Genomic DNA, 56,492 nt, shown 5'->3' with positions numbered 1-56,492 from the left:
TACATGAGCCCGCGGAACATGTGCAGATACACGACGACGAAGAACATCGACGCGCCCGTGGAGTGCATATAGCGGATCAGCCAGCCCCACGGCACCTCGCGCATGATGTACTCGACCGACGCGAACGCGAGCGTCGAGTCGGGCTTGTAGTTCATCGTGAGGAAAATGCCGGTGACGATCTGATTGACCAGCACCAGCAGCGCGAGCGAACCGAAGAAGTACCAGAAGTTGAAGTTCTTCGGCGCGTAGTACTCGGAAACGTGCTTCTTCCAAGTGGACGTCATGGGGAAGCGCCGGTCGATCCAGCCAACCAGCCCGGTTGTCTCTACTTCGTGTTCGATCGCCATTACGCTTCTCCTTTCTCGTCCTTGCCGATCACGAGGCTGGTGGCCGACGTGAACATATAGGGCGGGATGTCGAGGTTCTGCGGCGCAGGTTTGTTCTTGAAGACGCGGCCGGCCATGTCATAGGTCGAGCCGTGGCAAGGGCACAGGAAGCCGCCTGGCCAGTCGTCTGGAAGATTGGGCTGCGGCCCCTCCTGGAAGCGCGGCGTCGGCGTACAGCCCAGATGGGTACATACGGCGACGGCGACGAAAAGGTTCTTGTGGTCGGTGCGTGAACGGAATTCGTTGTTGCAGTACTCCGGCAACGGCATCGAAAAAGGATTCTTGGTGTGGGGATCCGCTACTTCGTTATCGGCTTTCTGGACATCGGCGAGCATTCTGTCGGTGCGATTGATGATCCACACCGGCTTACCGCGCCAGGCAACAGTCTTCATGTCGCCGGGCTTGAGATCACTAATATCGACTTCGACCGGGGCACCTGCTGCCTTGGCCTTTTCAGATGGTGCAAACGAACTAACAAAGGGTACGACAGTGGCAACGCCTCCTATGCCACCTGCTACGGTCGTCGCTATCAGCCAGGTACGGCGGCTGCCGTCGACGCGTTCATCTTCCTTGTCTCGCATCACACGCCCCACTTCTGAGTTGGATTTTTCCTTCACGTCGCTTCTACCGCCGCTAGTTTGCGCGAATGGAGTCGGCATTTACAAGGCCCCATTGCCAAAAACCGTGCGAAGCCTTTGATAAATCAGGGTTTCTCCGTACGGATCGCAAACTTTTTTGTGCCTCCTTTTAAGCGCCCTCTGCGTTATTCGCACCTTTTTCTTATCTAATGCCGATTTTCAGTTCAAACGGGATTGGGGATATCGATAAACAGGTGTTCGATATCGAACTCCTCGGACAGATGCTTGCCCACCGCCTGCACGCCGAAGCGCTCGGTGGCGTGATGGCCGGCGGCAAGAAACGCGACACCGCTTTCGGCCGATGTGTGCATCACCGATTCCGACACTTCGCCGGTCAGGTAGACGTCAGCGCCGGCATTGATCGCGGCCTCGAACATGCCTTGCGCGGCGCCCGTGCACCAGCCGACGCGGCGCAGTTCGCGATCCGGGTCGCCGAACACGAGCGGCGTGCGGCCGAGCGTCTGCTCGACTTGCGCCGTGAAGTGCGCGAGCGTGATCGGCATCGGAAACGTGGCGAGCCAGCCGAGATCGTTCTCGCCGAAGCGCGCGTCGCTGATCCAGCCCATCTTCTCGCCGATCTGCGCGTTGTTGCCGAACTCGGGATGGTCGTCGAGCGGCAGGTGATAGGCGAACAGGTTCAGGTCGTTGGCGATCAGCAGCTTCAGCCGTGCGTGTTTGCGCCCGGTGATCTGCGGCGCTTCGTTGCGCCAGAAGTAGCCGTGATGGACCAGCACCGCGTCCGCGCCCCAGTCGAGCGCGGCCTCGAGGAAGGCCACCGAAGCGGTCACGCCGGTCGCGAGCTTATTGATCTTGCGGCGCCCTTCCACCTGCAATCCATTGGGGCAATAGTCCTTGAAGCGCGCGGTTTCAAGAAGATTGTTCAAGTACAATTCAAGTTCGATCCGATCCATATAAACCTCTAGTCTTCAGATGCTTAGACGCTTTTGGCTGTTCTTTGCCCAAGCGGTGACTGTGCTGTTGGCGCTGATGTTCATCATTGCGACCCTCAAACCGCAGTGGCTCCAGCGTCAAGGGCAATTCGGCAAGCAACTCGCCGAACCGATCGTCGCCCTTCGGGAAGTGGCGCCAGGCATCGGCACCGGCCCTGCACAGGCGTCCTATGCAGACGCCGCGCAAAAAGCCATGCCCGCGGTCGTCAATGTGTTCTCCAGCAAGGATGGCTCACTGCCGCCCGATCCGCGCGCGAAAGATCCGCTGTTCCGCTATTTCTTCGGCGACAAGAACAAGGGCAAGCAGCAGGAGCAACCCGCGTCGAATCTCGGCTCAGGGGTGATAGTGAGTTCGGAAGGTTACATTCTAACGAACCAGCACGTCGTGGACGGCGCCGATCAGATCGAAATCGCGCTGGCCGACGGCCGCACCACCAATGCGAAGGTGATCGGCGTCGATCCTGAGACCGATCTGGCCGTGCTGAAGGTCAACATGACCAACCTGCCCACCATTACGCTCGGCCGCATGGACCAGACGCGCGTGGGCGACGTGGTGCTGGCGATCGGCAATCCGTTCGGCGTCGGCCAGACGGTGACCATGGGCATTGTCAGCGCGCTCGGGCGCAATCACCTCGGCATCAACACCTTCGAAAACTTCATTCAGACCGACGCGGCCATCAACCCGGGTAACTCGGGTGGCGCGCTGGTCGACGTGAACGGCAACCTGCTCGGCATCAATACCGCCATCTATTCGCGCTCGGGCGGCTCGCTCGGCATCGGCTTTGCCATTCCTGTCTCGACCGCGCGCAGCGTGCTGGAGAGCATCATCACGACGGGCTCGGTCACGCGGGGCTGGATCGGCGTGGAGCCGCAGGACGTGACGCCGGAAATCGCCGAATCGTTTGGGCTCGAGCAGAAATCGGGCGCGATCGTCGCGGGTGTGCTGAAGAACGGGCCAGCCGACCGGGCGGGCATCAAGCCGGGCGATATCCTGGTGAGCGTGAATGGGCAGGAGATCACCGACACCACGCGTCTGTTGAATGTCATCGCGCAGATCAAGCCGGGCACGGCTGCCAAGGTTCATCTGGTGCGCAAGAGCCGCGAGATGGATCTGGACGTGACCATCGGCAAGCGCCCGCCTCCTCCGAAGCAGCAGCCCGAGGACAATGGTGGCGGCGATCAGGACGATGACGGCGGCTAAAAAAAGGGACCGCAGCGGCCAGCCGCACACCCGCGGTTGAGAAACAACGCAGCGGCCAGCAGGACAGCGCCAGTTGATATACAGGGCAACGGCGGGCACAACGGCAGTCAGGCGGTGCTAGCCAACGGGAGATGAGACGACACCGTTGGCTTAGGCAGCCGGCGACGCGGCAAATCAAACGGCAACACTGCCGCAAAACAAAAAGGGCAGTCCATTGCGGAGTGCCCTTTTTGTTTGCCTGGCCCCTTTAGCGGCGAGACTAGCGTAACCAACGCGTGCCGCACATCACGCCGTTAATTCGGCGGCCTGTCGTCCACGACCACCGGTTGCTTGCCGACAATCAACCGCGCCGCAATGATCCCCGCCTCGTACAGCACAATCAGCGGAATGGCCAGAATCAGCTGCGAGAACACATCCGGCGGCGTCACCACCGCCGAAATCACGAACGCAGCCACGATCACATACGGACGGATTTCCTTGAGCTTCTTGATGGTCAGCACGTTCATGCGGACCAGCAACACCACGACAATCGGCACTTCGAACGTCACCCCGAACGCGAGGAACATGGTCAGCACGAAGCTCAGATAGTTGTCGATGTCGGTGTTCATCTCCGCGCCGAGCGGCGCGTTGTAGTGCGCCATCACGCGGAAGATGGTCGGAAACACCACGAAGTACGCGAACGCCATGCCGCACAGGAACAGCGTGTAGCTGCTGCCCACCAGCGGCCCGACCAGCTTCTTCTCATGCTGGTACAGACCCGGCGCGACGAACGCCCAGATCTGGTACAGCACGACCGGCAGCGCAATCACGAAGGCGACCATCATGGTCACCTTCATCGGCACGAAGAACGAGCCGGTGACGTCGGTGACGATCATCTTGCCGTCCTTCGGCAGATTCTGCATCAAGGGCCGCGCCAGCAGCCGGAAGATGTCCGGCGCCCAATACACGAGCCCGACAAACACCACGATGACGGCAAGGCCGGCGCGGATGATACGGTCGCGCAATTCAACGAGGTGAGAAATGAAGGTCTCTTCAGTGCCTTCGTCCTGGGTTTGCTGGGGGTCGCTCACGCCGGCCCTCGGTTAGAGATTGTCGTTCTGATCATCAGAAGAACCGCGTCTGACGACGCATGCCGGCCGGCGTATGCCGCGCCACGCGCGCCGCGCCCGACTGCACGCGCGTGCGGCGCGTGGTGGCCCGCTTGTACCAGGTGGGCATGGCCGTCTGCTTGACGCGCCAGTTCTTGCGCTTGGGGCCTGCCGGTGGCGTGCTGGTCTGCCACGGCGAATTGCTGACATCTTCAAGCGCGCCGCCGGCAATGCTCGGCGACACCGACGTGCCGCTATTCCACGCGTCGTTCAGTTCGGTTTCGTGCTTGCGCAGATTCTCCTGAACGGAGGTTTCGACGTTGCTCGCCGCCGCTTCGAACTCGGTTTTCATGCGACGCAGTTCGTCGAGTTCGATTTCGCGGGTGACTTCGGCCTTCACGTCGTTGATATACCGCTGCGCGCGGCCGAACAGCGCGCCGGCCGTGCGGGCGACGCGAGGCAGGCGCTCAGGCCCGAGTACGACTAGCGCGACGACGCCGATCAGCGCCATCTTGGTTAGACCGAGGTCCAGCATGAAGTGGAATGTCCGTCAGTAACGCGGTTGGGCCGCGGCTTAGCGGTAATCGCCGGAACGCGGCGTCTTTTCCTTCGCATCCACATCCACGGTGCCGTTACGCGGCAGTTCACGCTGCTGCTGCGCGTCACCTGCGGGCGTTTCGGCTTCCTTCATGCCTTCCTTGAAACCCTTCACCGCGCCACCCAGGTCGGTGCCGATGTTGCGCAGCTTCTTCGTGCCGAATACGAGCGCTACGATCAGCAACACGATCAGCCAATGCCAAATGCTCAACGAACCCATGACTACTCTCCTTAACCCCGACACCGCACCGTGATGCGGCAAAATTCGTGCGCCTTGCGGCGTGACTCGAAGCGCGTACGCTTCATCTATACGTTACTGCAGACTGTTCCGATTCAACCTGCGACCGGTGTGTCATTGTGACCTGACGATCACGTCGGCGTCGTTACAGTGCAGCAAAAACAATGGCCACGCTAGGGTCGACGGCCAAAACTCGCCACGCGCCTCGCGGCCCGCCGTTATTTGTCAGCCCATTCGGTGCCACGGGCGCGGCCCCGCGAGGATATGCGCGTGCAGGTGATACACCTCTTGCCCGCCGCCCGGCCCGGTATTGATGACCGTGCGAAAACCGGTTTCGCCACCGCTGTACGCCACGCCCAGCTGGTCGGCCAGACGCGCCACCAGCACAAGCATTCTACCAAGCAGAGGTGCATCGCTTTCGGTGCAATTCGACAGCGTGGCGACGTGCTTGCGGGGAATCACCAGCACATGCGTTTCAGCTGCCGGACGGATGTCGCGGAAGGCAACAAACTCTTCGTCTTCATGGACTTTGGTCGACGGAATCTCGCCGGCGGCGATCTTGCAGAAAAGACAGTTTGGGTCGTGACTCATCGTATTCCTGACACAGTATGGCTAGCGCGCGCAGCGTGATGCGGCACCGTTCATGTTCCGCCCAGCCGCAACCGGACTCAACTCAAAACCAGGCACGCGGATTCGCAAGCGGCTTGTTATCGTACAGATACAGCCAGCCTTTAATAATACGGTACAACATCCAGATGCTGACGGCCCACAGAACCGGAATACCGATCACCACGAACAGCAGTACGCCGCCAATCGCGTAACCTAGCAGGACCATCCAGAACGAGCGGATCTGCCACTCGAAATGCGCTTCATAAGGCGTGCCCACGACATCGGGCCGTTTCACGTAGTTGATGATGATCGCGATCAGAATCGTCAGGCCGCCCGTCAGCCAATGAACCGCGTACAGCGCGTACAGCACATGCGTGAGCGTGCGCAGACTGCGTTCGCGCTCGGGCTCGATCGCGTTGCGGTAGACCGGCGGCGGATAATTTCCTTGCGACTGTTCCATGCTTGCGTCCTCCCGAGGATGCGATCCTATGCGTTCAGTGCAATGTGGGTGCCGACGTTCGCCACTTCAAGACAGAGCGGACAAATCCGGACAATCAGTCGCCGTTCTGCTCGCGCTCGCGGCTCTTGCGCAGCGCCTTTTCCTCAATGCCCGACAGGCCTTCACGGCGCTCGAGCTCGGCCAGCACGTCCGCCGGGTTCAGGTCGAAATGCGACAGCATCACGAGGCAGTGAAACCACAGGTCCGCCACTTCGCCGACCAGCGCGTTCGGCGCGCCGCCGTGACGCGCGTCTTTGGCGGCCAGCACGACTTCGGTGGCTTCTTCGCCGATCTTCTTGAGAATCGCGTCATCGCCTTTGTGGAACAGGCGCGACACGTACGAGACGTCCGGATCGCCGCCCTTGCGGCCGTCGATGATGGCCGCGAGGCGCAGCAGCGTGTCCCTGGTGGACGAAGCGGGTTCCGTGGAATGCGTGGATTGCGTCATTTGTAGATGTGTTCGGGGTCTTTCAACACGGGATCGACGGCGACCCAGCCGCCATCTTCAACCGTGCCTTCGAATTTCTGGAAAAAGCACGAGTGGCGGCCGGTGTGACACGCGATGCCCGACACCTGCTCGACCTTCAGCAGCACGACGTCTTCGTCGCAATCGAGCCGCACTTCACGCACATGCTGCACGTGGCCGGACTCTTCGCCCTTGAACCACAAGCGCTGGCGCGAGCGCGAGAAGTACACCGCGCGGCCGGTTTCAACGGTTTTCGCCAATGCGTCGCGGTTCATCCACGCGAACATCAGCACGTCGTTGGTCGACGCTTCCTGCGCGATCACCGGCACGAGGCCGTTCGCGTCCCACCTGACCTTGTCGAGCCACTCTGCTGCCGAGGGATTCACCACGTCACAACCTCACCGAAATGCCTTGATCGGCCATGAAGCGCTTGGCCTCGCCCACGGTGTGTTCGCCGTAGTGGAAAATGCTGGCGGCCAGTACCGCGTCCGCGTGGCCGTTCTTGATGCCGTCGGCCAGATGCTGCAACGAGCCGACGCCGCCCGAGGCGATCACCGGAATCGACACCGCATCGGACACCGCGCGCGTGAGCGCGAGATCGAAGCCACTCTTGGTGCCGTCGCGGTCCATGCTGGTCAGCAGGATTTCACCCGCGCCCAGTTCGGCCATCTTGCGCGCCCATTCGACAGCTTCGAGGCCGGTCGCCTTGCGGCCGCCGTGCGTGAAGACTTCCCAGCGCGGCGGTTCGCCGTCCGCGGAGACGCGCTTCGCGTCGATGGCGACGACGATGCACTGCGAGCCGTATTTGTCCGTCGCGTCGCGCACGAGTTGCGGATTCGCGACCGCCGACGAGTTCATGCTGATCTTGTCCGCGCCCGCGTTCAGCAGGCGCCGCACGTCTTCGACCGCGCGCACGCCGCCGCCGACCGTCAGCGGAATGAACACCTGGGACGCGACCGCTTCGATGATCGGCAGGATCAGATCGCGCTGGTCGGAGGTGGCGGTGATGTCGAGGAAGGTCAGTTCGTCGGCGCCCTGATCGTCGTAGCGGCGCGCGATTTCTACGGGATCGCCCGCGTCGCGCAGTTCGACGAAGTTGACGCCCTTGACCACGCGTCCAGCCGTGACGTCGAGACAGGGGATGATGCGTTTAGCTAGAGCCATGATCTTGCAATTCTGCCAATACCGCTGATGAGGCCGCTCGCATAAACCTTCAACGAGCGGCACAGTGCCGGCGCGGCAAGCCGCGTCAGGCCGCCAGTGTGCCCATACAGGCACGCGGCTTGACGCGCTGCCTTACCTTACGCGTCGTCCGATTCGCGCAGCCGGTCCGCGAGGGTCTGCGCCGCCGTGAAGTCCAGATCACCCGAGTAGATTGCCCGGCCGCAGATCACGCCTTCGATGCCTTCGTCCTCGACTTCGCACAGCGATTCGATGTCCGTGAGGTTCGACAAACCGCCGCTCGCGATCACCGGAATCTTCACCGCGCGCGCGAGACGCACCGTCGCTTCGATGTTGATGCCCTGCAGCATGCCGTCGCGGCCGATGTCCGTGTAGATGATCGACTCGCAGCCGTAGTCCTCGAACTTGCGCGCCAGATCCGCCACTTCATGGCCGGTCAGCTTGCTCCAGCCGTCAGTGGCAACCTTGCCGTCTTTCGCATCCAGACCGACGATGATATGGCCGCCGAAAGCCGTGCATGCATCCTGCAGGAAGCCCGGATTCTTCACCGCAGCCGTGCCGATGATGACGTACGACAAACCGTCGTCCAGATAGCGCTCGATCGTGTTCAGGTCACGGATGCCGCCGCCCAGCTGGACGGGAATCTCGCCCCCTACTTCCTCGATGATCGCGCGGATCGCGTCTTCGTTTTTCGGCTTGCCGGCGAACGCGCCATTCAGGTCGACGAGGTGCAGGCGACGGGCGCCGCGATCGACCCAATGCCGGGCCATCGCCGCCGGTTCCTCGGAAAATATCGTCGCCTGGTCCATATCGCCCTGTTTGAGGCGTACACAGTGACCATCTTTCAGGTCGATGGCGGGAATCAGCAGCATAGCAATCGGGTGTTGTCTGGGAGGTGGTTGAAGGTCGGCGGCAGCGGCTGACAAGCCAGCCCGCCATAACGCCGTTTCGCTAGTTTAGTACAACTCTTTCGACGCCCTTGCGGAGCGCCGGTTTGGAGCGAAATCGTCTTGCTGCGATTGTGGCGCACGGCCGACGCCCCGCTTGTGGCGGAACGGCGCACGGCAACAGAATGAAGAAAGGCGCTCACGGGTTCCAGTGCACGAAGTTGCGATACACGCGCAGCCCCGCTTCGGCGCTCTTTTCCGGGTGGAATTGGGTCGCGAAGATGTTATCCCGCGCCACCGCCGAGGTAAAGGGCACACCGTACACCGTTTCGCCCGAGGTATGGGCGGCGTTGTCCGGCACGACGTAATAGCTGTGCACGAAGTAGAAGAATGCGTTGTCCGCGACACCATCCCACAACGGATGCGGCTGCGCCTGACGCACGCGGTTCCAGCCCATTTGCGGGACCTTGAAGCGCGAGCCGTCGTCCTGCACCTGACCTTCCAGGTCGAAGCGCAGCACCTTGCCGGGCAACAGGCCGAGGCCAGGCGTATCGCCCTCGGCGCTCCAGTCAAACAGCATCTGCTCGCCGACGCACACGCCCATCAGCGGTTTGTTGCGCGAGGCTTCAATGACCGCTTCCTGCAGGCCGGATTCGGCCAGACTGCGCATGCAGTCGGGCATCGCGCCCTGGCCGGGCAGCACGACGCGATCAGCCGAGCGGATCGCGTCGGGTTGATCGACGATCGCCACATCTGCTTCCGGCGCGGCTTTTCGCAGCGCCTGGGCAACCGAGCGCAGGTTGCCCATTCCGTAATCCACAATCGCTATCGAAGTTTTCATTTCAAGTTAGGCAGCAATGCCTTCAATCCATCGACGATGAATTCCACCGCCAGCGCCGATAACATCAAACCCATGAGCCGCGTACCGATGTTGATACCCGTGCGACCTACCCAGCGGGCAATCGGTTCAGCGAGGCGCAGCGAAAAAAAGCAGATCGCCGCCAGCACGGCACCGATCGCGATCAGGCTGAGCCGGTCATACCAGTGCGCCGAGCCGGCCGCATAAATAATCGTGGTACTGATCGCACCCGGGCCGGTCAACAGCGGGATCGCCAGCGGCACGACCGCGATATTGTCCTTCTGCTCGGCTTCATGGCGCTCTTCCGGCGTCGAGCGGCTGTTGCCGATCTGCGCGTTCAGCATGTTGATCGCCATCAGCAGCATGATGATCCCGCCGCCCACTTCGAGCGACCCGACCGAAATGCCGAAGAAGCTGATGATCTGCTGCCCGAGCAGCGTCGTCACCCCAATCACGCAGAACACCGAAATCGCCGCGATGCGGATGGTTCTGCGCCGCTCAACGTCGCTCTGATGCGCCGTCAGGCTCATGAAGAACGGGATGGCGCCGACCGGGTTGATCAGCGCCAGCAGCGAAATAAACGACTTCAGAATGTCCATCGCACACCGGGCGCACGCACGCGCGGCCGGTCCTGGTTTTGATTCTGGTAAATGAGCGGGTCAATGCGCCGGTCAGTGGGCGCTTAAAGGCTGCCCTTGGTCGACGGAATCTGCCCCGCCGCGCGTTCGTCCATCTCGACGGCCATGCGCAATGCACGCCCGAAGGCCTTGAACACCGTTTCCATCTGGTGATGGGCGTTCAGGCCACGCAGGTTGTCGATATGCAGCGTGACGCCAGCGTGGTTCACGAATCCGCGGAAAAATTCGATGGAGAGATCGACGTCGAACGTGCCGATGCGCGCGCGCGTGAACGGCACATGGAATTCGAGGCCCGGACGGCCGGAAAAGTCGATCACGACGCGCGACAGCGCTTCGTCGAGCGGCACGTAAGAATGACCGTAGCGGCGGATGCCCTTGCGGTCGCCGATTGCCTTTGCAACGGCCTGGCCGAGCGTGATGCCGACGTCTTCGACCGTATGGTGGTCGTCGATTTCGAGGTCGCCATGCGCTTCGATGTCGAGATCGAACAATCCGTGCCGTGCGATCTGGTCGAGCATGTGATCAAGAAACGGCACACCGGTGGCCAGCTTCTGCTGACCGGTGCCGTCCAGATTGATCTTCACACGGATCTGCGTTTCGCTGGTGTTGCGAACGACTTCCGCAAGGCGCATGGTAATTCCTCGAATCTAGCTAGAAAGCGATAGGTGTGTGGGTTGGGAAAACGGCGGGCCGCGTGCGCTTCCCGCGGTAGGGAAAAGCGCTCACGCGGCCATTCGGCACGCCGTTCAGTGCAGCACGAGTTTCAATCCGGCGATCAACTGGGCGTTCTCTTCGGGCGAACCGACGGTCAAACGCACGCAATTGACCAGCAATGGATGCATTTTACTCACGTTTTTGATCAGAACCCGTGCTGCCAGCAGCGTTTCGAACATAACGGATGCGTCAGGCACCCGCACCAGCAGGAAGTTGCCGGCGCTCGGGAACACTTCGGCACCCGGCAATTGGGCCACGGCTTGCGCGAGTTTCGTGCGTTCTTCGCGCAATTGCGCGGCCTGGGTGTCGAGCACGTCGACGTGGTCAAGCAGGAAATCGGCGGCGGCTTGCGTCAACACGTTGGTGTTGTAGGGCGGGCGCACCTTGTCGAATTCGGTGAGCCAGGCGGGCTTGCCGACCAGATAACCCAGGCGGATACCGGCCAGACCGAGCTTGGACACGGTGCGCATCACGACGACGTTGTCGAACGCATCGGCTCGCGGCAGCCAGCTTTGCTGCGCAAACGGCTGGTAGGCCTCGTCGATCACCACGAGACTTTTGCTCGCCGCGGCGATGATGCGCTCCATGTCCGCGTCGTCGTACAGCGTGCCGGTCGGGTTGTTCGGATAGGCCAGATAGACGATAGCCGGTTCATGCTCGGCGATCGCCGCCAGCATCGCTTCGGTGTCGAGCGTGAAATCGGGCTTCAGCGGCACGCCGATGAACTCCAGATTCGCCAGCTTCGCCGACATCTGATACATCACGAAACCCGGCACCGGCGCGAGCACCTTGGCGCCCGGCTTCGCGCACGCCACCGACACCATGCTGATGATTTCATCCGAGCCGTTGCCGAGCAGCACGTCGCAACCGGCGGGCACGCCCATCACGCGCTTGATCTTCTCGATCAGCGCTTCCGGGCGCGGCGCCGGGTAACGGTTCAGCGCGACACCGGCCAGATGCTCGCCCAGATGGGCAGCGAGTACCGGTGGCAGCGGAAACGGATTTTCCATCGCATCGAGCTTGATATAGCCCGTAGCGTCCGGAACCGGATAGCTCGTCATCGCGAGCACGTCGCGGCGGATGATGTCTTGAGGTGTCGTCATAAGTCAGTGGACCGGGCCGCAGGGAGATGTCAGCCTGGTATTGGCGGCACGGGCGCCGCCCCAGGTTCATCTGTATTGTCGTTATTGAACGGGAAATCGCGCGAAATCCGTCGGCAGCGTTCGCGGGCATCGGCTCGATGCCCGCCTCCGCGCTCAGGCTCGCCGCGTTCAGCCACGCCTAGCCGTTCTGCCGCATCCGGTATTCGGCGCTGCGAGCATGCGCCTGCAAGCCTTCGCCATAGGCGAGCTCAGCGGCGATCTCACCAAGCGTCTGCGCACCATCCGCACTAACCTCGATCACGCTCGAACGCTTGAAGAAATCATAGACGCCCAACGGAGACGAGAACCGTGCGGTACGCGACGTAGGCAGCACGTGATTCGGCCCCGCGCAGTAGTCACCAAGGCTTTCACTGGTATAGCGGCCGAGGAAGATCGCACCGGCATGGCGGATCAGTTGGCCCCACTGATGCGGCTCCAGCGCGGAGATTTCGAGGTGTTCCGGGGCGATGTCGTTGGCGATCGCGCAGGCTTCCGCCATATCGCGCACCTTGACCAACGCACCGCGGCCTTCGAGCGACGCGCGGATCACGTCCTGGCGCGGCATGGTGGGCAGCAGTTCGTTGATCGCGTCGCGCACGCGGGCGATGAAGGCATCGTCCGGGCACAGCAGGATGGATTGCGCGAGCTCGTCGTGCTCGGCTTGCGAGAACAGGTCCATCGCGATCCAGCGCGGGTCCGTCGTGCCGTCGCACAACACGAGAATTTCCGACGGCCCGGCGATCATGTCGATCCCGACCGTACCGAACACGCGGCGCTTGGCCGACGCGACATATGAATTGCCCGGGCCGCAGATCTTGTCGACTGCAGGCACCGTTTCCGTGCCATACGCCAATGCGCCCACCGCCTGCGCACCGCCGATCGTGAACACGCGATCCACGCCGCCCAGCAAGGCAGCCGCCAGCACCAGCGGATTCTTTACGCCATCCGGCGTCGGCACGACCATGACGATTTCGCGCACGCCGGCCACGCGTGCCGGAATGGCGTTCATCAACACCGACGACGGATACGCCGCCTTGCCACCCGGCACGTAGATACCCGCGCGATCGAGCGGCGTGACCTTCTGGCCCAGCACGGTGCCGTCCGCTTCCGTGTACTGCCAGCTATGGCTGCCGCACTCGATCTTCTGCTTCTCGTGGTAGCCGCGCACACGCGCCGCCGCCGCCTCGAGCGCCGCGCGGCGCTTGGGCTCCAGGCCTTCGAGCGCCGCTTCGAGTTCGGACATCGGCAACTCGAGCGCCGCAACGCTTTTCGCCTCGACGCGGTCGAAGCGGTTCGTGTACTCAAGTACCGCAGCGTCGCCGCGGGCCTTCACGTCGTTCAGAATCTGCGCGACCGAGCGCTCGATTGCTTCGTCTTCGCTCGCCTCGAACGCGAGCACCGCGTGCAGCGACTTCTGGAAGTCGGGCGCGCTGGAATCGAGTTTGCGAATCTTGATAGACATACGGGTATCCGTTTCGGTAAGGCGCGCGTTAAAAGTTTGACCACGCGCGTGGTCAAACTATTCAGGCCGCGGTAGCACCGGCCTTCGACGCGCGTTCAAACGCATCGAGGATCGGCCGCAGCGCGGCGCGCTTGAGTTTCAGCGCCGCCTGGTTCACAACGAGGCGCGACGAAATCTGCATGATTTCTTCCACCTCGACAAGATTGTTAGCCCGCAAGGTATTGCCCGAGCTCACCAGGTCGACGATCGCGTCGGCGAGGCCGACCAGCGGCGCCAGTTCCATCGAACCGTACAGCTTGATGAGGTCGACGTGCACACCCTTGGCGGCAAAATGCTCACGTGCGGTTTCCACATACTTGGTCGCCACGCGCAGGCGTGCGCCCTGGCGCACCGCATTCGCGTAGTCGAAACCGGCGGCCACCGCGACCGACATGCGGCAGCGCGCAATATCCAGGTCGACCGGCTGATACAGCCCGCTACCGCCGTGTTCGAGCAACACGTCTTTACCCGCCACGCCGAAGTCGGCGGCGCCGTATTCGACGTAGGTCGGCACGTCAGTGGCGCGCACGATAATCACGCGCAGATTCGCGTCCGTAGTGGGCAGGATCAGCTTGCGCGAGGTTTCCGGATCTTCGGCGACTTCAATGCCGGCTGCGGCGAGCAGCGGCAGCGTCTCTTCGAAGATACGCCCTTTCGACAAAGCGAGCGTAAGCGGAGCGCCCACGGCCGGCGAAGACGACGTTTGCGGCATCGAACTCATGCCTGGCTCCCCGAGATGCGGCGCACCTTGGCGCCGATGAGGTTGAGCTTGCTCTCCATCCGGTCGTAACCACGATCCAGATGATAGATGCGGTCGATCAGCGTTTCGCCCTCGGCGCGCAACCCGGCGATCACGAGACTCGCCGACGCACGCAGGTCGGTCGCCATCACCTTCGCGCCGGACAGCTTCTCGACGCCGGTCACAAGCGCGGTGTTGCCGTCGATCGTGATGTTCGCGCCGAGGCGGTTCAATTCCTGCACGTGCATGAAGCGGTTCTCGAAGATCGTCTCGACGGCTTGCGACGTGCCGTCAGCGATCGTGTTGAGCGCCATGAACTGCGCCTGCATGTCGGTCGGGAACGCCGGGTACTCGGACGTGCGGAAGCTCACCGCGCTCGGACGCTTGTCCATCCGCACGCGCATCCAGTCGTCGCCTTCTTCGATCGCGACGCCGGCTTCACGCAGTTTTTCGGTTACGGCTTCGAGGATCAGCGGGCGCACTTTGCGCAGTGTGACATCGCCGCCGGCAGCAGCGACCGCGCACAGGAACGTACCGGCTTCGATACGATCCGGAATCACCGTGTGCTTTGCACCATGCAGCTTGTCGACACCCTGGATCACCAGGCGATCCGTGCCGATGCCTTCAATCTTTGCGCCCATCGAGACCAGCAGATTCGCGAGGTCTCCGACTTCCGGCTCACGCGCGGCATTCTCGATGACCGTCTCGCCCTCAGCCAGCACCGCCGCCATCAGCAGGTTTTCGGTGCCGGTCACGGTGATCATGTCAGTCACGATACGCGCGCCCTTCAGACGCTTCGCACGCGCTTCGATGAAGCCGTGCTCGATCGTGATTTCGGCGCCCATGGCCTGCAGACCCTTGATGTGCTGATCCACCGGACGCGCGCCGATGGCGCAGCCACCCGGCAGCGACACCTTGGCATGACCAAAGCGTGCGACCAGCGGGCCGAGCACGAGGATCGACGCACGCATGGTTTTCACCATTTCGTACGGTGCGACGAGGTTATTGACCTTCGACGCATCCAGCGACACGCGCCCCTCACCGCTCTCGATGCGCACGCCCATCTGGCCAAGCAGCTTCAGCATTGTGCGCACGTCCTGCAGGTCGGGCACGTTGTCCAGATGCACCGGCTCCGCGCTGAGCAGACCCGCGCACAGGATCGGCAACGCCGCGTTCTTCGCACCTGAGACGACGACTTCACCCGACAGCGGGTAGCCACCTTCAATGACGAGTTTATCCATGCCTGTCACTTCCTGATTGACCCGGACTTCAACCGGGCCCGCTTTGACTGTGTTCGACGCGCCGCTACCCGCGTCGCGCCCTTCTTGAGTAATTCGCACTAAAGTTCCAGATTACGCGTTCTGCCATTCGGCGGGCGTCAGCGTCTTCATGCTGAGCGCGTGGATTTCTTCGCGCATGCGGTCGCCAAGCGCCGCATACACGAGTTGATGGCGCTGAATCAGACGCTTGCCTTCGAAGCTCGGCGAAACGATGGTCGCGAAGAAATGCTGACCGTCGCCCTCGACTTCGAGATGCTGGCAGGCGAGTCCAGCCGCGATGTATTGCTTGACCTGTTCGGGAGTCGGCAACATGAGAGAAGCTCCTGATCAGTGGCGCAGTTTGTAGCCGGAGGCGAGCATGCGCATCGCCACCACGGCCAGCACCACAAAGAAACCGGCAACGATCGCAAGGCTCACGAGCGGATTGATATCCGACATCCCGAAGAAACCGTAGCGAAAGCCGTCGATCATGTAGAAAAAGGGATTGAGCCGCGACACTTCGCGCCACACCGGTGGCAGCGTATGCGTCGAGTAGAACACGCCCGAAAGGAACGTGAGCGGCATAATCAGAAAGTTTTGAAATGCGGCAAGCTGATCGAACTTTTCGGCCCAGATGCCGGCGATCAAACCGAGCGTGCCGAGGATCGCCGCGCCGAAAATCGCGAACGCGATGATGTACAGCGGCGCGCTGAAGCTGACCGGCACGAACCAGATCGTCACGATGAACACGCCGAAGCCGACCGCCAGACCCCGGGCCACGGCGGCAAGCACATACGCGCCGAACATCTCGTAGTGAGACAACGGCGGCAGCAGCACGAACACCAGATTGCCGGTGATCTTCGACTGGATCAGCGAGGACGAACTATTTGCAAAGGCGTTCTGCAACACGCTCATCATCACGAGGCCGGGAATCAGGAAGCTCGTGTACTCGACGCCCGGATAGACCTGAACGTGACCGCGCAGCGCGTGGCCGAAAATCGTCAGATACAGCAGCGCGGTGATGACCGGCGCCAGCACGGTCTGGAACGCCACCTTCCAGAAACGCAGGATTTCCTTGTAAAACAGCGTGCGAAAGCCGCTCATGCCAGCCCCTCGATCACTTCCGGACCGTTCATCACCTGAACGAACACATCTTCGAGGTCGGCTTTGCGGACCTCGATTTCTTCGAATACACAGCCCGCTGCGCGGCACTGCGCGAGAATCCGCTCGACGTCGTCGTAGCTCGCCAGACGCAGCAGATGCTGACGGCCATTGCCGTTGCCCGTACCGCTTTCCACTTCGAGCGGACGCAACTCAGCCGGCAACACGCCCTGTGCAAAGCGCAGGAACAGTTGCATGCCGGCAAAGCGCTGCAGCAGCGTGCTGGTGCGCTCGAGCGCGACAACCTCACCGCGCCGCAACATCGCGATGCGGTCGCACAGCGATTCGGCTTCTTCCAGATAGTGCGTGGTCAACACAATCGTGTGGCCCTCGCGATTCAGGCGCGAGATGAATTTCCACAAGGTTTGACGCAACTCGACGTCGACGCCCGCGGTCGGCTCGTCCAGCACGATCACCGGCGGCCGGTGCACCAGCGCCTGCGCCACCAGCACGCGGCGCTTCATGCCGCCCGACAGCGCACGCATGTTGGCGTCGGCTTTATCGGTCAGGTCGAGATTGGCCATGATCTCGTCGATCCACGCGTCGTTGTTGCGCAGCCCGTAGTAGCCGGACTGGATACGCAAGGTTTCGCGCACCGTGAAAAACGGATCGAACACGAGCTCCTGCGGCACCACGCCGAGCGCGCGGCGAGCGTCGCGGAAATCGCTGACCACGTCATGCCCGCGCACCGCGATGCTGCCTTCATCGGCGCGTGCGAGACCGGCGAGGATGCTGATGAGCGTCGTCTTGCCCGCGCCGTTCGGACCGAGCAGTCCGAAGAACTCGCCTTCTTCCACCGTGAGGCTGACGCCCTTGAGCGCCTGCAAATCCTTGTAGCGCTTCTTGACGTTACGAATTTCTATGGCTGACATGACTGTGGGCCGCGTGCGTCGCGGCGCCTAAAGGAGCCCTGAGGGGGCGCAAAAGTGCTGGAAGGGACGAAATTGGGGCCGGTTATGTGCCCCGAAAAACATTTGATTATAGGGCAAAAATCAGCAGCCCCGGCTCAGCCGGGGCGGTTGGAAGTGACGCCAGGGGAGCGTCAATGTCGCGTCGATATCAGAGTGTCGACGCCGTAGGCTTGCGCCAGGCTGGCGAGACCAGCCGGCAGGTTGACGATCTCGAACACGACGCCGCGTGCCTGGGCGGCACGCTCCCATGCGAGCAGGACGGCAAGCGCGGTCGAATCGAATTGCACGAGCGGCGCGCAATCCACGCCGGTCGCGCCCGCGGCGATGCGCTGCAAACCCGCCTCGAACGCGGCTTTCGCGCTTTCGTGGGTCAGCGTCGCGCCGCTTTCGAAGCGGCTTGCGACGGCGTTCAGCACTTCGCTCACGACTGCTTGCCCGCAGCCAGTTGCTGATTACGCTGCGTGAGGAACTGGATCAGTCCGTCCACGCCCTTCTGCTGGATCTGCTCGTTGAACTGCTGCTGATACGCCTGGATCAGCCACGCGCCGAGCACGTTGATGTCATACACGCGCCAGCCGTTCGGCGTCTTGTACAGACGGTAGTCGAGTTCGATCGGCGAGCCGTTGTTCATCACCACCGAGCGGACCACCGTGTCGGTGTCGTCCGGGCTCATGCGGAACGGCTTGTACTGGATCTGCTGGTCTTTCACTTGCGCGAGCGCGCCCGAGTAGGTACGGATCAGCAACATCTTGAACTGCTCGACCACGGCGTTTTGCTGCTCAGGCGTCGCGGTGCGCCAGTTGCGGCCCATCGCCAGTTGCGTGGTGCGGCGGAAATCGGTGTACGGCAGGATCTTTTCGTTGACGAGCTGGGTGATGTGCGTAATGTCGCCTTGCTGGATCGACTTGTCGCTGCGGACCGCATCGACCACCTGTTGGGTGACGGTCTTGATCAATGTGTCCGGCGAACTGGAGTCGACGGTTTGTGCCGATGCGCCAGTACTGGCGAAAGAGAACAACGCAGCAAACAGCGGAATCAGGAAGAATTTTTTCATATCGAGCCTTGCCTTAAAAATAGTGCAACCGTTTGAGCCGACATTAGCACGCGAGTTCAGCAGCAATCCATGCGCAAACTACGAGAGTCGTATCGATCTGTTACGGCTGCACGATCAACGCAATTTGAATGACGGGAAGTTGAAACGCTGCGGCGGGACCAGTTGGCCGGCCGGGATCTGCGTCGTTTCGGGACCGCCGTTCAGGTCCAGCGGCGGCGAGGTGGAGCTGCCGGAAGCGGCTTCAGGGGCAGCGGCCGTGCCGGTTGCACCTGTGGTGGCGCCCGTTGCCGAAGCAGCTTGCGGCGGCGTTGCGGCGGCCGTACCGGACGCGGCCGCTGCCTTGGCGGCCGCACCCTGCGTGCCCGCCGCGCCTGCCGGTGCCGCAGCCGCGCCACTATCGACGTCGTCGTACTTCGGCAGTGGTGCTTCTTCGCCGTAGTTCGGCAGTGATTGCGCATGCTTGCTGTCCGACAGCAAATACTGGCGGCGTTGCAGATACGCGTTACGCACGAACGAGTACTTATCCAGCGCGGCGCCTTCCAGCACGTCGCTCGCGCCCAACAGATTCGCGCGCGTGTTGACCACGTTCAGGCCATACAGCGCCCAGCTCAGACCATCCGGATGAATGTAGCTGAGCGGATTGACATAGTAATTACCGATCGAGCCGACCGCGTCGCGCACCGTGCTCGGCCCGAACAGCGGCAGCACAAGGTACGGGCCCGCCGGCACGCCGTAGTGGCCGAGCGTCAGGCCGAGGTCGTTGTCGTGCTTGGGCAACTGGGCGAGCGTCGCCACGTCGAACAGACCGCCGACACCGAACACCGTGTTGATCACGATCCGCATGATGTCTTCGACGCCATCGGTGATCTTCAACTGCAGCAGGTTGTTCGCCGCAATGTAGACGTCGCCGATGTTCGAGAAGAAGTTCGTGACGCTGTCGCGCACCGGTTGTGGCGTCGCCCAGACATAGCCCTTCGCGACCGGCTTCAGCGCGTACTGGTCGAGCTTGTCGTTGACGGTAAACATCGTGCGGTTGAAGCCCTCGAGCGGGTCGCCCTTGGTCGGCGTCTGCACGGTCGTGCAGCCGACCAGCGTAGCGGCCGCAAGCGCGAACGTCGCTATCTGGACGGTGCGCACGCCTCGTGTGCGTGTGCGTAGGGTCTGCATTTTTATTCTCCTTATTGACCGGCCGCGCCAGAAGCGGGCAGAGTCGGCGCCGCGGGCGCCGCGGCGGGGGCGGCCGCAGCCGAACCCGCGCCCGGCTTGGATGCGCCCGAGTCCGCGGCCTTGCTATACAGGAATTGTCCGATCAGGTTTTCCAGCACGATCGCCGATTGTGTCATCGAGATCGTGTCACCCGCTTTAAGCATCTCGCTGTCGCCACCGGGTTCGAGCCCGATGTATTGCTCGCCGAGCAGACCCGAGGTCAGGATCTTCGCCGAGGTGTCTTTCGGAAACGGGTATTGCTTGTCGAGGTCGATCGTGACGACAGCCTGATACGCATTGCTGTCAAAGCCGATCGAGGCAACCCGGCCGACCGTCACGCCGGCGCTCTTCACCGGTGCGCGTACCTTCAGTCCGCCGATATTGTCGAACTTGAGCTTGACCGGATACGTTGCCTGAAACGACAACGAGCTCATGTTGCCGGCCTTCAGCGCGAGAAACAGCAACGCCACGAAACCCAACACCACAAACAGGCCGACCCAGAAGTCGAGAGCAGTCTTTTTCATCGTCATCCCAAAGTGAATCCGCCACGCTGCTCCCGCTCCCGTCACGCGCAACCCGAGGCGCGCCCGCTGAGCGGAAACGTGCAGCGCAGTTTTAGCTGAACATCAGTGCAGTCAGCAGAAAATCGAGGCCGAGCACCGCAAGCGACGCGTACACCACCGTCTTGGTGGTCGCGCGCGACACGCCCTCCGGCGTCGGCTTGGCTTCGTAGCCCTGAAACAGCGCCACGAAGGTCACCGCGAGGCCGAACACCACGCTCTTGATGACCCCGGCGCCGATATCGCGCCAGACGTCGACGCCACCTTGCATCTGCGACCAGAACGCGCCGGAATCGACGCCGATCAGCAGCACGCCCACGACATAACCGCCGAACACGCCGACCGCGCTGAAAATCGCGGCCAGAATCGGCATGGAAACGATGCCCGCCCAGAGGCGCGGCGCCACCACCACCTTCACCGGATCCACGGCCATCATTTCCATCGCCGTCAACTGCTCGCCCGCTTTCATCAAGCCGATTTCGGCCGTCAGCGATGTGCCGGCGCGGCCCGCGAACAGGAGCGCCGTGACCACCGGCCCAAGTTCGCGCACCAGCGAAAGCGCGACCAGCAGCCCCAACGCCTGTTCGGAACCGTAACGGTTCAGCGTGTAATAACCTTGCAAGCCGAGCACAAAGCCGACGAACAGCCCCGACACGGCGATGATCACCAGCGAATAATTACCTACGAAGTGGATCTGCTTCGTGACAAGACGCGGCCGGCGCAGCAGCGGGAAAAATTCAAGCAGCAGCCGGAAAAAGAAACGTGTGGCGTAACCGGCCGTGCCCAGCCCGTCGATCACCGAGCGTCCAAGCGCACTGATCATGACTGACCTCCGCCAAGACCGAAGTCCGCCGCGAGCGGCGTCTGGCTGGGATAGTGGAATTTGAATGGACCGTCCGGCGCACCGTCGATGAACTGGCGCACGGTAGCATCCGTCGACGCGCGCAGCTCAGCCGGCGTACCTTCGGCATGCACCCCACCATTGGCGAGGAAATAGACGTAATCGGCAATCGCGAACGACTCCGGCACGTCGTGCGTGACGAGGATCGAAGTCGCGCCAAGTGCCTGATTGAGCGCGCGAATCAGGTTCGCGGTGATACCGAGCGAAATCGGATCGAGGCCGGCAAACGGCTCGTCGTACATCATCAGCTCGGGGTCGAGCGCAATCGCCCGCGCCAGCGCCACACGCCGCGCCATCCCGCCCGAAATCTCCGACGGCGCCAGATCGCGCGCGCCGCGCAACCCGACTGCGTTGAGCTTCATCAACACGAGGTCGCGAATCAGTTCTTCGGGGAGGTCGGTGTGCTCGCGCAGCGCGAAGGCGACGTTTTCGAACACCGACATATCGGTGAACAACGCGCCGAACTGGAACAGCATGCCCATCTTGCGGCGCAGCGCGTACAGGCCGTCGCGCGTTTGCGCGCCGATGTCCTGGCCTTGAAACAGGATCTGGCCGCGCTGCGCGCGCACCAGACCGCCGATCAGGCGCAGCACTGTGGTTTTGCCGCAACCCGAGCCGCCCATAACGGCGACGACCTGGCCGCGCTTGAAGCGCAGATTCAGGTTCGACAGGACGAGCCGGTCGCCATAACCGAAGTCGACGTCACGCAGCTCGAGGAAGGTCTCGGGGGAGGAAGACACGAAACTGACAGTCCTTTTACACGGAAGGCCGAATTATAGGGCCATCATGCAAAAGCTGCCGTGAGGTGCCCTGTCCCTTTACTGAACTTGACGATTATTGCGTAAACGCATGTTGCAACGCAGAAACCGCGGCAGCCGGATCGGCAGCCTCGGTCACGGCGCGCACCACGGCCGCGCAGCCCACGCCGGTCGCCAGCACGTCCGGCAGCACCTGCAGATCGATTCCGCCGATCGCCACCAGCGGCACCACGCCGTCGAGCAGGCGCACATACCGCGCCAGACGCTTGAGGCCCTGCGGCGCGGTCGGCATGACCTTGGTGGTGGTCGGGAACACCGCGCCCAACGCGATGTAGCTTGGCCGGAAGTGCAGTGCCTTCAGAATCTCGTAGAAACCGTGCGTCGACAAACCGAGCCGCATGCCGGCGGTGGCCAGCGCCGACAGATCGGCGGTATGCACGTCTTCCTGGCCAAGATGGACGCCGTAAGCGCCCGCTTCCAGCGCGGCTTGCCAGTGATCGTTGATGAACACCTGGGCATCGTGCGCACGGCCCGCGGCGACGCAGCGGGCGATTTCGCGCTTCAGTTCATCGGCGGGTTCGGCCGATTTGCGGCGCAACTGGACCGTTTTCACGCGGAAGCCCACCACCCGTTCGACCCATTCCGCGGTCGGCAGCACCGGGTACAGACCGAGCCGGTCCGGACAGCGCGCGAACGCTTGCGCCGGGGCGGCCGGCAGGCCAGTGAGTCGCGGGAAGTGCGCGATATCGGCCGGAAAGGCGTCGTCCGCTTTAGTTTCGTCGCCGTCGCGCCAGGCCAGAGCCAGCACCAGTGCGTCATGCGGATCGAAGCCGCAGTCCAGAAACGCCGCCAGCGCGGGGATCCAGTCGTCCGCCAGGTGACCTTCCAGAGAGTATTTCTCGCCGCCCAGATGGAGTGTCGCCGTGTTCTCGGTGGCGACGATCACACCCGCGCCCTGCACCTGCCAGCGCGCCACCTGCTCGCCATGCTGCTGCGCGTCGGCGATGACGATCAGGTCCCCGCCGTTCGGTGCGTCCGGCGCGGTCAGGCAGATGCGCCACGGCGCGTGGGTCGGCGGCCACTCGCCCAGACGGACGCGGATCCGCTCGGCGGCTTCGGTGAGTTCATCGGCGGGCGGCCAGAAGAGGTCACGGCCCGTCAAAGGCAAAGTTTGCGTCATGCGGCGCTCCCATCTTGGTGCCAGAACGGCATGCCGACCACCGGCGTGCTCGCGTGCGCGCTTTCGCGCTCGGCCATCGGCCCCGCCAGAAAAGCCTGGCGGCCCGCTTCGACGCCCAGCGCAAAGGCGCGCGCCATTGCGTCAGGGTGCGTCGCCTGCGAAACGGCGGTGTTCAGCAGCACGCCGTCGAAGCCCCACTCCATCACTTGCGCCGCGTGCGACGGCACGCCGAGGCCGGCATCGACGATCAGCGGCACGTCGGGCAAGCGCTCGCGCAAGACCCGCAGTCCGTACGGATTGATCACGCCCTTACCCGTGCCGATCGGCGCGCCCCACGGCATCAGGGCCTCGCAGCCCGCATCGAGCAGACGGCGGCCAATCACCAGATCTTCGGTGCAATACGGCAGCACTTTGAAGCCGTCTTTGATCAGTTGTGCAGCCGCTTCGATCAGACCGATCGGATCAGGCTGCAACGTGTAGTCGTCGCCGATCAGTTCGAGCTTGATCCAATCGGTTTCGAAGATTTCACGCGCCATATGCGCGGTCGTCACCGCCTCGCCGACGGTCAGGCAGCCGGCCGTGTTGGGCAACAGCGGCACACCGTGGCGCTTGAGCAGATCGAAGAAACCGGCTTCGGCACCGCATTCGTTCATCTGCCGGCGCAGCGCGACGGTCACCATGCCGGGCCGCGCCGCGTCGATCGAGTCGGACAGCGATTGCAGCGACGGATAGCGCGAGGTGCCGAGCAGCACGCGGCTCGCGAAGGTTTCGCCGTAGAGCGTGAGCGCGTCGGCGGTTTGGGGGGCAGTCATTTGCATAGTCCTGGTCTCCGGCAATGCATGGCGCGGGGTTAGCCGCCGGCCACGGGTTGCACGACGTCGAGCTTGTCGCCCGGTTGCAGCGCGCGCGCCGCATGCTGGGTACGTGCGACGAAATCGCCGTTCAACGCGACCGCGAACGGCGGACGCGCGCCGAACGCGGCGAGCGCATCGGCGACAGTCGCGCCTTCGGGCAGCGACAACGGCTTCTGATTGATATGAATGTCCATGGTGTTCGAATACGGTTCAATCGATGGCGGGAGCGGCTCAACGCGCTGACTCGCCTGCGGTTAATTCACCAGCAGGCGCGCAATGCTCATGCCGGCTCCCGCGTGGAATCCAGTTGAAACAGTTCGCTCCAGCGAGCTGCGCTTTGCCAGTCGGCGAAAGCATCGGCGTCGCCGATGCGGCCGTCGAGCAGCGCCGCGGCGAAGCGCACAGCTTCGTCGGCGACTTCGGGCACGATCATGTAACCGTGCCGGTACAGGCCGTTCACGCGCAGCGTTTGCGCGCCATCCCACAGCAAGGCCGGACGGTGGTCCGGCAAAGTCGGGCGGCACTGCGAATTCAGTTCGAGGATGCGTGCCTCGCCGAAGCCGGGATGCACGGAAAACGCCGCGCTCAGCAACTCGAGCGCCGAGCGCACGCTGACCGGCGACATGTCCTCGCCTTCCACCTCGGTCGCGCCGATCACGTAGAGATCGTTCGGCTTCGGTGCGATATAGAGCGGGTAGCGCGGATGCAGCAGGCGTACCGGTCGCGTCAGCTTGATACCCGGCGCATGCACGCGGGCGACTTCGCCGCGGATGCCGCGCAGCGTGGGCAGCACCGGCTTCGCGCCCAAACCCCGGCAGTCGATCGTGATGCGCGCGGGCGGCAGCGCATGATCGTCGACCGGCGTGTTCCAGTGCGTTTCGACACCGCGCTGGGCGAGCCCCGCAGCGAGCGCGGCCAGCACCTGGCGGTTATCCAGTTGGCCTTCGCGCGGCAGCAGCCAGCCCTGGTTGAAGCGGCCCGCCAACGCGGGCTCGGCGGCGCCGAGCTGGGCACCGGCCAGCGTCACGAAGCCGCCGTCGAGCAGTTCAGCAGGGGCGTTCGAGCGCACGCGGCGTTCGAACAACGGTGCTTCGGTACGATCGGCGTGATGCCATACGACCAGCGTGCCATTACGCTGGAAGAACACCGGTTCGGGCAATTCGGCCAGCACTTGCGGCCAGGTGTCGAGCGAACTCGCGCCAAGACGTGTGATCAGCAGTTCAGCACTGGCGGCTTCGGCCAGCGGCGCCAGCATGGCGGCGGCCACCCAGGCCGCGGCTTGCGTGCCCGCGGCATCGCCGCGCTCGTAAAGCGCCACGCGATGCCCCTCACCGGCGAGGCGCCACGCGACGAGGCGCCCGCACAGCCCACCACCGAGCACTGCGAAATCGGGTTGAGCAGAACGATTCATCGCGCCCACTCCGCGTCACAACGGCTAGCAAGGCTAAAGCAGCACGGCGCGCCGGCATAACCGACGAGAGCGTGACGAAGAGCAAAACACATGTCTGAAGAATAGGCGGTCATCGAGTCCTTTCCGTACGGCCAAAAAACGCACGTACCCAGGACGAAACCGGCGGGTGAGGCCGGCCGGGCAATACGCGCGTCCAATGACGGACGCCGCCCGGCGGGGAATGGAAGACTGGCTGCTTCCGGAAACTTCCCGCGCCGGTATTACCCGGATCGGGTGCAAAGGGTCTCTCTCAGCCTCGCCGCCGCTGCATGAAAATCACGCAGCCTGTGGGCAAAGCACCCCTGTTTCGTCGAAGGTCATTAGACCATAAAAGGCGCAGCGCCCGCAAACCAGCGGCCCATGCAATCGCGTCCAGTTGATCCGGCACCATCATTCGATTCATCAATATGGCCGAATGCAGCGCTCTGGCACAATGCCAGGACCGGATGCCGCTGCCGCGCGGGCGGTATGTATGCTTAGCCGCCCGCGCGGCAGCGGCATCGAGGCGAGACCTCTGAGCGGAAATTAATTTTCACTTAAGGGCTTCGCGCCAGAATCGGTCGCTCACCCGGGTGTGCGTTCGTCGAGCCCGACGCCCGGGGCACGCACCGTAAACCTACCGTGGGCCGGCCCGCCTGGGGCCAGCCCGACATGGGTCAGCCCGGATGGGCCAGCACTTCATCAGGATGCTCATGACATCGAATACCGCTTCCCGCCCCGCGCTGCCGCCGGACGAAAAAGTCTCCGCCTGGAGTCTGATCAAACCTTACTGGGTTTCCGAAGAACGAAAAACGGCGTGGGGGCTGCTCATCGCGATCATCGTGATGAACCTGCTGGTCGTGTGGATCAACGTGCGCCTGAATCGCTGGAGCGCCGACTTCTACAACGCGCTGCAATCCAAGAACGTCCATGACTTCCCACACCTGCTGATGGTGTTCTCGGGGCTCGCGTTCGGCTTCATCATCCTCGCGGTATATGGCCGCTATCTACGCCAGATGCTCGGCTTCCGCTGGCGCCAGTGGCTGACCACGCGCTACCTCAACGAGTGGCTGGACGATAGCGCCTTCTACCGGATCGAACGCGACCGGCTCGCCGACAACCCCGACCAGCGGATCAGTGACGATCTGCAATCATTCGCCACCAACACGCTCTCGCTCACGCTCGACCTGTTGTCCACCATCGTCACGCTGGTGTCGTTCATCACGATCCTGTGGTCGCTGGCCGGCGCGTTGACCATCTCGCTCGGCGGCATGCCGTTGCAGATTCCGGGCTACATGGTGTGGGCCGCGGCGCTCTACGCGGTGGTCGGCTCGCTGATCATCCAGAAGGTCGGCCATCCGCTCGTGCCGATCAACTACCAGGCACAGAAAGTCGAGGCGGATTTCCGTTTTGGCCTGATCCGTCTGCGTGAAAACGCCGAGCAGATCGCCTTCTACAACGGTATGGACACGGAGAAGACGAACGCGCACTCGCTGTTCGGCCGCATTCGCGACAACTGGTGGCAGGTGATGAAGTACACCAAGCGGCTCACCTTCGTGCTGAGCTTCTATGGTCAGATCGCGATCATCTTTCCGATCGTGGTCGCCGCGCCCCGATACTTTGCCGGCGCTTTCACGTTCGGCGTTCTGATGCAGATCTCAAGCGCCTTCGGCACCGTCAGCGATTCGTTTTCGTGGTTCATCAATAGTTATGGCAGCCTCGTTGAATGGCGCGCGACCGTGAACCGGTTGCGTGAATTCAAACGCGTCGTGCATGCGCCGCGACTGAAGGAATCGGTCTCGCCCGCTACCGCGCATGGCGGCATCAATCTGCATCTTGTCGACGAAGACAAGCTCACCACCGAGGGCCTTCAGCTTGCGCTGCCGAACGGCAACCCGCTGTCGCGCATTCGCGATATCTCGATCACGCCGGGCTCGCGCTGGCTGGTGCGTGGCCCGTCCGGCTCGGGCAAGAGCACGCTGATGCGCGCACTCGCCGGTTTGTGGCCGTTCGGCGACGGCTCGATCGACGCACCGGTCAACGCGCGCATGATGTTCATCCCGCAGGTCAGCTACATGCCGATCGGCACGCTGAAAGCCGCGCTCACCTATCCGTCGTCCGCGGACACCTACACCGACGACGAATGCCGCGAAGCGCTCATCACCTGCCACCTGTCGGAGTACGCCGACCGCCTGAAGGAATCGGGGCACTGGACGCGCATTCTCTCGCCGGGCGAACAACAGCGTCTTGCCGGCGCCCGCGTGCTGCTGCACAAACCGGACTATCTGTTCCTCGACGAAGCGACCAGCGCGCTCGATGCGGAAAACGAAGCACGTCTCTATCACCTGTTCACCGAGCGGCTGCCGAAGGCGGCGATCGTCAGCGTCGCGCATCGCGAATCGCTGGCGGCGTTCCATGGCGACACGCTCGACGTCGAGCGCTCGGCCGAACCGGTCGCCGCATGAGCAGCGTGAGCGATGCGAGTGGCTCGCGTGACACGAGCAGCACAACCGATATGAGCGGCGCCGAGTTCGATCGCGTCGTCCTGATCACCGGCGCGGGCTCCGGCATCGGCGCGGCACTGGCTCGGCGCATTGCCGCGCCGCGTACTGCGCTGATGCTGCACGCACGCGGCGCCGATGACGAAGCGCGCCAGCGTCTTGCGCAAGTCGCTGCCGATTCCAGCGCGAACGGCGCACGCTGCGCGACGGTGTTCGGTGATCTGGCCGAACGCGGCGCCGCCGAACACGTGATTCATCAAACGCTCGCGAGCTTCGGTGCGCTCGATCAACTGGTCGCGAACGCCGGTCACGCGCAACGGCAAACGCTCAACGGGCTCGACGCCGATGTATTCAGCACCGCCTTCGCCGCCATGCCGGCCGCGTTCGCGGCGCTCGTCAAACGTGCGACACCTGCGTTGGAGACCTCGAAGCGAGGTCGTGTGGTCGCGCTCAGTTCGTTCGTCGCGCATCGCTATCGCGCGGATGCGCCGTTCGCCGCTACGGCAGCGGCAAAAGCGGCACTCGAATCGCTGGCTAAGACCGCAGCCGCCGAACTTGCGCCGCATGGCGTGACGGTCAATTGCGTGGCGCCCGGCTACACCCGTAAAGATCGCGGCCCAAGTGCCGACAATGCATCGGTGTGGACCCGCGCCGCCGACGCGACGCCGCTGGGTCATGTCGCCGAGCCCGCGGATATCGCCGCGCTGATCGCGTTTCTGCTCTCCGATGACGCGCGTCACATGACCGGCCAGGTGATTCATATCGACGGCGGCCTCACGCTCGGCTAGGCATCACGCCACTGTCAACGCAACCTTCAGCACAGCGAGGCAGCGCGCACGTTCGCACAACTCGCCGCGCGCCGCCCGTCGACACGCCGCACATTCTGACAACCCGCCACGCGGCCAGGCAACGCGCAGCAACATCCAGAAACACGCGAGAAGAGTTCGAAAGCATTTACGAAGCGGGCAAGCTGTTCCCCGCTTTGAAAAACCCTTATAGCAGCGACGATAGTCGTGCTGGCCGTACCACGCGCGGCCCGCCACGCCACTCACTGCTACGGGACTCTCCGCACATGTCATTCGATCGCCGCCCCTATCCTTTGACCCAGCGCATCGCGCTTGCTCTTGGCGCAGCCCTGCTGCTCACGAGCGCCGCGTACGCTGCGCAGTCCACCCAGCCCGATGAGCCGGCGGACGTTTGCCCCGCGCTCAAACATATCGTCAACGCAGCCGACTTCAAACAACTGCACACGCAACCCGCCGCGCAACTGCCGGGGACGTCGCCCGCGGACGACTGCCGCGCCAGCACGCACGCCTACGATTGCCACTGGCGCGCGCACTGGCAAGCTGACGGCGTCGTCAACGATCCGCTCGAAGAATTCGGCGCCGATATCGCCGCCTGCTTTCCGAACGTCGTGCATGACGTCAACACGCCGACGCGTCAGCATTTCATCGTGACCACCGATGACCGGCACGTGAACGTCACGGCAAGCGTGCAAGGACAAAACGAATTACGCCTGCGTGTCACGCGTTGAGCGTGGGTCGCTTTTACCCTCTTCAGCGGCCGCTATCAGCCGCAATCCGCTAGCGACCCGCCTTTGATTCGCCACTACTCTTCACCGCCACCAGGCACCGCATCATGACCTCCATGCCGAGCTTGCGCGCTTACGCTTTCACGCGGGCCCCTTGGGCCGCGTGGGTCATGTTGCGGCGGCCTTGCACGTGGCTCGCCGCCTCGGCCACCCTCGCATTCGGTCTGAACGGCTGCGCGTGGACGCTGATCTCGGCGGCCGACGCCACCGGCTCTGTAATTCAGGCGGGCTACGCGATCGCGGCGAACTACTCGTCGCCAACCTTCGTCAACGGCCGGCGGGCGGACGTGCGTAACGTCTGCATCGAAGTGAATCAGGCGGTGTCGGTCGGCGATTTCGTGCCGGCGCTGCAACTGGCGCTCGACCGGCGCGGCATTCGTTCGGATGTCTACAATCCCGGCACCTCGCCCGCCAGCTGCGAGGCACGCCTCGTGTACAACGCCGCGATCGATTACGGCCGCCGCGCGTTCAGCGACGAAACGATCCAGTATCTGTCGATCATCGATCTGACGCTGATCCAGCACGGGCGCATTCTCGTCACCGCGCGCTATCAGACCGGCGGCCTCAACACCGACCGGTTCTCTACCGCATCGACCAAGCTGAACGGTCTGATCGGCAAGATGGTGATTGATCAGACCGACCTGGCCCCGCAGCCGATGCAGACCATCCAGACGTCGCAGGCAAACTAGGCGCACCGCCTCCTTGCCGTCTCTTACACGAGAAAGGATTCGAAAGCGTTACGCGCTTTGCGCCGCTCGCGCGGATCACTAAGATGACCTGGATGAACCCATCCATTCTGGTCGTCGACGACGACCCCGTCGTACGCGAGATCGTCAGCGAATATCTGCTAGGACGAGGCTTCAACGTGTCCACACTCGAACATGGCATGGCGCTGCAGCGCGCCATGCAGAACGAGCGTCCCGCGCTGATCGTGCTCGACATCATGATGCCGGAGCTCGACGGCATCAGCGCGCTGCGCGCATTGCGCGTCGCCGGCGACGATATTCCCGTGATCCTGCTGACCGCGCGCGCCGATCCGATCGACCGCGTGATCGGCCTCGAACTCGGCGCCGACGACTATCTCGGCAAGCCATTCGAACCGAGCGAGCTGGTCGCGCGAATTCGCACGGTCCTGCGCCGCCGCGGCACGATTGCGCCGAGCGCACCCGAGCAACGCGCGCCCTATCGCTTCGGTCGTTTCGAGGTGAATTTCCCGGCGCGCGAATTGCGCCGCGATGGCGAGCGCATCCCGCTGCGTTCGAGTGAATTCGCAATGCTCAAGGTGTTTGTCACGCACGCGATGACCGTACTCACGCGCGCGCAGTTGCTGGAGAAACTGCACGGCAATAGCGAGGCGCATCGCAATCGCAGCCTGGATGTATCGATCTGGCGTTTGCGGCGGCTGATCGAAGTGGATCCATCCGAGCCTCGCTATGTGCAAACCGTCTGGGGGCGCGGCTATGTGTTCGTCCCGGACGGCGAGATCGGCGCAGCGGAACGCAACGCTTCGGGGCTTGCGTAGCGCTTAGGCCAACGTACGCTGCAGGTCGTGCATCTCATGCACACCTCGCGTGCAGCCCGCGCCCGACCTGCGGCCGCTTTAAAACGTCAGCACGCTCAGAAACATTCTCTGCAGCCAGCCCATCGTGGTGGAGTCCGACACCATGCCCGCGCCCGCCTGCTCGATGCGCGCGTTCGCGACCTTACTCGACGCCACGTAGTTGCCTGCTTCGATATCCTTCGGATTGACGATGCCCGACAGGCGCAAGCGGTCGCGGTTGCCGCTCATCGCGATCACCTTCTCGCCCGATACCACCAGATTGCCGGTCGACATCGTGCCGATCACCGTCACGGCCAGCGTGCCGGTCATGCCGCTGACATCGGTGAGACTGCCCTGCCCTTTGTAGTCGGTACTGGCCGAGCCAATGTTGAACAGCCTCGCGAGCCGCGCGGCGGCGTTGGTCGACTGATCGGCGGCGGTCGCGGTGATGCTGCTCGACCGGCTCGCGGCGGCGGTCGAGCTATTGTTGCCGCTATACGACTCCGACAGGCGGATCGTCAGCACGTCGCCGATATGCTGCGCACGCGGCGTTTCGTAGAGCAGCAACGGCGCGCCGGCCTGATAGATCGCACCCTGCGTGTTGACGTTCAACGGCGCCGACGCGAGCGGCGGCGACATCGGGGTTTCGACGATTGAGGGCTGCTGGCTGCTCGCGCAAGCCGCGAGACAGGCCGCCGCGCCTAGTGTGACAGTGAGACGTAGCGCAGTCATGCACGCTCCCTGGCCGGATCGGCCGGATTGAAAATGGACTTTGCGGTCGCGCTACCGATGCTTTGTTCAACGATGCAATCGGTGCCACGCATGAGCCCGCCAACCGCGCAATGGATGAGGCAGCCCATCAACCCGCCTCGGCACCGCTTGCCTGCCATTGCCGCACGACCGATTTCACCCATGCGTCCGAGCCCTTCAGGAGATAGGTGAGCGTGCCGTTGCGGGTGCCCGGCAGAAAGCACAACGTGATCGAACTGACCGCGTTGTCCCACACGTAAACCGGCATCGCGCCCGACGACGACGCGCTGTGCGTCACCAGGCGCGGCGGGCCATAACGGTCCGCGAGCGCGTCGCGCAGATCTTCGGCGGTGATCTCGTCGATCACGAAAGAAATCTCGTACAGCCGCAGTGCGCTCTGGCCGTCGACACGCGCAAAGCGCAGCACATGTTCCTGTGCCGGTGCGCCATCAACGACGGCTTGCGACACCGCCCAACCGTCGTCCGCCCGATGCGCCCAGCGGCAGGCCACCGTCAGACTCTCGTGCGACTTCAGCCGCATGCCGAGCGCGCCCGCCTGCACGTCCGTCTCGCAGATGGGCACACTGCCAAGCGGCGTGGCCCGCACGGTCGAACCCGCGCGGAATTCGTCGAGCGTGATGCCGAGCGCTATGCCGCGAAACGCGAACGGCACGTCCTGCGAACGTCGGCGCGCCTCAGTGGAAGCGCCCTTCGAAGCGGCGCTGGACGCATTCGCGCCGCGCTCGACCGACTGCGCCTGAGCGGTCATCGAGACCATGCCGCCCAGCAGCGCCAGCGCACAACCCATCCGTTTGAGTGTCATGATTCAGTCGATGGCAGATGAACACATGTCGAACGGTGTGGCCGCGGCATGGCCAACGACCGGGATGATTTTCAGCGTGGCCGACGTCAGCCGGCACGGCAGCGCGGCAACGGCGCAGCCGCCGAGTGGCAGCAGCGCCGCGCCGAGTGTCAACCACGCAGCGACACGGATGAAACGGTGAGGAATGCTCGGGGTCGACACACGGGCCTCGGTGCGTCAGGCAGTCGTGTTGACGAGATTCCCGACCAGCCCCGACGGCAGCGACGGTGGCGTCTCGCTAGCGGACTCCGGGGCCTGCGGCGTCGCCGCCGGACTGGCTGGCGTGGCGGGTTTTTCTGCCGGCCGCGTGGGCGCGAGCGAAGAAAAGCGGGTTGAGGTGTGAGTGCTGTGAATGGTCATGATGAGCCTCGCGTGGCGCTAGATTTCGATTTCACGCCGCCTGCCGTGGGCCCAAGGCGTTAGGCTGTTTTCGACATGCGACGCAACGTACTGCACGACGAATCATCTCGCCGCACACGCGGTGGCGATGCACGAAGGAACGTGCGCTTTTCGGCGGTTCTTACGACCCGTTGCGACCCATTGCCATCAGTAGCAATTGCGCGCAGATTCTTTCATCGGAGGAATTCAAGCGGTGCAAAATGACTTCCACGCCGCATTGAGCACGGGTGGCGCGTGGCTGACGCATTGCTAAATATGGCAACCGTGAAATATGCCGTGAGCCTTTGGTGACGGGCCTGACGCCCGAACCGGCAAGGACGGCGCGGCTTTGCGTAAGCATTGGTAAGAAAACAGTCGGTCGCGCGCCGCGCGCGCCAGTCTAGAATTTCGCCATGAATCCACAGGTCCTTATCGTCGACGACGATCCGGTCGTACGCGATCTGCTTTGCAAGTTTCTGCAATCGAACGGCTTCGACGCGTCGGTGCTGCACGACGGCACCCATTTGCAACGCCGGCTCGAACGTGAACGGCCATCGGTCGTCGTGCTCGACATCATGATGCCGAACACCGACGGCCTGCGCGCGCTCACAGCCTTGCGCGCCGCCGGCGATGACATTCCGGTGATCTTCGTCACGGCGCGCGGTACGGTAGCCGATCGCATCGTCGGGCTTTCGCTCGGCGCGGACGACTATCTGACCAAACCGTTCGACCCACGCGAACTGCTCGCGCGCATCCATACGGTGCTGCGCCGCCGTGGGCCGTCCACCACGAGTGCGCCGGAAGCCCGCAAGCCGTATCGCTTCGGCCCGTTCGAACTCGACTTCGCCACGCGCTCGCTGTCGCGCGACGACGCGAAGCTGCCCCTGCGCGACAGTGAGTTCGCGCTGCTAAAGATCTTTGTCAACAATCCGTATAAGGTGCTGTCGCGCGTACTGATTCACGATCTCGTGCATCGCGACAATCTCGCCTTCCGCGACCGCAGCCTCGATGTGCCGATCTGGCGCCTGCGCCGCGTGATCGAAAACGACCCGTCCAACCCCTGCTACGTGCAGACAGTACGCGGCAAAGGCTATGTGTTCGTGCCCGACGCCGACGGCACGCCGTTTGTCGACGAGGCTGCCTCAAGCGCATGAAAAACCCGCTGAACACGCTGTTCGGCAGAATGGCGTTGCTGTCCACGGCGGTGTTGTTCGCGATTCAGGCCGGGTGGTTCGTGCTGGTGGTGATGCAGCCGCCGCGCCACGAAATCGACGGCTTCGCGCGGGGCATTCTGCTGGTGCTGCAGGCGATCAACGGCGAGCCGATGAAGGGCGCCGCGCTCGCGCCCGCCATGCGTGTGCACCTCGTCCCCACCTGGAACATGCCGTCGAGCGTCCATCTGCACGCGCCGACCATTCATCCGCTGGTCGAGCTGAGCCGGCAATTGCGCGAGAACCTGCCGCCCGGCACGCAAATCGCTGTCGACGACCTGCGCCCGCCGCAACTATGGGTGCTGTTCCCCGGCAAGTCGAACTGGGTCGTCGTGCCGGTGGACGTTCCGCCGCGCCCGCGCTTCCTGGTCGAATCGATCTCGATGTTGCTGGCCGCGCTGATCCTGTCGTTGTTCGCGGTCTGGCAGATGCAGCGGCCCCTATCACGCGTGGCCGATGCCGCCCGCGCCTTCGGTTCAGGCGGCCGGCCGGAGCCCGTGACCGTGCAAGGCCCGCGTGAACTGCGCGATCTGATCGGTTCCTTCAACGACATGATGCGTCGCCTGAACGAAGCCGGCGATGATCAGGCGGTGATGCTGGCCGGTGTCGCGCACGATCTGAAAGCACCGCTCACGCGGCTCAAGTTGCGCGCGAGCGTGCTGGTCGCAGAGAACGAGCGGGCCGGACTGATCCGCGACGTCGACTCGTTGACCAACATCGTCCAGCAGTTTCTGGAGTTTGCCGGTCAGTCCGCCGACGCGGGGCCGCCGGTCGAAGTCGACGAATTCCTGCAGGAACAGTTTTCCGCCGGCGACAGCACCGAGACGCCGCTATTCACGCTCGATCTGCGCGCGGGTGCGTCGTTCACGCTGCCGCGCACCTTGCTCGACCGGCTGGTGACGAACCTCGTCGACAATGCGCTCGAGCACGGCTCACCACCGGTGGATATTGCCACGGCGCGCAATGACGGACATTGGGTCATCAGCGTGCGCGATCACGGCCCGGGGATTCCTGACGACCGCATCGCCGCGGCGATGAAACCGTTCGTACGGCTCGATGCCGCGCGTGGCGGCGAAGGTCATTGCGGACTGGGTCTCGCGATTGTCGCGCGGCTCGCGCACGATCGCGGCGGACATTGCCATGTGCGCAATCACGCGCAAGGCGGGCTGGAAGTAAGGATCGAATTGCCGGTTGGGCCGGCACAAGCGTAAGGATGATCTGGAAGGGCAGAACGGCGTAGAGCGCGGGCGCTTACGCGCCCTTACTGGAAGGGCTTTCGCGAGGGCTGTGGCCTTATAGTCGCCCCCGGCAACCTCGATGCCGCCCTTCTCTGTCCGCCTGCTTGTTTGGGGCGGACTTTTTTTCGTCTGTACAGGTCGCAGGCTTTCGCGCACCGCAAGCGCGGCGAACGTAAGTCAGTCAGACCACCAGACGGTCGTGCAACGTGTCGATCGTCGCCTGAGACAGGCCAAGGCCTTGCGTCAGATAGCTCGCCATCGTGCCGTAGCTCGCCTGCACCTGATCAAACCCCGCCTGCAGATAACTTTCCTGGACGTTGAACACGGGCGACTCGACCGTTGCGGCCGCGTCGCCGCTCTGCGCGCGCAGCGTTCCGGTCCGCGCCGCAATCGACTGGACCAGGTAGACGTTGCTGAGCAGATAGTCCTGCGTGATGACGTCGAGCGGCACGTTGGCGATACTGAGCAGGAGTGCCGCGACCCAGCCGGTGCGATCCTTACCCGCGTTGGAATGAAACAGTTGCACGCCGGCGCCATTGGCGAGTCGCGCGAGGAGCTCGCCATACCCGACGCGCTGGGCGGCGCCGGTGACATAGCCGCGCACCTGGGCTTCCATGAACGCCACGGCGGCGCCTGGCGTATCGAACGTTGGCGTAACGAAGTCGCTGGTACCCAGGACATCGAGCGCTTGCGATGTCGCGCCGGTCGGCAGGATATCGGCAACGCGTGCGATTTCGGCTGGCGTGCGCAGGTCGTATACCGAGGCGATGCCGAGTTTATCGATGGTGACGGCGTCGGCCGCGCTGAGGCTCAGCGCATTCGCGCGATAGAAAGCGCCACGGCGCATCTGCTTGCCGTCGACGGTGGGATAGCCGGCGGCCGCGCCCGCCACGTCACGAAAGTTGCTCACCGACGTGAGGCGCGGCGTTGCCGGCTGATCAGCGTTGAGATTGCCGCCCCCGCACGCCGACAGCAGCGAACTGCTCATACCGGAAAGCAGCAACACGCTTGCCGACGATTTCAGGAACGCGCGGCGCGATTGATGGACCCGCAAAGACGTGCTCGCGGAGCGGCGGTATGGCGAGCAGGCTTTTGCGGTTGCGGGCATTAAGAGTGGCGTGCGCGAGCGTGAGGATGAATTTCGCAGCTTGAGCACTGCCGGCGCAGTTTAACGGTGACGAATAATTTTTGGGTTACATGGTAGTAGTTCGTAAGGAACCGGAATGGAGTTTCTTACCCGACCGCCATTTTTGACCATAGCTGGCCGCATAACACCCCGCGCCCTTAGAATACAAAAAACCACGATCAAGCCGCCGGAAGGCAAAAACCGCCTGGAGACCACAAAAAAACATGCCCTCTCTCCAATGGTTCACCGAACTGACCCAGCGCGAACGCCGCACCCTCTACGCGGGCTTCGGCGGCTACGCAGTCGACGCCTTCGACTTCATGATCTACTCATTCCTCATCCCGACGCTGATCGCGACGTGGGGCATGACCAAAAGCGAAGCCGGCATGATCGCGACCAGCTCGCTGATTTCGTCGGCGGTCGGCGGCTGGCTCGCCGGCATCCTCGCCGACCGCTACGGACGCGTGCGTGTCCTCCAGTGGACCATCGCCACCTTTGCGATCTTCACCTGCCTGTCCGGCTTCACCCACTCGTTCTGGCAACTGCTCACCACCCGCACGCTGCAAGGCATCGGCTTTGGCGGTGAATGGTCGGTCGTGACGATCATGATGGCCGAAACCATCCGTTCACCTCAGCATCGGGCGAAAGCCGTCGGCACCGTGCAAAGCAGCTGGTCCTTCGGCTGGGCGGCGGCGGCCATCATCTATTGGGCGTTCTTCGCGCTGCTGCCGGAACAGGTTGCATGGCGTGCCTGCTTCTGGATCGGCCTGCTGCCCGCGCTGTGGATCATCTACATCCGCCGCAATGTCAGCGATCCGGAGATCTTTCTCGAAACGCGCCGCGCCCGCGAAAGCGGCTTCGATACCTCGCACTTCCTGCAGATCTTTTCCTTCCCTCACCTCAAAACGACCCTGTTAGGCAGCGTGCTGTGCACCGGCATGCTCGGCGGCTACTACGCGATCACCACCTGGCTGCCGACCTATCTGAAAACCGTGCGCCATCTGTCGGTCTTCAACACCAGCGGCTATCTGATCGTGCTGATCGTCGGCTCATTCACCGGCTATATCCTCGGGGCGATTCTGTGCGACAAGATCGGCCGGCGCGCGTCGTTCGTGCTGTTCGCAATCGGCTCGTTCGTGCTCGGCATGGTCTATACGATGCTGCCGATCACCGACGGCATGATGCTCGCGCTCGGCTTCCCGCTTGGCATCGTCGTGCAAGGGATTTTCGCGGGTGTGGGCGCCTATCTGTCCGAGTTGTATCCGAATTCGATCCGCGGCTCGGGGCAAGGCTTCTGCTACAACCTGGGCCGTGGCCTCGGCTCGTTCTTTCCGATCCTGGTGGGTACCCTGTCGCAAACCATGACGCTAGTTAAGGCGATGGGCATAGTCGCCGGTTCGGGCTACCTGCTGGTGATTGTCGCCGCCGTGCTTCTGCCGGAAACCAAAGGCAAAGTGCTCGGCGCGGCCCGCCCTACCGCCTGAAATCGCGGGTCACACACATGAAAACGATCGTTCTGGGTGGCGGCGTAATCGGCGTCGCTACCGCGTTTTATCTGAGCCAGCAAGGCTGCGACGTCACCCTCATCGAGCGCGAGCCGGACGTCGCGCTCTCCACCAGCTTCGGCAACGCCGGCGTGATCGCGCCGGGTTATGTAACGCCGTGGGCCGCGCCCGGCATGCCGGCGAAGATTCTCAAGTATCTGTTCAAGCCGGCCTCACCGCTGATTTTCCGCCCTACTTTCGACCCGGCTCAATGGCGTTGGATCGCACGCTGGCTGCGTGAATGCGACCTCGAACGCTTTCGCGTCAACAAGCAGCGCATGCAACGCATCGCTTACTACAGCCGCGAGTGCCTGCACGAATTCCGCCGCTGTTATCCGTTCGACTATGGCCGCAGCCAGGGCTATCTGCAGTTGTTCCGCAGCGAGTACGACGTCGAACTCGCGCAACCCGCGCTGGCGGTCCTGCGCGACGCGGGTATCGCGCATCGGGAAGTCAGTGCGGCGCAGTGCGTCGAGATCGAACCGGGTTTGCGCTGGGCGCGTCAGACGCCCGTCTCAGGTCTCTATCTCCCCGACGACGAAGCCGGCGATTGCGCCCGCTTCACCCGCGAATTGCGCGCGATCTGCGAGCGCAATGGCGTGCAGTTTCGCTTCGACACGCGTGTGAGCGCCCTTGACGTGCGAGGCGGTACGGTTCGGGCGGTGCGTATCGAGAGCGAACGCGGCAGCGAGACGATGCAAGCGGATGCCGTGGTGGTGGCGCTGGGCGTCGACAGTGCGGCGTTGCTCGCGCCGCTCGGTGTGAAGGTGCCGCTCTACCCGGTCAAAGGCTACTCCGCGACGCTGCCCATCACCGACGAAGAAAAAGCCCCGCACGCGGCACTGATGGATGAGTCGCTGAAAACGGCGATCACGCGCTTCGGCAACAACCTGCGCGTGGCCGGCACCGCGGAACTCGGCAATCGCCAGACAACCTTGCGCGAGCAGGCCTTGCAAACGCTGATGAAAGTGCTCAGCGACTGGTTTCCGCACGCGGCCAATCCGACTTCCGCGCACTTCTGGGTGGGCCGCCGTCCGATGACGCCCGATGGCGCGCCGTTGCTTGGCCCGTCCGGCGTGGACAATCTGTGGCTGAATCTCGGGCACGGTTCGACGGGATGGGCGATGTCGATGGGCTCGGGGCGCGTGGTCGCGGATCTGATCACGCAGCGCAAGCCGGACATCGATCTCGACGGGCTGACGTTGAACCGGTATAGGAAATGACTCGATGACTGTGCGGCCTGGCGCGGGACGTCGCTCGCGACGCAAGGCATAGACAGCACGCTCAGCGCGTCGCAAAACGGAAAAGCCAAGTCACCCTCTCAGGTGCCCGGCTTTGTTTTTTTACCGCTTTGGTGTACTGCTTATGTACCGCTTTGTCGTCTCCACCTAGTCCTGCAAGCATTAGCCGGTTTCTACGCTTACTCAAAGGCGAAACCAGCAGCAACCGTGTTGCATGGGACCAGAGTAAGTGCTTTGCATGGGACTGGAGTAACGCACTAAAGCGCGACTCCAGTCGACAGCTAAAGCGCCAACTCTGGTCGACAGAGACGTTAGCGCGGCAGTTCCGAATGCCCCATCAGGAATGCATCGACCGAACGTGCGCACTGGCGTCCTTCGCGAATCGCCCACACCACCAGCGACTGGCCACGACGCATATCGCCCGCGGTGAAGACCTTGTCCACCGACGTGTAATACGCCTTGTCGCCCTCAGTCGCGGCACGCACGTTGCCACGGTTGTCCTTGTCGACGCCGAACGCTTCGAGCACCGGCGACACCGGCTGCGTGAAGCCCATCGCCAGCAGCACCAGATCGGCCTTCATTTCGAATTCCGAGTTCGGCACTTCCTGCATCTTGCCGTCCTTCCATTCGACGCGCGCGGCGATCAGCTTCTCGACCTTGCCGTTCTTGCCTTCGAGACGCTTGGTCGCGACCGCCCAGTCACGCGAGCAGCCTTCGTCATGCGACGACGACGTGCGCAGCTTGATCGGCCAGTACGGCCACACGAGCGGCTTGTTTTCTGCTTCCGGCGGTTGCGGCAGCAATTCGAATTGCGTGACGCTCTTCGCGCCATGACGGTTCGACGTACCGACACAGTCCGAACCCGTATCGCCGCCACCGATCACGACCACATGCTTGCCCTTCGCGAGCAGCTGGTTCGCGACCTTGTCGCCGGCGTTGACCTTGTTCTGCTGCGGCAGGAATTCCATCGCATAGTGGATGCCTTCCAGCTCGCGGCCCGGCACCGGCAGATCGCGCGGCGTTTCAGAGCCGCCGGCGATCACGACCGCGTCGAACTGCTCTTTCAGTTCGGCCGGTGTGATGGTTTCCTTCGCGGTGTTGCCGATGTGTTCCGGCAGCGTATCCGCCTTACCGATGAACACGTTGGCGCGGAACGTCACGCCTTCAGCTTCCATCTGACGCATGCGACGATCGATCAGCCACTTTTCCAGCTTGAAGTCCGGAATGCCGTAACGCAGCAAGCCGCCGATGCGGTCGTTCTTTTCGAACACCGTGACATCGTGCCCCACGCGCGCGAGTTGCTGCGCGACGGCCATACCGGCAGGGCCGGATCCGACCACGGCGACCTTCTTACCGGTCTTGTGCTTCGGCGGCAGCGGCGCGACCCAACCTTCGGCCCACGCTTTGTCGATGATCGCGTGTTCGATCGACTTGATGCCGACCGGGTCGTCGTTGATGCCAAGCGTGCACGCCGCTTCGCACGGTGCCGGGCAGATGCGGCCCGTGAACTCGGGGAAGTTGTTCGTCGAGTGCAGCACTTCGATCGCGTTCTTCCAGTCCTGATGGAACACCAGGTCGTTGAAGTCCGGGATGATGTTATTCACCGGGCAGCCGTTGTTGCAGAACGGAATACCGCAGTCCATGCAACGCGCGCCTTGAATCTTTGCTTCGTCGTCGGTCAGTGCCGCGACGAATTCCTTGTAGTGCTTCACACGTGTGAGCGGAGCTTCGTACGCCTCGTGGCGGCGCTCATACTCGAGAAAACCGGTTGCCTTGCCCATGTGGTTCTCTTCTCTATCTGTATCAGGTGAGGTGATCTACACCCGCCGCGTCGAACAATCGAATAGTCGAGCGGCGGGTACGGCTAAGTGTGACGTCTGCGGGCCGAGCCGCAGGCGGGTCACGGGCGGGTCAGTTAGGCGGCGAGCACTTCCTTGTTCGCCTTCTTCGCTGCCATTTCGCCCAGCGCGCGCTTGTATTCGGTCGGGAACACCTTCACGAATTGACGGCGCGATGCATCCCAGTTTTCGAGCAGCGCCTTTGCACGCGGCGAACCCGTGAACTGGAAGTGACGTTCGATGAGACCCTTGAGCAGGGCTTCGTCGGTGGTGCCGCTGTGCCAGAGGCCCTTGTCGACCGTGCGTTCCTGTTCGGCCTGTTGCAAGACCGGATCGAGCGCGACCATCGACTTGTTGCACTTGCCCGCGAACGTGCTGTCCGGATCGAAGACGTAGGCGATACCGCCCGACATACCGGCCGCGAAGTTACGGCCCGTTTCGCCGAGCACGATCACCGTGCCGCCCGTCATGTATTCGCAACCATGGTCGCCCGTGCCTTCGACAACTGCCGTCGCACCCGAGTTACGCACGCAGAAACGTTCGCCGGCGACGCCGCGGAAAAACGCTTCACCTTCGATCGCGCCGTACATCACCGTGTTGCCGCAGATGATGTTCTCTTCCGATTTGCCGCGGAAATCGTTGGTCGGACGAATGATGATGCGGCCGCCCGAGAGGCCCTTGCCGACGTAGTCGTTACCGTCGCCGACCAGATCCAGCGTCACGCCTCTCGCGAGGAACGCGCCGAAGCTCTGACCCGCGGTGCCCTTCAACTGGATGTGAATCGTGTCGTCGGCCAGGCCGTCGTGGCCGTACTTCTTCGCGATCGTGCCGGACAGCATGGCGCCGACCGTACGGTTCACGTTACGCACCGGCTGGATGAACGAGACGTGCTCGCCCTTCTCGATCGCGGCCTTGGCCTTCTCGATCAGCACGTGATCCAGCGCTTTCTCGAGACCGTGATCCTGCACATCGACATGCTTGCGTGCGACTTCAGCCGACACCTGCGGCTGATAGAACACGCGCGAGAAGTCGAGACCCTTCGCCTTCCAGTGTTCGACGCCCTTCTTCATGTCGAGCAGTTCGGCGTGGCCGATCAGGTCGTCGAACTTGCGAATGCCCAGTTGCGCCATGATTTCGCGCGCTTCTTCCGCAACGAAGAAGAAGAAGTTGACGACGTGTTCCGGCTGGCCCTGGAACTTCGCACGCAGCACCGGATCTTGCGTCGCGACGCCGACCGGGCAGGTGTTCAGGTGGCACTTGCGCATCATGATGCAGCCTTCGACGACGAGCGGCGCCGTCGCGAAGCCGAATTCGTCCGCGCCGAGCAGCGCGCCGATCACGACGTCGCGGCCGGTCTTCATCTGACCGTCAGCCTGCACGCGGATGCGGCCGCGCAGCTGGTTCAGCACGAGCGTTTGCTGCGTTTCAGCCAGACCCAGTTCCCACGGCGTGCCGGCATGCTTCACCGACGACAGCGGCGATGCACCCGTGCCGCCGTCATGGCCGGCGATCACGACGTGATCGGCCTTCGCCTTGGCAACACCCGCTGCCACCGTACCGACGCCCGACTCCGATACCAGCTTCACCGACACGCTGGCCGCCGGGTTGGCGTTCTTCAGGTCGTGAATCAGCTGCGCCAGATCTTCGATCGAGTAGATGTCATGGTGCGGCGGCGGCGAAATCAGGCCGACGCCCGGCACGGAGTAACGCAGCTTGCCGATGTATTCCGACACCTTGTGACCCGGCAACTGACCGCCTTCGCCCGGCTTCGCGCCTTGCGCCATCTTGATCTGGATCTGATCAGCCGACGCGAGGTATTCCGCCGTCACGCCGAAACGGCCCGACGCCACCTGCTTGATCTTTGAGCGCAGCGAATCGCCGTCCTTCAGCGGAATGTCGACGATCACTTCATCGCCGATCACGGACTTCATCGTGTCGCCGTTCTTGATCGGAATACCGCGCAGTTCGTTGCGGTAACGGTTCACGTCTTCGCCGCCTTCGCCGGTGTTCGACTTGCCGCCGATGCGGTTCATCGCAACAGCCAGCGTGGCGTGGGCTTCGGTCGAGATCGAGCCCAGCGACATGGCGCCCGTTGCGAAACGCTTGACGATATCTTTCGCCGATTCGACTTCGTCGAGCGGGATCGCCTTGGTCGGATCGAACTTGAATTCGAACAGGCCGCGGAACGTCATGTGGCGCTTGGTCTGATCGTTGATCAGATGCGCGTATTCCTTGTACGTCTGGTACGAGTTGCTGCGCGCCGAGTGCTGCAGCTTGGCGATCGCATCCGGCGTCCACATATGTTCTTCGCCGCGCACGCGGTAGGCGTATTCGCCACCGGCGTCGAGCATGTTCGCGAGCACCGGGTTGTCGCCGAACGCATCGCGATGCAGACGGATCGCTTCTTCCGCGACGTCGAACAGGCCGATGCCTCCGACCTTCGACGAGGTGCCGTTGAAGTACTTCGACACCAGACCCTCAGCCAGGCCGACGGCTTCGAAAATCTGCGCGCCGGTGTACGACATGTAGGTCGAAATGCCCATCTTCGACATGACCTTCTGCAGGCCCTTGCCGACTGCCTTGGTGAAGTTATAGACCGCCTTTTCCGGCGACAGGTCACCCTTCAGGCCCGCTGCGAGCTGGCCGAGCGTTTCCATCGCGAGGTACGGGTGCACGGCTTCCGCGCCGTAGCCCGCGAGCAACGCGAAGTGGTGCGTTTCACGCGCCGAACCGGTTTCCACCACCAGGCCCGCGCTCGTGCGCAGACCGTGCTGGACGAGGTGCGTATGGATCGCGGCCGTAGCCAGCAGCGCCGGAATCGCGACGTTGTCGCGGTCGGTCTTGCGGTCCGACACGATCAGCATGTTGTAGCCGGACTTGACCGCATCGACAGCTTCCGCGCACAGCGACGCCAGACGCGCTTCGATGCCTTCCTTGCCCCAGGCCACCGGGTAGCAGATGTTCAGTTCGTACGAACTGAACTTGCCGCCCGTGTACTGATCGATCGCGCGGATCTTGGCGATGTCCTTGAAGTCGAGCACGGGCTGCGACACTTCGAGACGCATCGGCGGGTTGATGTTGTTCGTGTCCAGCAGGTTCGGCTTCGGACCGACGAACGACACCAGCGACATGACCATGTTTTCACGGATCGGGTCGATCGGCGGGTTCGTGACTTGCGCGAACAGCTGCTTGAAGTAGTGATAGAGCGTCTTGTTCTTGTTGGACATGACCGCCAGCGGCGAGTCGTTGCCCATCGAACCGACGGCTTCTTCACCGGCTTGCGCCATCGGCGCCATCAGGAACTTGAGATCTTCCTGCGTGTAGCCGAACGCCTGCTGGCGATCCAGCAAGGCAGCGGCTTCGCGGCGTTCCGTTGCGACGTCTTCGGCCTTCGGCTCGATTTCGTCGAGCTTGATCCGGACCGCGTCGATCCAGCTCTTGTACGGCTTGGCGTTGGCGAGGTTGTCCTTCAGTTCCTTGTCGTCGATGATGCGACCGTGTTCCATATCGATCAGGAACATCTTGCCCGGCTGCAGACGCCACTTCTTGACGATCTTCGACTCAGGGATAGGCAACGTGCCCGCCTCCGACGCCATGATCACGAGATCGTCGTCGGTGACGATGTAGCGCGCCGGACGCAGACCGTTACGGTCGAGCGTGGCGCCGATCTGACGGCCGTCGGTGAAGGCGATCGCAGCGGGGCCGTCCCACGGCTCCATCATCGCGGCGTGGTATTCGTAGAACGCGCGGCGGTTGTCGTCCATCAGCGTGTGCTGTTCCCAGGCTTCCGGGATCATCATCATCACCGCGTGGACGAGCGGGTAGCCGGCCATTACGAGCAGTTCGAGACAGTTGTCGAACGATGCCGTGTCGGATTGGCCCGGGTAGATCAGCGGCCACAGCTTCGGCAGATCGTCGCCGAGCACGTGCGATGCGATCGCGCCGGTACGGGCGTTCAGCCAGTTGACGTTGCCCTTCACCGTGTTGATTTCGCCGTTGTGGGCGATCATGCGGTACGGGTGAGCCAGTTCCCACGCCGGGAACGTGTTGGTCGAGAAGCGCTGGTGCACCAGGGCCAGCGCCGAAATGGTGCGCTCGTCTTGCAGGTCGCGGTAGTACACGCCGACCTGGCCGGCCAGCAGCAGGCCCTTGTAGACCACCGTGCGCGCCGACATGGACGGCACGAAGTATTCCTTGCCGTGCTTGAGCTTGAGCGCCTGAATGCGGTGGCTCGCGGTCTTGCGGATCACGTACAGCTTCCGCTCGAGCGCGTCGGTCACCATGATGTCCTTGCCGCGGCCAATGAAGATCTGGCGGATCAGCGGCTCGCTCGCCTTGACGGTGGGCGAAATCGGCATGGTGTGGTCGACCGGCACGTCGCGCCAGCCCAGCACGACCTGGCCTTCGGCCTTCACCGTGCGTTCCAGTTCCTGTTCGCAAGCGAGACGCGAGGCGTGTTCCTTCGGCAGGAAGACCATGCCGACACCGTACTCGCCGTTCGGCGGCAGCACGACGCCCTGCTTGGCCATTTCCTCGCGATAGAAACCGTCCGGGATCTGGATCAGGATGCCCGCGCCGTCGCCCATCAGCGGATCGGCGCCGACGGCGCCCCGGTGGTCGAGGTTCTCGAGAATCTTCAGGCCTTGCTCGATGATCTCGTGGCTTTTCTTGCCCTTGATGTGAGCAACGAAGCCGACGCCGCAGGCGTCATGTTCGTTTTGCGGGTCGTACAGACCTTGCGCGGCGGGAACCGGGTGAGTCGGTTGCTGGTGATCGTTCATGGGGACACCGTCTGTGAGGGGCCGGACAGGCCGTTAAACCGTTTTTCTATTGCCGCAGTTCGCACCGCAACCGCGTCGGCGTCTCAGTACGCTTGAATGCTACGCGTATCAAAAAGTACCGGAATTCGGAATATACGCGACGAATCAATGGAATAGCAAATAAAACGTGATGATCGATCCCTAATTATCAAATTGGTGCATTGCGGTTGTTTTTTATTGGTGCCATATCAAAATGGTGCAAAAGAAAACGGCACGCGAAGATGCCGTTTCGGGTGCAACACTTTGATGCGAAACGCTTTATTGTGTCTGCGGCGTTTCGCGAACCTTGCGCGGCCGCCCACGCGGCAGCGGCGAAACGCGCCGGTTGGCGGCCCGCGCCGCCCACTCCCGATAGGTGTCGCTGCCCAGAACCCAGCCTTTCAAGGTGGCCTGCTGAAGCTGACTGGCTTCGCGTTCGTCGAGCGGCTGCTCGCACAGTTCACGGTACGCGCGCTGCCGCTCGAACGGCGTATTGCCGAGCGACCAGTACAACGGGTGGTCGGTAATCAGGCTATCAAGCGTCAGGCCGATGTGATGACGGTAGCTCGACCAGCGATAGTCCTCAGGCGCGCTCACGAGCCCGGCGCGTACCGGCGACATCTCGACAACACGGCTCGCCAGCAGGAAATAGCGCTCGCCTTCGATTACCGTGGCACGGTAGCGGCCCTCCCACAGCGTGCCGCGGCGCGCATAACGCCGGTTGAAGTGCGCGACGTAGCGGCGCCCCACCGCCTGCATTGCCTTCGGCAAGCTCGACTCTTCAGTGGGTGTGACGAGCAGTTGGACAGAGCCCGGCATCAGCGCATAGGCGTGGATGGACAAGTGATGGTCGCGTGAAGCCGCTTTCAGACAGTCGATGAAAAGCTCGTAGTCCTGGTCATCGACAAACGCGGGCTGCTGATCGAGTCCGCGGAGGATGACGTGCTGCGGCTGGTCAGGGACATAGAGACGTGCAAGCCGTGCCATGCTGAAGTATCCAATAGTCGCGTTGGTACATACCCGAAGGTCCGAAGAGCCGCATGCGCCCGAGGTTCGGCGCGGCGCGGCTCAGCCAGAAACCGCGCGGGGCCTAGGGAGAAAGCTCTAGCCGCCGCGTATGGTTTGTTTCAAACGTTGTAGTCATAATGAGCGGGCCTTTTTGGAGGAGCACATATGAAATTAAAACAGGCCGTAACGGGGATCGCCGCACTAGCCTGCATGACAACAGCAGCACATGCGCAATCGGCCGGAAGCTTTTACGTCACGACAGGTTGGTTCCATCTTGCGCCTCAATCGAGCAGCGACCCGCTGACCGTGACGAGCATAGGTGGCAGCCCGACCAATCTCACACAACCCAACACCGGGGCAAAGCTGGATTCGGCCGACACGATCGGCTTCACCGCCGGTTACTTCATCACAGATCACATTGCGACCGAGTTCGTGATCGGTGTCCCGCCTTCGTTCGACCTCGAAGGCTCGGGCAACCTCGCTCAATTCGGCAAGCTCGGCCAGGCAAAACAGTGGAGCCCGACTCTGCTGTTCAAGTACTACTTCAACGCACCGACCGCCACGTTCCGCCCGTATCTTGGCGTTGGTGTGAGCCGCGTCTGGTTCACCGATGCTGAGATCACTAACAGCGTGTTCGAGGCAAACGTACTGCATGGTCCGACCAGCGTCTCTACGGATAGTTCGTGGGCACCGGTCTTTAATGCTGGTTTCACCTATGCGTTCAACCAGCACTGGTTCGCGGGCGTCTCGATTTCGTATTTGCCACTCAGCACGACCGCCAAGCTGAACTCCGCCGCAAACACGCCGGTCGGCACGCTGAATGTGCAATCGCAAACCAAGATCAGGCTCAACCCGATCGTTTCCTACGTCAACATCGGTTACCGTTTCTAACGCCTCACGAAATTAGGGGCTGTTGACTTAGGGTAGTCGAATTTTCGTGACTTGGACAACGCCGTCATATAGCCAATGGCGGTGTTTTTCATTTTGTGCGCTAGCCGGGAGGCCGTTCGCGGCGTGGGAACCTCGCCCAGCGGGCAGGCGTGAGCGTTTTGTAAATTTAACCCACCATTGAATGGGCTCGTGCAGTATTTGCTGAGGAATGTGGGTCCGCGTCACGGTGGAAAGGGGTCGCGGGTGTGGCACCGAAGTTGCGTTCAAAGGGCGCTTCCCGCGCGACAGCGTATGTCTGCGTGACAGCGGGACCTTATCACCCCCATCGACGGAGCGACCATGACAGCACTTCCGAACACGCGAGACGCCCTCGGCGAATCCTGGACCACCACAAGCCGCCGTGCACGGCGTATCGCTCGCCATAGCCGCCACGCGGCCGAAGATATCGCAGGCGAACTGCGCACACTGATGTCGGAACTCGAATCCACCCTGGCGGACGGCACCGAGGCCGACGCCGTCGCGCTGCGCAGCAAACTGCGAAAACAACTCGACGCCGCGCGTGGGCGCCTGAACGACACCCGCGAAGCCATGCGGGAACGCGCCGAAGTGGCGATCTCTGATGCTGACGACTACGTGCGCGAAAACCCCTGGCAGGTGATTGCGATCGTCGGCGGCGCTGCGCTAATCGCAGGCGCGCTGTTCGCCTCGCGGCTACGGTAGACGGGTTGCGCTACATGAGGAGCGGCTGGCTCCCTGGGAGCCAGCTCTGACGCCGGTCAAGCGCCGTTACTTGCCGGCGTCCGTTCGTTCAGTTGTCGTCGATCACGAACAGCCGCTGATACTCCTTCACCGCGTATCGATCCGTCATGCCAGCGATGTAGTGGGCGATCAGACGCGGTTGCTGCGACACGTCCTTCGATTGATAGCTGGGTGGCAAGAGCCGCGGATCGTCCGTGAATGCATCGAACAGGCCGGTCACCACGCGACGCGCCTTGTTGGCCATGCGCATGACGCGATAGTGGCGGTACAGGTTCTTGAACAGAAAGCGCTTAAGTGCCGCCGCCTGCGCGGCGATCGCTTCGCTATGCGCGACCAGCGGCGGTGCGGCGCGCACGGCGTCCAGCGAGGCGGGCGCGTGCCTTGCAAGATTGAGTGAGGTCGTATCGATCAGGTCGACGATCAACGTGTTGATGATGCGGCGCACGGTCTCGTGAATCAGCCGGCGCCCTTCGATCTGCGGGAAGTCGTCACGCGCCGCCGCGTAGTGCGTCTGCCATAACTCCACTTCGGCCAGTTGCTCCACCGTGAGCAGGCCTGAGCGCAAGCCGTCGTCAACATCGTGATTGTTGTACGCGATCTCATCGGCGACATTGGCAATCTGCGCTTCGATGGAAGGCTGCCGCCCCTCCAGAAAACGCTCGCCCAGTACGCCGAGGCGCCGCGCATTCTCGCGTGAGCAGTGCTTGAGAATGCCTTCCCGCGTTTCGAAGCAGAGATTCAGGCCGTTAAACGCGCCGTAGTGCTCTTCCAGATCATCGACCACGGCAAGGCTTTGCAGGTTGTGCTCGAAGCCGCCATGTTCGCGCATGCATTCGTTCAGCGCATCCTGGCCCGCATGGCCGAACGGCGTATGACCGAGATCGTGCGCCAGCGAAATGGCTTCGACGAGGTCTTCGTTGACGCGCAGATTGCGGGCAACCGAACGGGCGATCTGCGCAACTTCCAGGCTATGGGTGAGTCGCGTGCGAAACAGATCGCCCTCGTGATTCACGAATACCTGCGTTTTGTATTCAAGCCGGCGGAATGCCGTCGAGTGGACGATCCGGTCTCGATCGCGCTGGAACTCGGTGCGCGCGCTGGGCGCGGCTTCGGGATAGCGGCGGCCACGCGATTGGGCGGAATGCGCCGCATACGGCGCGAGATGCGCTTCGAGTGCTTCCGGCGAAGGCACGCCGCTCATGGGCGTGCCTGCCGGGTCATGCTTTACATCGTCGCTGCGCCTGTCAGTCACCGGATTCTCCGAAACATGGGCGGCGCCTCGTGACGCTGGTGCGCGTTGCCTTGCTGCCAAGCCCTCGCCGAGTCGGTCTAGACGGCAGCAGCCAGCGTAGCATGCACCTCGGCGTCGGGCGCCTGGGTGATCAGCGTCTCACCGAAACGCTTCAACAGAATGAATTTGATCGCGCCGGCTTCCGCCTTCTTGTCGACCCGCATGAGTTCGACATACCGCGATTCGCCAAGCGCAGGCGCCCGGGTGGGCAAACGCGCGGCAACGATCACGTCGACCAGACGTTTGCGCGCGGCTTCGTCGAGATGGCCCATACGCACCGACAGGTCCGCCGCCATCACCATCCCGCAACCGACCGCCTCGCCATGCAGCCATTCACCGTAGCCGAGTCCGGCCTCGATCGCATGGCCGAAGGTGTGGCCGAAATTGAGGATCGCGCGCAGTCCGCCTTCCCGCTCGTCCTGCGCCACGACCGACGCCTTGATCTCGCACGAGCGCTTGACCGCCTCGGCTAGCGCTGCCGGCTCGCAGCGATTGAGCGCCCCGATGTTCGCTTCGATCCAATCGAAGAAGCCGGCGTCGGCAATCGCGCCGGTCTTGATCACTTCAGCAACGCCTGCGGCCAGTTCGCGCGCCGGCAGCGTGCGCAGCGCGCCGATGTCGGCGATCACAGCCTGCGGCTGGTAGAACGCGCCGATCATGTTCTTGCCGAGCGGATGGTTGATACCGGTCTTGCCGCCCACCGACGAATCGACTTGCGAGAGTAAGGTGGTCGGCACCTGGATGAACGGCACGCCGCGCATGTAGCAAGCCGCGGCAAACCCGGTCATGTCGCCGATCACACCGCCGCCGAGCGCGATCAGCGTGGTCTTGCGATCGGCGCGCGAGCCCAGCAGCGCGTCGAAAATCAGGTTCAGGGTTTCGAGGTTCTTGTACGCTTCGCCGTCCGGCAAAACGACCGTGGACACCTGCTTGCCGAGCGGCGCGAGCGCCGCGCGCAGCGTGTCGCCGTAGAGCGGGTCGACCGTGGTATTCGTAACGATGGTGACCGAGCTGCCGGCGATATGCGGCGCGAACAACGCGGTCTGGCTGATCAGATCAGCACCGATATGGATGGGGTAGGCACGCTCGCCCAGTTCGACATTGACGGTAATCATACGGTCCATTATGACGCAGGATGTTTGGCGACACCGGCCATCTCGAGCTGCATCAGAACCATATTGACGAGTCCGTTGACCGAAGGCCGGCCGGTTTCAATCACAAAGTGCGCGCATTCCCGGTATAGCGGATCGCGTACTTCGTAGAGCGCCTCGAGGCGCGCTTTGGGGTCTTCTGTCTGCAAAAGAGGGCGATTCTTGTCGCGCCGGGTGCGCAGCCACAGATCGTGCGGGTTGGCGCGCAAATAGATCACCAGACCTCGATTCCGCAGCGCTTCGCGGTTTTCCGGCCGCAGCACCGCGCCGCCGCCCGTGGCCAGCACGATATTTTCGCGCCCGGTCAGATCTGAAATCACGTGCGCTTCGCGATCGCGAAAGCCTGCTTCGCCTTCCAGCTCGAAGATCACCGGGATGCGCGCGCCCGTGCGCACCTCGATTTCATGGTCGGAATCGAAGAACGGGCGATCGAGACGGCGCGCAATGGCCCGGCCCACGGTGGTTTTGCCTGCCCCCATGAGCCCTACAAAAAATACATTGGCGTATGCGTCCCGCGCTTGCAACGGTGTCCTCTGGCTAATCCGGTATGGTTCGTGCCGCAGCTTACTGGCAAAGCGGCTGCCTTGTCGAGCCTGCGTGCCGCCGCTCGCGAGCGGTGGCAGCGTGCCCCTAATTTGTCTGAACGACGCGCGGCGTGATGAAAACGGCCAGTTCACTGCGCTGGTCCCGATGGGCCCGATGGCGAAAAAGCGCTCCCAAAACAGGTATTTTGCCCAGGACCGGCACCCGCGTCACATCGTCCCGGTTGTCGGTCGCGTAAATTCCGCCGATCGACACCGTACCACCATCTTCGACTTCGACGCGCGTTTGCACGTGTTTGGTGTTGATCGCGGGCCCGGCATCGGTCTGCTCGCCGACACTGTCTTTGGCGATGTCGAGGTCCAGCACCACCCTGCCGTCCGGCATGATTTGCGGCTCGACCTCCAGTTTGAGCGTGGCGCGACGAAACTGCACGCCCGACACGCCCTGCCCCACTTTCGCCTGATAGGGCAGCTCGGTGCCCTGCTCGACGACCGCTTTCATCCGGTCCGCCGTCACGACCCGGGGGCTCGAGACGATTTCACCGCGCCCTTCGGCCTCCAGCGCGGTCAGCTCGATGTTCAGGAGCCGCGTCGCCCCGGCTGCGAACAAGGTCAGGCCGGCGGTGGCGGCGTCGAAACCGGCAATCGGCCGCGCCGACAGATCGTACACGGAGCCGTCCTTGCACCCCGTCAAACCTCGGGCGGAGCCGTCGGTGTCGGCGTTGGCCGCCGCCATGGAAAGCCGCACACCGAGATTACGCGAAAAACCATGCTCGCCTTCGACGATGCGCGCCTCGATCAAAACCTGGCGGGTCGGGCGGTCGACGGAGGCAAGCAACGCCGTGATTTGCGCGAGGCGCCCTTCGAGATCGGTGATGAACAGCAGATTGGTACGCGGATCGGCAGTCGCGGCACCGCGTCTGGACAGCACGCGCTGGTTTCCGGCGCCGGCCAACAGGCGTCGCACGTCCTCGGCACGGGCGTAGCGCAACTCGAACGTGCGGCTTGCGAGCGGCTCAAGATCGGCGGCTCTCGCGTGCGCTTCGAAACGCTGCCGCTCGCGTGCGGCCAGATCCGCGATCGGCGCGACCCAGATCACGTTGCCGTGGCGCTCCATAGCCAGCCCGTTGACGTCGAGCAAGGTATCGAACGCGGTGCGCCACGGCACCTTGTCGAGCCGTAGTGAAACGGCGCCGCGCACTCTCTCGCTCGCGACGATGTTCAGTCCGGTGAACTGGGCGAAGGCGTTGAGTACCGCGCCGAGTTCGGCACGCTGGAAATTAAGCGAGCTCGGCTTGTCGTCGGCGGCAAGTTGGGCGTCGGCAGGCGTTTTCGGTGCGTCGCTCAGGCGCGCGAGCGGCGGCAGCGGGACCGGTGGGCCTTCGAGCGGCGCGGTTCCGGTGAGGTCGTCGGGCACAGAGGCCACGGATTGCCTCCGTAGCGGCACTGAACCGTCTGCGTCATCAGCCAGGCCGTCGGTGCGCCCGATGTCGGCGGTTGCCGCCGCTCGCGATACGCGGGGCTCGTCGTCGGAATCATCGCGGAACGGGTTGGGCACTTCGGCAGCGATGCCGCGCTGCAGTGGCGGTCTGTCATATCCCGCATCGGGCAGCGCAATGGCATCGTCGAGCGACATGTGCGCGGGAAGTGGAGGCAGCAGCGGGGTCGACGCGTGCGCGGTGCCGACGCTTAATGCCATGCCGGCGACCAGACGGCTAAGAAGGCGGCAAAGCGGACTGCAAAGCAATCTGCCAATCGATCTGCAAAACGCGCCTCCACGCATCTTTGCAGACAGGCCACCACACACGCCATGACAGAAACACACGCGAACGCCGAAGCGCAACGCCGCCGCGCCCACTGGCTTCATCAGCCTCATCAGGACGCCTCCGTCATTACCAATGTGCGCGTCGCGTCGCCATTGACCAGCGTGATGCCGAGCGCGTCGAGTCGAGTGACACGCTCAGTACCAAGTTGCTGCCCGGGCACGACGGTGGTCGCGCCATCTGGCGTATCGAGCAAGGCCAGGCCTCGCGTGCGATCGTGCAGCAGGCCGACCAGGCGCAATGACGTAACGTCCGGCTGTGGCTCGCCTGACGCGAGCGACTGCGGAAGCGAGAACGGATCGAAGACCACGATGTCTTCTTCGTCGTCTGAATCGAGGCTCTCGTCGGCAAACGCGTCCGCAGCAGCCGTTGAAGGCACCGGCCTCAGCGCGCTGAATACGTGCAGCGTCGCCGTCACCGCTAGCGAAGCAACATCACGCTTCACCGTCACATCGACGGGAACGATCAGCACCGGCAGATCCGACAGGCCACGCAGAAATGCCATCAGGTGGACGAAATCGGTGTGCGCGGTGAGCTGGATAGGACGCATGCTTTCGGCTCCCGAGCCGCTAGCGGCATCGGGTTCTACCGAGAGCAACGAGACGCTATTCTGCGCTGCGAGTTCGGACACGATGCGCACATCGTCCGCTGAGGTCCACGACGCAGGCAACTGTGCGCCCGGCGTGGCGGCGGCTTCCCGGCGCAGCGCGGGCAATTGCGCCAGCGCGCGGCGCGCATCCGCGAGATGCCTTGTGCCCGCATCCAATGCCGTCCGGCTCGCCTCGACCCCGCCGAGATCGGCCACCACCCAGCCATGCGCGCTGAGGACGAACACCACCCCGGCGATCAGCAATGCGACCACCCAGCGGCGCCGCAGGCTCCAGGCAGCGAGTGGCAAGCGCACACGCTTCATCCACTGGGAAAAAGAAACCCGCGCGCTCGTCGCGCCGTCAAACTCGACAAAAGTCGTACTCATTTCGCACCTCCTGATTGTTCAGACTTCATCGGACGTTGCGCCGCCAAGCCGGCTGTATGTGCCGTTTTCTTTGGCGGGTCGTCCCAGCGCAGATGCGCCCCGAATTCGATCGGGCCGGTCATGCTGGCCGCCGCAACTGCGCAACTGCGCTACTGCGGGGCGTCGAGCGATGCAGGTCGCTAACCTCTGCGCCCTGCACGCCGCGGATCGCGCTCAAGCGTTTGAGCCACCCGGCCGACGCGATATGTCCGCGCGAGGTTGCGAACAACTCCGTCTCGTGCTCGCGCTGGCGCAACTGCTGCAGCACCACGCCGTCACCGGGTTCGAAACTCAATGCATCCAGCAGATCGCGCAAATGCGTTAGCGGTTTGGATAAGTTCATCGCACGCGCCGCGCCTTTGCGTTGCTCGTCCTGCGCCAGCAACAACCTGGCGTGCTCCGCGAGCGGCATGGCCAAATGCGTGAGCGATTGTTCGATCGACGCGCGCTGCGCGTCGAGCCGCGACTTTTCGAATGCCTGCCACCCGATCAAGGCGAGCACGGCCGCAAAACCAGCGAGCGCTGCGACAGCCCATTCGAGCAGACGCTGCCGGCGCAAGAGCCGCGCATTGCGTTGCCTGTACGGCAGCAGATTGAAGCCGCCGAGCCACGACCGTGCGAAGCGCACGCCACGCGTAGAAGGTGGCATGGCGGGGCCCGCCGGATGCAAACCCGCGCCCGGACCGCGCCTCATTCGAGCACCCCGCGCAACGCCAGTCCGAATGCGACCGCTGCGGCAGGTTCGTGCAACAACGGATCGTGCAGTTGAAGGGCAAGCCCACCCAGCGCCGCACATTCGAACGGCAGCACAGTGCAGCCCAACACGTCGGCGATATCCGCCATCGAGAAACCCACGCCGTCGAGCAAATCCACCTCGCCGCTCAACAACGCACAGTCGAGTACGGGGCCGTGGACGAGATCGCGCAATGCGTCGGCAAGATCGGTGTGCTCGGGCGCCGGGTAGCGCATTTCGCCGACCAGGCAGTCGTCGACGATGCGCCAGCCGTACACGCCGTCCATCCCGATCCAGAGTGCGACATAGGGCTCGTGCGGATCGAGTTCGTGGCTCGCCGCGTAGCGCATGGCGCGCAAGGCCGCATGCGGCTCGCCATCGATCGCGGTGAGAGAGATACCCGCGGTCGCCGCGCATTCGATACGCGCTTCGAGGTGCTGGCGTGCGGTGGCGGCAATCGTCACCGAACGAATCGGCGAACGCGTTTCGTCGACGAACCAGTCGACCGCCAACGCATGCCGCTCGAGGCCCGCGATGCGCTCGACTTCGCTCATCACCGCGGGCTCGAGTTCGGCGAGTTCATGCCCGCCGTCTTCCGCGCAACCGGCGAGCGCGGCGAGCCGTGTGAGCGGCACCGTGGTTGTCAACGTGGCCGAGGCGGGCAGCGCCATCGCGCATCGCAATGCGTGCGTCGCACACGCGCGCGGCAGACCGGCGAATACGTCGCGCAACGCACGCGCCACCGCATGCCGGTCGGCGATCTCCGTGCCGGCCATTGCGCCAGCGCCAAGCGGCACCGTGCTCGCGTACTCGATATGCAGCACGGCACGTGTGCGTGAATGCTGACTCACCACAACCAGACGCACCGCCTGCGAACCCACATCGATTCCCGCAGCAAAACGCTGCGCACCGAGTTGCACACCCTGAAGCCACGAACTTCTGAACGTCATCACGCCCTCCCTCAGACTCACGCGACGAACGATTCGAACGCGAGTAAAGAGGGAGAATTGTGCGTAGCCGCGCCGCCGCGCGACACTCAGCCGAATGGCTAAC

Annotated in this window: 58 protein-coding genes, 1 pseudogene and 1 riboswitch (1 of these 60 running past the window's edge); of the genes and pseudogenes, 12 read left to right on the top strand and 47 right to left on the bottom strand. The window is 63.2% G+C overall.

Features of this window, described 5'->3' with window-relative positions:
* The 3 genes from PQQ96_RS11185 to PQQ96_RS11175 form a co-directional block, all read right to left on the bottom strand.
* Positions 1–347, bottom strand: the start of a protein-coding gene (locus tag PQQ96_RS11185; protein ID WP_408291583.1) for a cytochrome b. The gene continues 1,033 nt to the left of window position 1, outside the view; the window shows 347 of its 1,380 coding nt (coding positions 1–347); its start codon is at positions 345–347; the stop codon falls past the left edge of the window.
* Positions 347–967 carry a ubiquinol-cytochrome c reductase iron-sulfur subunit gene (gene petA / locus PQQ96_RS11180; RefSeq protein ID WP_074282051.1) on the bottom strand — a complete coding sequence of 207 codons (621 nt, stop codon included), beginning with the start codon at positions 965–967 and terminating at the stop codon, positions 347–349. The genes PQQ96_RS11185 and petA overlap by 1 nt, the downstream gene beginning before the upstream one ends.
* Before the next feature lie 221 nt (positions 968–1,188).
* The gene (locus tag PQQ96_RS11175; protein ID WP_408291581.1) at positions 1,189–1,935 is read right to left on the bottom strand and encodes a Nif3-like dinuclear metal center hexameric protein; all 747 of its coding nucleotides are present in this window, start codon (positions 1,933–1,935) and stop codon (positions 1,189–1,191) included.
* A gap of 19 nt (positions 1,936–1,954) precedes the next feature.
* Between PQQ96_RS11175 and PQQ96_RS11170 the strand changes: the two genes are divergently transcribed.
* Positions 1,955–3,175 (top strand): Do family serine endopeptidase, encoded by a 1,221-nt coding sequence (locus PQQ96_RS11170; RefSeq protein WP_201079542.1) that lies wholly within the window; start codon positions 1,955–1,957, stop codon positions 3,173–3,175.
* Between the two features lie 293 nt (positions 3,176–3,468).
* Here the strand turns inward: PQQ96_RS11170 and tatC are convergent, their stop codons facing one another.
* From tatC to PQQ96_RS11025, 29 genes are all read right to left on the bottom strand, one after another.
* Positions 3,469–4,245, bottom strand: coding sequence for a twin-arginine translocase subunit TatC (gene tatC, locus PQQ96_RS11165; RefSeq protein ID WP_408291579.1), 777 nt, complete (start codon positions 4,243–4,245; stop codon positions 3,469–3,471).
* Positions 4,246–4,279: 34 nt separating this feature from the next.
* Complete coding sequence (gene tatB, locus PQQ96_RS11160; RefSeq protein ID WP_408291577.1) at positions 4,280–4,798, bottom strand: Sec-independent protein translocase protein TatB; 519 nt, start codon at positions 4,796–4,798, stop codon at positions 4,280–4,282.
* A 39-nt stretch (positions 4,799–4,837) separates the two neighbouring features.
* Positions 4,838–5,080: a Sec-independent protein translocase subunit TatA gene (gene tatA, locus PQQ96_RS11155; protein WP_074282046.1), complete on the bottom strand. Its 243-nt coding sequence runs from the start codon at positions 5,078–5,080 to the stop codon at positions 4,838–4,840.
* A 243-nt stretch (positions 5,081–5,323) separates the two neighbouring features.
* On the bottom strand, positions 5,324–5,689 hold the full coding sequence (locus PQQ96_RS11150; RefSeq protein WP_074282045.1) for a histidine triad nucleotide-binding protein: 366 nt from the start codon (positions 5,687–5,689) through the stop codon (positions 5,324–5,326).
* 82 nt (positions 5,690–5,771) lie between these two features.
* A complete protein-coding gene (locus PQQ96_RS11145) occupies positions 5,772–6,167 on the bottom strand; it encodes a DUF4870 family protein (protein WP_408291575.1) in 396 nt (131 codons plus the stop codon).
* A 94-nt stretch (positions 6,168–6,261) separates the two neighbouring features.
* A complete protein-coding gene (locus PQQ96_RS11140) occupies positions 6,262–6,654 on the bottom strand; it encodes a phosphoribosyl-ATP diphosphatase (protein ID WP_408291574.1) in 393 nt (130 codons plus the stop codon).
* Positions 6,651–7,061: a phosphoribosyl-AMP cyclohydrolase gene (hisI, locus tag PQQ96_RS11135; RefSeq protein ID WP_408291572.1), complete on the bottom strand. Its 411-nt coding sequence runs from the start codon at positions 7,059–7,061 to the stop codon at positions 6,651–6,653. Before hisI ends, PQQ96_RS11140 begins: the two co-directional genes overlap by 4 nt.
* 1 nt (position 7,062) lies before the next feature.
* Positions 7,063–7,836 carry an imidazole glycerol phosphate synthase subunit HisF gene (gene hisF, locus PQQ96_RS11130; RefSeq protein WP_169487579.1) on the bottom strand — a complete coding sequence of 258 codons (774 nt, stop codon included), beginning with the start codon at positions 7,834–7,836 and terminating at the stop codon, positions 7,063–7,065.
* A 137-nt stretch (positions 7,837–7,973) separates the two neighbouring features.
* A complete protein-coding gene (gene hisA / locus PQQ96_RS11125; protein WP_120289260.1) occupies positions 7,974–8,726 on the bottom strand; it encodes a 1-(5-phosphoribosyl)-5-[(5-phosphoribosylamino)methylideneamino]imidazole-4-carboxamide isomerase in 753 nt (250 codons plus the stop codon).
* A gap of 214 nt (positions 8,727–8,940) precedes the next feature.
* A complete protein-coding gene (gene hisH / locus PQQ96_RS11120; RefSeq protein WP_408291570.1) occupies positions 8,941–9,582 on the bottom strand; it encodes an imidazole glycerol phosphate synthase subunit HisH in 642 nt (213 codons plus the stop codon).
* The gene (locus PQQ96_RS11115) at positions 9,579–10,199 is read right to left on the bottom strand and encodes a MarC family protein (protein ID WP_408291568.1); all 621 of its coding nucleotides are present in this window, start codon (positions 10,197–10,199) and stop codon (positions 9,579–9,581) included. Before PQQ96_RS11115 ends, hisH begins: the two co-directional genes overlap by 4 nt.
* 83 nt (positions 10,200–10,282) lie before the next feature.
* On the bottom strand, positions 10,283–10,870 hold the full coding sequence (gene hisB, locus PQQ96_RS11110; protein WP_054036619.1) for an imidazoleglycerol-phosphate dehydratase HisB: 588 nt from the start codon (positions 10,868–10,870) through the stop codon (positions 10,283–10,285).
* A 114-nt stretch (positions 10,871–10,984) separates the two neighbouring features.
* A complete protein-coding gene (gene hisC / locus PQQ96_RS11105; protein WP_408291566.1) occupies positions 10,985–12,055 on the bottom strand; it encodes a histidinol-phosphate transaminase in 1,071 nt (356 codons plus the stop codon).
* A 178-nt stretch (positions 12,056–12,233) separates the two neighbouring features.
* Complete coding sequence (gene hisD / locus PQQ96_RS11100; protein WP_408291564.1) at positions 12,234–13,556, bottom strand: histidinol dehydrogenase; 1,323 nt, start codon at positions 13,554–13,556, stop codon at positions 12,234–12,236.
* A 61-nt stretch (positions 13,557–13,617) separates the two neighbouring features.
* Positions 13,618–14,316: an ATP phosphoribosyltransferase gene (gene hisG, locus PQQ96_RS11095; RefSeq protein ID WP_120302876.1), complete on the bottom strand. Its 699-nt coding sequence runs from the start codon at positions 14,314–14,316 to the stop codon at positions 13,618–13,620.
* Entirely contained in the window at positions 14,313–15,575 is a 1,263-nt protein-coding gene (gene murA / locus PQQ96_RS11090; protein ID WP_494478202.1) for a UDP-N-acetylglucosamine 1-carboxyvinyltransferase, read from the bottom strand. The genes hisG and murA overlap by 4 nt, the downstream gene beginning before the upstream one ends.
* A 111-nt stretch (positions 15,576–15,686) precedes the next feature.
* Positions 15,687–15,926, bottom strand: a complete 240-nt coding sequence (locus PQQ96_RS11085) for a BolA family protein (protein WP_006052280.1) — start codon at positions 15,924–15,926, stop codon at positions 15,687–15,689.
* A 15-nt stretch (positions 15,927–15,941) separates the two neighbouring features.
* Entirely contained in the window at positions 15,942–16,697 is a 756-nt protein-coding gene (locus tag PQQ96_RS11080; RefSeq protein ID WP_169487572.1) for an ABC transporter permease, read from the bottom strand.
* Entirely contained in the window at positions 16,694–17,626 is a 933-nt protein-coding gene (locus PQQ96_RS11075; protein WP_408291562.1) for an ABC transporter ATP-binding protein, read from the bottom strand. The genes PQQ96_RS11080 and PQQ96_RS11075 overlap by 4 nt, the downstream gene beginning before the upstream one ends.
* Positions 17,627–17,796: 170 nt before the next feature.
* A complete protein-coding gene (locus tag PQQ96_RS11070; RefSeq protein ID WP_408291560.1) occupies positions 17,797–18,090 on the bottom strand; it encodes an STAS domain-containing protein in 294 nt (97 codons plus the stop codon).
* Positions 18,087–18,719 carry an MlaC/ttg2D family ABC transporter substrate-binding protein gene (locus PQQ96_RS11065; protein WP_408291558.1) on the bottom strand — a complete coding sequence of 211 codons (633 nt, stop codon included), beginning with the start codon at positions 18,717–18,719 and terminating at the stop codon, positions 18,087–18,089. The genes PQQ96_RS11070 and PQQ96_RS11065 overlap by 4 nt, the downstream gene beginning before the upstream one ends.
* 114 nt (positions 18,720–18,833) lie before the next feature.
* Entirely contained in the window at positions 18,834–19,886 is a 1,053-nt protein-coding gene (locus tag PQQ96_RS11060; RefSeq protein ID WP_408291557.1) for an MlaA family lipoprotein, read from the bottom strand.
* Positions 19,887–19,897: 11 nt separating this feature from the next.
* Complete coding sequence (gene mlaD, locus PQQ96_RS11055; protein ID WP_408291555.1) at positions 19,898–20,449, bottom strand: outer membrane lipid asymmetry maintenance protein MlaD; 552 nt, start codon at positions 20,447–20,449, stop codon at positions 19,898–19,900.
* Positions 20,450–20,540: 91 nt separating this feature from the next.
* Positions 20,541–21,308, bottom strand: a complete 768-nt coding sequence (mlaE, locus tag PQQ96_RS11050; protein WP_074282029.1) for a lipid asymmetry maintenance ABC transporter permease subunit MlaE — start codon at positions 21,306–21,308, stop codon at positions 20,541–20,543.
* Positions 21,305–22,126, bottom strand: coding sequence for an ABC transporter ATP-binding protein (locus PQQ96_RS11045; RefSeq protein WP_408291553.1), 822 nt, complete (start codon positions 22,124–22,126; stop codon positions 21,305–21,307). Before PQQ96_RS11045 ends, mlaE begins: the two co-directional genes overlap by 4 nt.
* A gap of 94 nt (positions 22,127–22,220) precedes the next feature.
* Positions 22,221–23,324 (bottom strand): thiamine phosphate synthase, encoded by a 1,104-nt coding sequence (gene thiE / locus PQQ96_RS11040; protein ID WP_408291551.1) that lies wholly within the window; start codon positions 23,322–23,324, stop codon positions 22,221–22,223.
* Positions 23,321–24,136: a thiazole synthase gene (locus PQQ96_RS11035; RefSeq protein ID WP_408291549.1), complete on the bottom strand. Its 816-nt coding sequence runs from the start codon at positions 24,134–24,136 to the stop codon at positions 23,321–23,323. Before PQQ96_RS11035 ends, thiE begins: the two co-directional genes overlap by 4 nt.
* 38 nt (positions 24,137–24,174) lie before the next feature.
* The gene (gene thiS, locus PQQ96_RS11030; protein ID WP_028199627.1) at positions 24,175–24,372 is read right to left on the bottom strand and encodes a sulfur carrier protein ThiS; all 198 of its coding nucleotides are present in this window, start codon (positions 24,370–24,372) and stop codon (positions 24,175–24,177) included.
* A gap of 86 nt (positions 24,373–24,458) precedes the next feature.
* The gene (locus PQQ96_RS11025) at positions 24,459–25,589 is read right to left on the bottom strand and encodes an FAD-dependent oxidoreductase (protein ID WP_408291548.1); all 1,131 of its coding nucleotides are present in this window, start codon (positions 25,587–25,589) and stop codon (positions 24,459–24,461) included.
* A gap of 229 nt (positions 25,590–25,818) precedes the next feature.
* A riboswitch (TPP riboswitch) is annotated at positions 25,819–25,942 on the bottom strand.
* Positions 25,943–26,320: 378 nt separating this feature from the next.
* Here PQQ96_RS11025 and PQQ96_RS11020 point away from each other — a divergent pair.
* The 5 genes from PQQ96_RS11020 (at position 26,321) to PQQ96_RS11000 (ending at position 31,221) form a co-directional block, all read left to right on the top strand.
* Positions 26,321–28,072 (top strand): ABC transporter ATP-binding protein/permease, encoded by a 1,752-nt coding sequence (locus PQQ96_RS11020; protein ID WP_408291546.1) that lies wholly within the window; start codon positions 26,321–26,323, stop codon positions 28,070–28,072.
* A gap of 50 nt (positions 28,073–28,122) precedes the next feature.
* Complete coding sequence (locus PQQ96_RS11015; protein ID WP_408291608.1) at positions 28,123–28,896, top strand: SDR family NAD(P)-dependent oxidoreductase; 774 nt, start codon at positions 28,123–28,125, stop codon at positions 28,894–28,896.
* Positions 28,897–29,180: 284 nt separating this feature from the next.
* The gene (locus tag PQQ96_RS11010; RefSeq protein ID WP_408291545.1) at positions 29,181–29,642 is read left to right on the top strand and encodes a hypothetical protein; all 462 of its coding nucleotides are present in this window, start codon (positions 29,181–29,183) and stop codon (positions 29,640–29,642) included.
* A 104-nt stretch (positions 29,643–29,746) separates the two neighbouring features.
* On the top strand, positions 29,747–30,388 hold the full coding sequence (locus tag PQQ96_RS11005) for a hypothetical protein (RefSeq protein WP_408291543.1): 642 nt from the start codon (positions 29,747–29,749) through the stop codon (positions 30,386–30,388).
* A gap of 92 nt (positions 30,389–30,480) precedes the next feature.
* Positions 30,481–31,221, top strand: coding sequence for a response regulator (locus PQQ96_RS11000; protein ID WP_408291541.1), 741 nt, complete (start codon positions 30,481–30,483; stop codon positions 31,219–31,221).
* A 78-nt stretch (positions 31,222–31,299) separates the two neighbouring features.
* Here PQQ96_RS11000 and PQQ96_RS10995 read toward each other — a convergent pair whose 3' ends face one another.
* The 4 genes from PQQ96_RS10995 to PQQ96_RS10980 form a co-directional block, all read right to left on the bottom strand.
* Complete coding sequence (locus tag PQQ96_RS10995; RefSeq protein ID WP_408291539.1) at positions 31,300–31,971, bottom strand: flagellar basal body L-ring protein FlgH; 672 nt, start codon at positions 31,969–31,971, stop codon at positions 31,300–31,302.
* 127 nt (positions 31,972–32,098) lie between these two features.
* Positions 32,099–32,812 (bottom strand): hypothetical protein, encoded by a 714-nt coding sequence (locus PQQ96_RS10990; protein ID WP_408291538.1) that lies wholly within the window; start codon positions 32,810–32,812, stop codon positions 32,099–32,101.
* Positions 32,813–32,815: 3 nt separating this feature from the next.
* Positions 32,816–32,983 (bottom strand): DUF6726 family protein, encoded by a 168-nt coding sequence (locus tag PQQ96_RS10985; protein WP_321207320.1) that lies wholly within the window; start codon positions 32,981–32,983, stop codon positions 32,816–32,818.
* Positions 32,984–33,028: 45 nt separating this feature from the next.
* Entirely contained in the window at positions 33,029–33,211 is a 183-nt protein-coding gene (locus PQQ96_RS10980) for a hypothetical protein (RefSeq protein WP_408291536.1), read from the bottom strand.
* A gap of 431 nt (positions 33,212–33,642) precedes the next feature.
* On the opposite strand from PQQ96_RS10980, the gene PQQ96_RS10975 reads away from it, so the two are divergent.
* Entirely contained in the window at positions 33,643–34,383 is a 741-nt protein-coding gene (locus tag PQQ96_RS10975; protein WP_408291535.1) for a response regulator, read from the top strand.
* Positions 34,380–35,651 (top strand): ATP-binding protein, encoded by a 1,272-nt coding sequence (locus tag PQQ96_RS10970; protein ID WP_408291533.1) that lies wholly within the window; start codon positions 34,380–34,382, stop codon positions 35,649–35,651. Before PQQ96_RS10975 ends, PQQ96_RS10970 begins: the two co-directional genes overlap by 4 nt.
* A 208-nt stretch (positions 35,652–35,859) precedes the next feature.
* Here PQQ96_RS10970 and PQQ96_RS10965 read toward each other — a convergent pair whose 3' ends face one another.
* Positions 35,860–36,786, bottom strand: a complete 927-nt coding sequence (locus PQQ96_RS10965; RefSeq protein ID WP_408291531.1) for a tyrosine-protein phosphatase — start codon at positions 36,784–36,786, stop codon at positions 35,860–35,862.
* 242 nt (positions 36,787–37,028) lie between these two features.
* On the opposite strand from PQQ96_RS10965, the gene PQQ96_RS10960 reads away from it, so the two are divergent.
* Both PQQ96_RS10960 and PQQ96_RS10955 read left to right on the top strand, forming a co-directional pair.
* Positions 37,029–38,288 carry an MFS transporter gene (locus PQQ96_RS10960; RefSeq protein WP_408291529.1) on the top strand — a complete coding sequence of 420 codons (1,260 nt, stop codon included), beginning with the start codon at positions 37,029–37,031 and terminating at the stop codon, positions 38,286–38,288.
* Positions 38,289–38,305: 17 nt separating this feature from the next.
* Positions 38,306–39,571: a D-amino acid dehydrogenase gene (locus tag PQQ96_RS10955; RefSeq protein WP_408291528.1), complete on the top strand. Its 1,266-nt coding sequence runs from the start codon at positions 38,306–38,308 to the stop codon at positions 39,569–39,571.
* A 329-nt stretch (positions 39,572–39,900) separates the two neighbouring features.
* Here PQQ96_RS10955 and PQQ96_RS10950 read toward each other — a convergent pair whose 3' ends face one another.
* The 3 genes from PQQ96_RS10950 to PQQ96_RS10940 form a co-directional block, all read right to left on the bottom strand.
* Positions 39,901–41,370 (bottom strand): glutamate synthase subunit beta, encoded by a 1,470-nt coding sequence (locus PQQ96_RS10950; RefSeq protein WP_408291526.1) that lies wholly within the window; start codon positions 41,368–41,370, stop codon positions 39,901–39,903.
* A gap of 134 nt (positions 41,371–41,504) precedes the next feature.
* Positions 41,505–46,208: a glutamate synthase-related protein gene (locus PQQ96_RS10945; RefSeq protein ID WP_408291524.1), complete on the bottom strand. Its 4,704-nt coding sequence runs from the start codon at positions 46,206–46,208 to the stop codon at positions 41,505–41,507.
* A 297-nt stretch (positions 46,209–46,505) separates the two neighbouring features.
* Complete coding sequence (locus PQQ96_RS10940) at positions 46,506–47,213, bottom strand: transposase (protein WP_054036587.1); 708 nt, start codon at positions 47,211–47,213, stop codon at positions 46,506–46,508.
* A gap of 186 nt (positions 47,214–47,399) precedes the next feature.
* On the opposite strand from PQQ96_RS10940, the gene PQQ96_RS10935 reads away from it, so the two are divergent.
* Both PQQ96_RS10935 and PQQ96_RS10930 read left to right on the top strand, forming a co-directional pair.
* Positions 47,400–48,125 (top strand): OmpW/AlkL family protein, encoded by a 726-nt coding sequence (locus PQQ96_RS10935; RefSeq protein ID WP_408291522.1) that lies wholly within the window; start codon positions 47,400–47,402, stop codon positions 48,123–48,125.
* 339 nt (positions 48,126–48,464) lie between these two features.
* Positions 48,465–48,845: an ElaB/YgaM/YqjD family protein gene (locus PQQ96_RS10930; RefSeq protein WP_408291521.1), complete on the top strand. Its 381-nt coding sequence runs from the start codon at positions 48,465–48,467 to the stop codon at positions 48,843–48,845.
* Between the two features lie 88 nt (positions 48,846–48,933).
* On the opposite strand, the gene PQQ96_RS10925 is transcribed toward PQQ96_RS10930, so the two are convergent.
* From PQQ96_RS10925 to pilM, 7 genes and pseudogenes are all read right to left on the bottom strand, one after another.
* Complete coding sequence (locus PQQ96_RS10925) at positions 48,934–50,136, bottom strand: deoxyguanosinetriphosphate triphosphohydrolase (RefSeq protein ID WP_408291519.1); 1,203 nt, start codon at positions 50,134–50,136, stop codon at positions 48,934–48,936.
* A gap of 77 nt (positions 50,137–50,213) precedes the next feature.
* Entirely contained in the window at positions 50,214–51,290 is a 1,077-nt protein-coding gene (aroB, locus tag PQQ96_RS10920; protein WP_459252137.1) for a 3-dehydroquinate synthase, read from the bottom strand.
* Positions 51,291–51,298: 8 nt separating this feature from the next.
* Complete coding sequence (locus PQQ96_RS10915; RefSeq protein ID WP_408291515.1) at positions 51,299–51,850, bottom strand: shikimate kinase; 552 nt, start codon at positions 51,848–51,850, stop codon at positions 51,299–51,301.
* 106 nt (positions 51,851–51,956) lie between these two features.
* Positions 51,957–53,567: a type IV pilus secretin PilQ gene (locus tag PQQ96_RS10910; RefSeq protein ID WP_408291513.1), complete on the bottom strand. Its 1,611-nt coding sequence runs from the start codon at positions 53,565–53,567 to the stop codon at positions 51,957–51,959.
* A gap of 176 nt (positions 53,568–53,743) precedes the next feature.
* Positions 53,744–54,667 carry a hypothetical protein gene (locus tag PQQ96_RS10905; protein WP_408291512.1) on the bottom strand — a complete coding sequence of 308 codons (924 nt, stop codon included), beginning with the start codon at positions 54,665–54,667 and terminating at the stop codon, positions 53,744–53,746.
* Positions 54,664–55,355, bottom strand: a pseudogene (locus tag PQQ96_RS10900) (fimbrial assembly protein). Before PQQ96_RS10900 ends, PQQ96_RS10905 begins: the two are co-directional and overlap by 4 nt.
* Positions 55,356–55,396: 41 nt before the next feature.
* Positions 55,397–56,389 (bottom strand): type IV pilus biogenesis protein PilM, encoded by a 993-nt coding sequence (gene pilM, locus PQQ96_RS10895; protein WP_408291510.1) that lies wholly within the window; start codon positions 56,387–56,389, stop codon positions 55,397–55,399.
* Between the last annotated feature and the right edge of the window lie 103 nt (positions 56,390–56,492).

This window comes from Paraburkholderia sediminicola (genome assembly GCF_046027825.1).
Classification (GTDB): Bacteria; Pseudomonadota; Gammaproteobacteria; order Burkholderiales; family Burkholderiaceae; genus Paraburkholderia; species Paraburkholderia sediminicola_D.
This window is presented reverse-complemented; position numbering and strand designations above follow the sequence as displayed.

Coding starts and splice junctions, on each gene's coding strand:
- PQQ96_RS10970 (WP_408291533.1), top strand. CDS start 34,380: ATGAAAAACCCGCTGAACACGCTGTTCGGCAGAATGGCGTTGCTGTCC.
- tatA (WP_074282046.1), bottom strand. CDS start 5,080: ATGGGTTCGTTGAGCATTTGGCATTGGCTGATCGTGTTGCTGATCGTA.
- hisG (WP_120302876.1), bottom strand. CDS start 14,316: ATGAGTTCGATGCCGCAAACGTCGTCTTCGCCGGCCGTGGGCGCTCCG.
- aroB (WP_459252137.1), bottom strand. CDS start 51,290: ATGATTACCGTCAATGTCGAACTGGGCGAGCGTGCCTACCCCATCCAT.
- tatB (WP_408291577.1), bottom strand. CDS start 4,798: ATGCTGGACCTCGGTCTAACCAAGATGGCGCTGATCGGCGTCGTCGCG.
- PQQ96_RS10980 (WP_408291536.1), bottom strand. CDS start 33,211: ATGACCATTCACAGCACTCACACCTCAACCCGCTTTTCTTCGCTCGCG.
- PQQ96_RS11115 (WP_408291568.1), bottom strand. CDS start 10,199: ATGGACATTCTGAAGTCGTTTATTTCGCTGCTGGCGCTGATCAACCCG.
- PQQ96_RS11170 (WP_201079542.1), top strand. CDS start 1,955: ATGCTTAGACGCTTTTGGCTGTTCTTTGCCCAAGCGGTGACTGTGCTG.
- PQQ96_RS11000 (WP_408291541.1), top strand. CDS start 30,481: ATGAACCCATCCATTCTGGTCGTCGACGACGACCCCGTCGTACGCGAG.
- PQQ96_RS10990 (WP_408291538.1), bottom strand. CDS start 32,812: ATGACACTCAAACGGATGGGTTGTGCGCTGGCGCTGCTGGGCGGCATG.
- PQQ96_RS11005 (WP_408291543.1), top strand. CDS start 29,747: ATGACCTCCATGCCGAGCTTGCGCGCTTACGCTTTCACGCGGGCCCCT.
- PQQ96_RS11085 (WP_006052280.1), bottom strand. CDS start 15,926: ATGTTGCCGACTCCCGAACAGGTCAAGCAATACATCGCGGCTGGACTC.
- hisA (WP_120289260.1), bottom strand. CDS start 8,726: ATGCTGCTGATTCCCGCCATCGACCTGAAAGATGGTCACTGTGTACGC.
- PQQ96_RS10960 (WP_408291529.1), top strand. CDS start 37,029: ATGCCCTCTCTCCAATGGTTCACCGAACTGACCCAGCGCGAACGCCGC.
- thiS (WP_028199627.1), bottom strand. CDS start 24,372: ATGGACATTCATATCAATCAGAAGCCGTTGTCGCTGCCCGAAGGCGCG.
- PQQ96_RS11080 (WP_169487572.1), bottom strand. CDS start 16,697: ATGAGCGGCTTTCGCACGCTGTTTTACAAGGAAATCCTGCGTTTCTGG.
- PQQ96_RS10940 (WP_054036587.1), bottom strand. CDS start 47,213: ATGGCACGGCTTGCACGTCTCTATGTCCCTGACCAGCCGCAGCACGTC.
- PQQ96_RS10935 (WP_408291522.1), top strand. CDS start 47,400: ATGAAATTAAAACAGGCCGTAACGGGGATCGCCGCACTAGCCTGCATG.
- PQQ96_RS11145 (WP_408291575.1), bottom strand. CDS start 6,167: ATGGAACAGTCGCAAGGAAATTATCCGCCGCCGGTCTACCGCAACGCG.
- PQQ96_RS10905 (WP_408291512.1), bottom strand. CDS start 54,667: ATGAGTACGACTTTTGTCGAGTTTGACGGCGCGACGAGCGCGCGGGTT.
- petA (WP_074282051.1), bottom strand. CDS start 967: ATGCGAGACAAGGAAGATGAACGCGTCGACGGCAGCCGCCGTACCTGG.
- hisD (WP_408291564.1), bottom strand. CDS start 13,556: ATGTCTATCAAGATTCGCAAACTCGATTCCAGCGCGCCCGACTTCCAG.
- PQQ96_RS11035 (WP_408291549.1), bottom strand. CDS start 24,136: ATGACTGCCCCCCAAACCGCCGACGCGCTCACGCTCTACGGCGAAACC.
- thiE (WP_408291551.1), bottom strand. CDS start 23,324: ATGACGCAAACTTTGCCTTTGACGGGCCGTGACCTCTTCTGGCCGCCC.
- pilM (WP_408291510.1), bottom strand. CDS start 56,389: ATGACGTTCAGAAGTTCGTGGCTTCAGGGTGTGCAACTCGGTGCGCAG.
- hisB (WP_054036619.1), bottom strand. CDS start 10,870: ATGCGCCTTGCGGAAGTCGTTCGCAACACCAGCGAAACGCAGATCCGT.
- PQQ96_RS11060 (WP_408291557.1), bottom strand. CDS start 19,886: ATGCAGACCCTACGCACACGCACACGAGGCGTGCGCACCGTCCAGATA.
- hisH (WP_408291570.1), bottom strand. CDS start 9,582: ATGAAAACTTCGATAGCGATTGTGGATTACGGAATGGGCAACCTGCGC.
- PQQ96_RS10965 (WP_408291531.1), bottom strand. CDS start 36,786: ATGCCCGCAACCGCAAAAGCCTGCTCGCCATACCGCCGCTCCGCGAGC.
- PQQ96_RS11010 (WP_408291545.1), top strand. CDS start 29,181: ATGTCATTCGATCGCCGCCCCTATCCTTTGACCCAGCGCATCGCGCTT.
- PQQ96_RS11020 (WP_408291546.1), top strand. CDS start 26,321: ATGACATCGAATACCGCTTCCCGCCCCGCGCTGCCGCCGGACGAAAAA.
- PQQ96_RS11175 (WP_408291581.1), bottom strand. CDS start 1,935: ATGGATCGGATCGAACTTGAATTGTACTTGAACAATCTTCTTGAAACC.
- PQQ96_RS11065 (WP_408291558.1), bottom strand. CDS start 18,719: ATGAAAAAATTCTTCCTGATTCCGCTGTTTGCTGCGTTGTTCTCTTTC.
- mlaE (WP_074282029.1), bottom strand. CDS start 21,308: ATGATCAGTGCGCTTGGACGCTCGGTGATCGACGGGCTGGGCACGGCC.
- PQQ96_RS10910 (WP_408291513.1), bottom strand. CDS start 53,567: ATGGCATTAAGCGTCGGCACCGCGCACGCGTCGACCCCGCTGCTGCCT.
- hisF (WP_169487579.1), bottom strand. CDS start 7,836: ATGGCTCTAGCTAAACGCATCATCCCCTGTCTCGACGTCACGGCTGGA.
- PQQ96_RS11025 (WP_408291548.1), bottom strand. CDS start 25,589: ATGAATCGTTCTGCTCAACCCGATTTCGCAGTGCTCGGTGGTGGGCTG.
- PQQ96_RS11150 (WP_074282045.1), bottom strand. CDS start 5,689: ATGAGTCACGACCCAAACTGTCTTTTCTGCAAGATCGCCGCCGGCGAG.
- PQQ96_RS11140 (WP_408291574.1), bottom strand. CDS start 6,654: ATGACGCAATCCACGCATTCCACGGAACCCGCTTCGTCCACCAGGGAC.
- PQQ96_RS10955 (WP_408291528.1), top strand. CDS start 38,306: ATGAAAACGATCGTTCTGGGTGGCGGCGTAATCGGCGTCGCTACCGCG.
- PQQ96_RS10995 (WP_408291539.1), bottom strand. CDS start 31,971: ATGACTGCGCTACGTCTCACTGTCACACTAGGCGCGGCGGCCTGTCTC.
- PQQ96_RS10950 (WP_408291526.1), bottom strand. CDS start 41,370: ATGGGCAAGGCAACCGGTTTTCTCGAGTATGAGCGCCGCCACGAGGCG.
- PQQ96_RS10945 (WP_408291524.1), bottom strand. CDS start 46,208: ATGAACGATCACCAGCAACCGACTCACCCGGTTCCCGCCGCGCAAGGT.
- PQQ96_RS10930 (WP_408291521.1), top strand. CDS start 48,465: ATGACAGCACTTCCGAACACGCGAGACGCCCTCGGCGAATCCTGGACC.
- murA (WP_494478202.1), bottom strand. CDS start 15,575: ATGGATAAACTCGTCATTGAAGGTGGCTACCCGCTGTCGGGTGAAGTC.
- PQQ96_RS11075 (WP_408291562.1), bottom strand. CDS start 17,626: ATGTCAGCCATAGAAATTCGTAACGTCAAGAAGCGCTACAAGGATTTG.
- hisC (WP_408291566.1), bottom strand. CDS start 12,055: ATGACGACACCTCAAGACATCATCCGCCGCGACGTGCTCGCGATGACG.
- mlaD (WP_408291555.1), bottom strand. CDS start 20,449: ATGAAAAAGACTGCTCTCGACTTCTGGGTCGGCCTGTTTGTGGTGTTG.
- PQQ96_RS11015 (WP_408291608.1), top strand. CDS start 28,123: ATGAGCGGCGCCGAGTTCGATCGCGTCGTCCTGATCACCGGCGCGGGC.
- PQQ96_RS10975 (WP_408291535.1), top strand. CDS start 33,643: ATGAATCCACAGGTCCTTATCGTCGACGACGATCCGGTCGTACGCGAT.